The organism is Pedobacter sp. AJM (assembly GCF_002197755.1).
Lineage (GTDB): Bacteria > Bacteroidota > Bacteroidia > Sphingobacteriales > Sphingobacteriaceae > Pedobacter.
Genome location: NZ_NHOT01000015.1, coordinates 1 through 57325, shown reverse-complemented (window position 1 = coordinate 57325; position 57325 = coordinate 1). Strand labels below are relative to the sequence as shown.

The window sequence follows — 57325 nt, the reverse complement described above, 5'->3', positions numbered from 1 at the left end:
TTTCTTTTTGATATTCATAAGCCGCGTGAGCAATTTCATTTTGCATATAATCACTTTCAATGGCAGGAACTGATCCACCCATGGCATCAATTTTATCAATATATCTCCAGGCTGCTGCTTCTATTTCATCGGTTAAATTTTCTACAAAAAAAGAACCAGCCAATGGGTCTACCGTATCAGTTACACCACTTTCAAAACCTATAATTTGCTGTGTACGTAGGGCTATTTTCGCCGCAGCCTCTGTTGGTAAAGAAAGGGCCTCATCATAACCATTGGTATGCAGGGATTGTGTACCGCCTAAAACAGCTGCCATGGCCTGATTGGTTACCCGGATAACATTGTTAAGTGGCTGCTGTGCTGTTAAAGTAGAACCACCGGTTTGGGTATGAAAACGCAGCATCTGCGCCTTTTCATCTGTAGCACCAAGCCCCTTTGTAATTTTTGCCCACATCCTTCTGGCTGCCCTGAATTTAGCGATTTCCTCGAAAAAATTATTGTGACAATTAAAGAAAAACGACAGACGCTTTGCAAAAACATTAATATCCAAGCCTTTATCAATAGCAGATTTCAGATAAGTTTTTCCATTCGCCAATGTAAAGGCAAGCTCCTGCACCGCATTAGAACCCGCCTCACGGATGTGGTAGCCTGAAATGGATATGGTATTCCATTTTGGAACCTCCTGACTACAGAATTCAAAAATATCAGTAATTAAACGCATAGATTGCTTCGGCGGATAAATATAGGTCCCTCTGGCAGCATATTCTTTCAGTATATCGTTCTGAATGGTACCGGATATCTGCTTTAGATCAGCACCTTGTTTCTTTGCCAGTGCAATGTACATGGCCAATAAAATGGAAGCCGTTGCATTAATCGTCATGGAGGTGGTGATATCTTTTAACTGTATGCCATCAAAAAGGATCTCCATATCTTTTAATGAATCAATGGCCACACCAACCTTCCCTACTTCACCGTCAGCCATTTCATGATCAGAATCGTATCCAATCTGGGTAGGGAGATCGAAAGCAACAGATAAGCCTGTGGTTCCCTGCGCCAGCAAATAATGATACCTTTTATTAGATTCTTCAGCAGTGGAAAAACCGGCATATTGACGCATGGTCCATAGTCGCCCGCGATACATATCCTTCTGAATACCCCTGGTAAAAGGAAATTCACCAGGCTTTTCTTCCATAGGCTTAGCTGAAAGGTATAATTCTTTAATCTCGATTCCGGAAGTTGTGGTATGTTTCATAGCGGGAGGTTGAAAAGGTGGTTAGTTGAACAACAGTTCAGATCTATTGATGTGTTTGATTTGCATTGAATATCCTTAAAATATCTCCTTAATTAACTTTGCTTAAAACAAATGCCAACCATTTTCTCTTTATATTGACTAACAGGCTGATTATTCAGCTATAAAAACCATCTCTAATACCTGATGAGGGTAAATGCTGAATATTCAATTGCCATGCATCTTCCCAACTAATCATCTCCACAGTTTTACAGCTAAAACAATCTTTGTATATCTTTTTTAATCAATTCAATCGTTAAATCATAAGGATTCTCCTCAATACTTGCCATGTGCGTTAAAATTGCTTTGCTTAATTCTATTCCGTTTGCATCTGCCGGCAAACCACTAACAGCATTATTAATCATCCCAATGGTATCATCCTTTAATTTACGCACGACATTCCAGGTAACACTATCCACGTACAATTGTTGTGTAATATTATGTTGATACTCAGATTTCACTTCATTTAGTATGCCTGCCTGAAGTGTCGAAATGCCAATCCCTTGTTGATGTAAACGCACCAATAGGTTAGCCGGATTGATACGATCAGTAAAAATAATTAATCGCTCATGTGCCTGCAAACGCAAAGGCAAAAGATGTGCCCTGCTTTCTTTATTTAGTTCTATATCCTTTAAGTTGAAAAAACGTTGTATATCACTTTTTAAAATGTAATACACAGCCATCAGGGCAGTAAAAATGCCGGCAAATAGGATCACTACGTTTGATAAAATCTGTTGGGTATTCATAGGTATTGTTTAATTACGGTAATTTTAACGAACCGCTGAAAGCAAAAATGTGCATTATTATTTATATTTGTAACAGATAAAATTTAAATAGATATGAGCACAACAGTTGATACCACATTTGCACCGGTTACTTTCTCTGAGGGAGCCTCTAAAGAACTATATAAATTGAAAGATCAGCAGGAAATTGGCGAAGATTATGGTTTGCGTGTAGGCGTTGAAGGTGGTGGGTGCGCCGGAATGAACTATGTTTTAGGCTTCGACCAGAAAAAAGAGGGAGACCAGGAGTTTTTTATTGACGGCATTAAAGTTTTCATGAACAAAGCCCATCAAATGTACTTAATGGGCATGATGATCGACTGGCAGGATGGGTTAAACTCACGTGGCTTTACCTTTGTAAATCCTAATGCTACCAGTACCTGTGGTTGCGGCACAAGCTTCTCTGCATAAAAAAAATATTATTGTAACATAAAGTATAGTCCCCTTGTCTAAACATCGGGACTTTTTTTATTTTTACAACAGGGGTTTAAGGTAATTGGTATAGGGTTTAAGGCTTTAATGCCAATCTTGATACCCGATACACTACCCTATACTACAATAATGAATTACAGAGAAAACATCAGACTGGCATTAGAATCCATTAAGGGTAATCGTTTGCGTACCATGCTTACCGCCTTGATAATTGCGATCGGATTAATGGCCCTGGTTGGAATCCTCACCACACTTGATGCTGTAAAAAAAAGCATGACAGATGCCTTTAGCAGTATGGGTGCAAACTCATTTACCATCAGAAACCGGGGTACAGGGATCAGAATTGGGAATGGAAAAAGACCCAAACCTTTCAAATCAATCAGATATGAAGATGCCATTAAATTTAAAGATAGCTTAAACGCTCCGGCAACGGTTGCAGTAAGTGTGGTTGCAAGTAGTGGTTCTACCATTAAATACGGTAACCTGAAAACCAACCCCAATATCAATATACAAGGTATTGATGAAAATGGTCTCGCATCCCAGGGATTAAATCTTTCTGAAGGGAGAAACTTCGGTGCCTCAGAAGTAAAAATGGGAGGTAATGTTTGCATTGTAGGTGGCGAAGTAGTGACCAGGCTTTTTAAAGATACTGACCCCATGGATAAGCTTATTAATGTGGGCAATAACCGTTTTAAAATTATTGGAGTATTGGAGAAAAAAGGATCCAGTATGGGTTTTAGCGGAGACAGGGCTGTTTATGTACCCTTACTTAAAGCGAAGCAAATTAATGCAAATGCCAATCCATCATATACGATTACGGTAATGGTATCAGATAATAACCACCAGGAAAATGTGATCGGAGAATCTACCGCGCTATTCAGAAATATCAGGAAAGTAAAAATTAACGAAACCAATAACTTCGAAATTACAAAAAGCGATGCCATTGCGCAGACACTCTTTGAAAACCTGGCTTTTGTTGCTGTTGGTGGCATCGCAATCGGAATTATTACCCTTATTGGTGCCTCAATCGGATTAATGAATATCATGCTGGTTTCAGTAACTGAACGCACGAGAGAAATCGGAATCCGGAAGGCCATTGGTGCTAACCCTAAAGTTATACGCCGTCAGTTTTTAATTGAAGCGGTAGTAATTTGTTTAATGGGTGGAGCTTTGGGAATATTTTTAGGCATTATTCTGGGCAATATTATTTCATTGGCCATGGGCGGGGCATTTCTGATCCCCTGGACATTTATTATCGGCGGTTTTGTATTGTGTGTAGGCGTAGGAATTCTTTCGGGGTATTATCCGGCAAAGAAAGCCTCCCGTTTAGATCCCGTAGAAGCCTTGAGGTACGAGTAAAAGAAAAAGACTAAACAGGTTCAAATCATTACATTATTTAGCTGGTGCTGACTGAGCAATCTTTGCATTAAAGGGGTATTTAAACTTTGCTCGAGTGCTGCTGCGTGTTTCAGATGATGCATATCGCTGCCAATAAAATCCACCAGGTGATTCTCTACCATTTCTTCTGCAGCTTTTTTTGCTCCTGATCCATAATAACCGGTTAAAGCAATAGAATTCATCTGTAACTGACAACCTGTTTCTCTAATTTGATGTAAGCTTTCAATTGAATGATTGAAATACGGATAGCGCTCCGGGTGTGCCAATACGGGTTGATACCCTGCATCCTGAATAATTTTGATAAAACTAAACAGATTTGGTGGCGCATTGATGTATGAAAGCTCAAAAAGCAGGTATTCCTTTCCAAATGTTAACACTTCCTTCTGTTTAACTTTCTTTTCCAGTGTCTCATCCAGGTAGTATTCTGCCGCTGCATCTACTTCGAGATTGAGCTGAACATCACTAAGGCCTTTTCTTAAAATATCAAGACCACGGTTAATGGTATCGGGCGTATTTCTGAAATAATCAGCCATAATGTGAGGCGTAGCAATTAGTTTTCTGAACCCGAGTGCCTTGAAACGTTTAGCTAATAAAATAGCATCGTGCAAAGTTTGTGCGCCGTCATCTATCCCTGGAATAATATGCGAATGCATATCCACACCAATAGTGGAGAAATTAAATTCAGGCACTATTTTCTTTTTCTTGAATAATCCAAACATCACCGTATTAATTTATTTCTTTGGGAAGATTTGATGCCTCAGCTGATGACGCTAATTTGGAGGAATAGATCTTATGCAGTAAGTTATTTAAGTTTTCACTCAGATCAAACTGCAAATCCTCATGCAATTTTTTAAATTTATTGATGGTTACTGCAACCGTTTTTAAATAAAATGCAGAAAACAAAATCATGTAATCCCGATAGCCAAGTGTTGATTTTCGATACTCGAAAGGTACGAGGTTTAAAATAAAAATTTTCAGTTCAACTTCTCCAATCGGATCTTTAGTAACCTTATAAAAATGATTTACCGTAGTAATCATCTTCCTTACTTTAACCAAAGCTTCTTTAGCATTCAGCTTTTTTAATTCGGCCACCTGTTCTTCTACATCACCCTTAATTTTTTCTTTCCGGTGTTCCAGATCTGATTCATCTTCCAGTAATTTATAATGAAGATGTTCGGTAAGCACTTTGTCTTTTGCAATTAAACGCAACAACAGCCGGTCTTTTTCCTTCACAGGCAGATCTGTTATTGCGTTCTTTAAATCTTTGTGCGCCGATAATTTCATTTAAAAAGGGTTTGCCTTAATATATTTTTCCCACTCCCAGGCAGAGCGCATCATTTCGTTGATATCCAGTTCAGCTTTCCACCCCAGTTCTTTATGCGATTTGGTAACATCACCATAAACCTGGACAACATCACCAGCCCTCCTCGGGCCAAGGTTATAATTTAATTTCTCTCCGTTAACCGTTTCGAAGGCTGAAATAATTTCCAAAACGGAAGATCCTTTACCCGTTCCAATATTGAAAACGTCATAATTGGAAGAAGTTTCTTTCTTTTCCAGTTTTTTAATTGCCGCTACATGCGCTTTTGCCAGATCTACCACGTGGATATAATCACGGATAGCAGAACCATCAGGAGTGTCGTAATCATCACCATAAACCGTAATCGGTCCGCGCTTACCAATGGCTGATTGTGTAATAAAGGGCACTAAATTAGCCGGAACACCGTTTGGCAATTCGCCTATCAAAGCGGTTTCATGTGCACCTACCGGGTTAAAATAACGCAATGCAATAACATTCAATTCAGGCGTTACGGCTGCAGTTTCAGCTAAAATTTCTTCTGCCACTTGCTTGGTGTTGCCATATGGCGACTCTGCCTTTTTTACCGGAGCGGCCTCCGTAACCGGTAGGCTATCAGGCTGTCCATAAACGGTACAGGAAGAAGAAAACACAAAATCAATCTTCCTGTTAAATGACGTAAGCAGGTTGATTAAGCCATAAAAATTATTCTTATAATATTTTAAAGGTTGCTCAACAGATTCACCAACCGCTTTTGATGCAGCGAAGTGAATAATCCCTGTGATATCTGAATGGGTTGCTGCAAATTCCTTTACCGCATTTTCATCCTGAAGGTCGATTTCATTAAAATCAAACCACTTGCCTGTAATGGCATGTAGCAGGGTTAAAATTTTAATATGCGAGTTTGATAAGTTATCGACAATAACAACTTCGTATCCTGCATTGTGTAATTCTACAACGGTGTGAGAACCTATATATCCAGTTCCACCGGTAACTAATATTTTTGACATCTTAACGGTTAAATGTAGTAAAATCTTTATGATCAATTTTCTCTAAGGCTTCTGCCGGCAATGATTTGAAATATTCATAAGTAATTCTCAAACCTTCTGCACGACCTACCTTCGGCTCCCATCCTAAAATTTCCCGGGCCTTGGTAATATCCGGCCGCCTTTGCTTGGGATCATCCTGAGGAAGCTCCCTGTAAACTATTTTTTGTGAGGTATTGGTAAGCTTGATAATTTCTTCGCAGAATTGTTTAATGGTGATTTCATCCGGGTTACCAATATTCACCGGCTGCGCGTATTCACTCATCAGTAAACGATAAATACCTTCAATTAAATCGTCTACATAGCAGAATGAACGGGTTTGCGTACCATCACCAAAAACAGTTAAATCTTCTCCTCTTAAAGCCTGACCAATAAATGCAGGTAAAACACGACCATCGTTTAGGCGCATTCTTGGCCCATAAGTGTTAAAAATTCTGACAATTCTGGTTTCTACACCATGAAAAGTATGATACGCCATAGTAATGGCCTCCTGGAAACGTTTCGCTTCATCATACACGCCACGAGGGCCAACCGGATTTACATTTCCCCAATATTCTTCTGGCTGAGGATTAACACTTGGATCTCCATATACTTCAGAAGTTGAAGCAATTAACATTCTTGCCCCTTTATTTCTGGCCAGACCCAATAAGTTATGCGTACCTAATGAACCAACTTTTAAGGTTTGTATCGGGATTTTAAGATAATCTATCGGACTCGCAGGTGAAGCGAAATGAAGAATATAATCAAGTTTTCCGGGAACGTGTACAAATTTGGAAACATCATGATTGTAAAATTCAAAGTTTTCCAGTTTGAAAAGGTGCTCAATGTTGGCCAGATCACCTGTAATCAGATTATCCATGCCAATAACATGGTAATGCTCTTTCACAAAACGATCACAGAGATGAGAGCCTAAAAATCCGGCTGCACCTGTAATTAAAATTCTTTTCTGACTCATCTTAATCTATCAATTTTCTGCCTATACTGTTATAATAGTAACCAAGATCGATCATTTTTTGTAAATCATACAAATTCCGACCGTCGAAGATTACTTTATTTTTTAAGACTTTATCTATTTTTTCAAAATCCGGATTCCGGAATACCGACCATTCTGTAGCGATTAGCAATGCATCAGCATTTTCTAAAGCCTCATATTGGTTTTTGGCATATTTTACCAGATCGCCAATAACACCTTTTACGTTTTCCATCGCTTCAGGATCAAATACCGTAACGGTTGCACCATTTTCAATTAAAGCATTGATGATATATAAAGCCGGCGCTTCGCGGATATCATCTGTTTCAGGCTTAAATGCCAATCCCCAAAGGGCAAAATGCTTTCCTTTAATATCGTTTTTATAATATTTCAGTACCTTATCTACCAGGATGGTTTTTTGCCTTTCGTTTACTTCCATAACTGATTTCAAAATCTGGAAATCATAAGCATAATTATCAGAAGATTTCACTAAAGCCTGAACATCTTTGGGAAAACAAGAGCCACCATAGCCTACGCCAGGAAAAAGAAAACGTTTACCGATCCGCTCGTCTGATCCAATCCCCTTCCTCACTGCATCCACATCGGCACCCACCAATTCACAAAGGTTTGCCACCTCATTCATAAAGGTAATTTTGGTAGCCAGGAATGAATTTGCTGCATATTTTGTTAATTCAGAAGAACGCTCATCCATAAATAGAATCGGGTTTCCCTGACGAACATAGGGGCCATAAAGTTCAGCCATTAATTTTTTAGCCTTTTCACTTTTAGTACCCAAAACCACACGATCGGGTTTCATGAAATCATCAACAGCTACACCTTCCCTTAAAAACTCCGGGTTGGAAACCACATCAACCTCAATGGAAGTATTGGCCTGAAAAACAGCTTTAACCTGATCAGCTGTACCTACCGGAACGGTAGATTTATTTACGATAACTTTATATTCTGTAATCAGTTTGGAAATATCTTTTGCTGCACCCAAGATATAGGAAAGGTCAGCCGCCCCGTCCCCACCCGGAGGCGTAGGCAAAGCCATGAAGATAATTTGTGCATCTTTCACGGCATCAGCAAGAATAGTGGTAAAGGTTAACCTCCCCTGCTCTATATTTCTATGAAACAACAGGTCCAGTCCAGGCTCATAAATGGGCACTTCTCCATCCTGCATTTTTTTTACTTTACTTTCATTTATATCTACACAGATCACATCATTTCCTGTTTCTGCTAAACATGTTCCAGTAACCAAACCAACGTATCCGGTACCAATAACGGCTATTTTCATATATTCTTAAGCTTTTTAAATATATTCGTTTTATCTTGCCACGAAGATATGAAATTACACTTATGCTTTTGCTTTACACCATCGGAATTCAGATTTACTCAATAATAATCAGAATATTTTCACACTTTAATGCGAAGGCTAAACTGTTTATTCACGGGCGTAAAAGTGTTTATCAACAAATCGCAGGGCGAATAGATAACAGTCAGAAACACATCTGGTTTCATTTTGCATCTTTAGGAGAGTTTGAGCAGGGAAGAACGGTACTGGAAAAATTAAAAGAAAAATATCCCACAAAAAAAATTGTGGTCACGTTTTTTTCGCCATCAGGATATGAAATCAGAAAAAATTATGCCCTGGCTGATGTTTTTTACCTCCCAATCGATACCAGAGGGAATGCAAAAAAATTTCTGGATGCGATTAACCCCGAGATGGCCATTTTCACGAAATATGAATTCTGGCATTTTTATTTTAAGGAGCTTCATCGCAGAGGCATTCCGCTGTATGTAATTTCTGGAATCTTCAGACCAGGACAGGCATTTTTTAAATGGTATGGTGGCTTCTATCGGAAAATTCTTTCGGCAGTTACTTATTTCTTTGTTCAAAATAAAGAAAGTGAGGATTTACTAAAATTAATAGGGATAAATAATGTAACTATTAGTGGCGATACACGTTTCGACCGGGTTTTTGAAAATGCTCAAACACCGAAAAAATTAGATTTAATTGAAGCATTTATCGGAGATTCGCCAACGCTGATATGTGGAAGTACCTGGCCTGAAGATGAAAAATTATTATCCGTTTTACCAGAAAGCTATCCCCATTGGAAATTCATCATCGCACCGCATGAAATTCATGCCAGCCATATCGAAAGTATAGAAAAACAGTTTCCGGTTGGTAGTGTACGGTTTTCAGTTTTGAGTGCTCAGCTGAATATTGGCCAATCTAAAATCTCAGATCTCCAATCTCAAATCTTAATCATCGATAATATCGGCATGCTGTCTGCACTTTATCAATATGGAAAAGTAGCTTATATTGGTGGTGGTTTCGGTGCTGGCATTCACAACACTTTAGAAGCCGTTGCCTTTGGCTTGCCTGTAATTTTTGGTCCTAAGTATGATAAATTTCAGGAAGCGAAGGATTTAATTGCTATAGAAGCGGCTAAAAGCATTAGCACCGCTGATGAACTAATCATTGCTTTTGATGATTTTAAAGAGAATACCAATGCTGCGATGGCTGCACAGCAATATGTAGCAGGTAAAAAGGGTGCAACAGATCAGATCATTTCAATGATTACGAAATGATTTCTGCTTTTGCGATTTCATCAACAATCCTTGGAATTTCCTGATCTATCGAAACAACAAAAACATCTTTTTCATCATTTTCAGGTTCTTCTAAAGTATTAAACTGACTTTCCAATAAACTGGAAGGCATATATTGATGTGATCTTTTTGAAATTCTTTCGTGTATTAATTCAAAGCTACCTTTCAGGTATACGAAACAAATTGAATCATTGTCTTTTCTTAACAAATCACGATACGCTCTTTTAAGCGCAGAGCAGGCAATAATGCAATTTGTTCCCGCTGCGACATGCTTATGCCCTACCTGAGCAATTAATTCAAGCCAATCTTGCCTGTCGGCATCAGTAAGGGGAATACCCGCAGCCATTTTATCTACATTTCTTTGTGCGTGCAGGTTATCACCATCTATGAATTCAGCATTAATTACTGGCGCCAATGCTTTACCGATCACTGTTTTTCCACTCCCGGAAACGCCCATTAAAATTATAAATTTCGCCATTTCAGAAAGTTATTTTATCATACCTGCCAATGCTTCAATAAACACCGGACTATCATTTAAGCTTTCTACCAATTGTACGTGTTCGCCACCTAATGCCCTGAATTCTTCATGATATTCAACGGTTATTTCATAAAGTGTTTCCAAACAATCGGCAACAAATGCCGGACTGAAAACCAATAATCGCTTTTTACCTTCTGCAGCCAGTTTTTTCAATACATCGGTGGTATACGGTTGTACCCAGGGTTCTTTTCCTAACCGCGACTGAAAGCAAACCGTATACTGATCTCTCCTTAAGTTTAATTCCTTCGCAATTAATCGTGCTGTATCATGTCCTTGTGCAGAGTAACAAAATTTATTGGTATCGTTTAACATCTGGCAGCAATCAGCTGTTTTTAAACAGTAGCTTCCGGTGTGATCACATTTTAAAAGCTGGCGTTCCGGTAATCCATGAAAACTAAAAAGCACATGATCAAAATCTTCAATGTTATGCTTTCTGGCATTTTCGGCAAATACCTGAATCATCAATTCATTATCATGGAAAGAATTTACAAAAGAAATAGGTGGTACTGTTTGCCATTTACTCACCAGTTCCATCACCAACTGCATGACCGAGCCCGAACTTGCAGAAGCATATTGCGGGAACATCGGAATGACCTGAATACTTTCAACCAGGCCCGCTTTTAAGTTGGCCAATGCCGATGCGATTGACGGGCTTTGATAACGCATCGCCAGTTCTACATGATATTCACCTCCCAATCTTTCCTGCAGCATCTGCGCCTGTAAACGGCTATAATAAAGCAATGGAGAGCCATTTTCATTCCAGATTTCTTTATACAATTTAGCCGTTTTAGGACTTCGGAAGGGAACAATAATTCCTTTTACCAATAATGTTCTGTTCAATTTAGGAATATCAATTACCCGCTCATCCATCAAAAACTGATCAAGATATTTTCTAACGTCAGGTGTTGCCGGACTATCAGGTGTTCCTAAATTTACAAGTAAAATTCCCTTTTTGCTCATTGATAAAAATATGTTTTGTGGTGCAAATATCGCGTTTTAATTGTTTTATGCCTATTGTTAAAATGTGATGCCCGACACTTTTTGGTCAAGAAAAAGTAGTATTTAATAAATGCGGTGAATCTTAAAGATTGAATAGTTAAGATTTTCGAAAAGGCATTGAGATACAAAATGAAATATTTATCCTTTTGTTTTATACAATTGCCACCAAGGTGTAGCTGGCTTTTGATGATGTTCTAAATGATATCCAAAAAAATAACAGGTAAAAAAAGCAAGTAGATGATTTTTTTGGAGTGTTGAGGAGTGATATTCATTTTCATGATCTCCCTTATGTGGTTGGTAAGTGCCGAAATAAAATAATTGAAAAGTACTAAGCAGTGATGGTAAAACCCAGAAAAGCAATAAGTTTTGCTGTTTAAACCAAATCTGTAAAACATTAAAAGCTGCAGCCATAATGATGAGTTGAATAACTGTTACATAATTAAGCATAAACCGAAAATACCATTTCCAGAAACCATGAGGCGCAAAGTCAGGATCATCCGTTGTATGCACGTGGCGATGGTGTTTATGGTGTTTGGTATATAAACGATTATAGAAAAAGCCTGCGTAGAGGAATACGGAAAGGTAACCAATGAAATTATTGACTGTTTTATTTGGCGAGATGGTGCCGTGCATGGCATCATGAGCCGTAATAAACAGGCCGGTATAGAGATGCATTTGAACGAAAATCATCAGGTAAACCAGTGGATTACTCCAGGCGAAGTTCCAATGCAAAAGGAAGAATAGAGAGGTGAACCATAAAGCAATCACTGCTATCGCAATCAGAACACCAACATACGCATGATTCTTTTTCAAATGAATGATATTAAATGTTTATAATGTACAACATAAACAGTTAATGCAGCTAAAAGTTATACGGAGAGGATTTTAGTATTGTTCCAGCTGGGCCTTTACTTTCTCCATCAGCCACATTGGTGTGGAAGTAGCACCACAGATTCCAACCTTATCATTTTCTGCGAACCAGCTTAAATCTAATTCTTCGATATTCGAAATGAAGTGAGATTGATCATTGAATTTTTTACATACATCGTAAAGCACTTTTCCGTTGGATGATTTCTTGCCTGAAACAAAAATGATCTTATCATAATGGCTCACAAAGTTTTCCAGCTCCTGATACCGGTTAGATACCTGTCTGCAAATGGTATCATTCGCTTTTACCTCATAACCGCGACTCAATAGCTCATCTTTGATGTGGTAAAACTTATCTGTGCTTTTGGTGGTTTGGCTGTATAACGTAAATTTTGAGGGAAGTTCAACATGATCAAGTTCGGCCAGGTCCTGAAAAACGATGGCTTTACCATCTGTTTGCCCTTGCAAGCCAATCACTTCTGCATGGCCATGTTTACCAAAAATCAAAATCTGCTCATCATCATCATGAGAATTTTTGATTCTATTCTGAAGTTTTAGCACCACCGGACATGAGGCATCGATCAGTGTAAGGTTGTTTTCAAGGGCCAGCTGATAAGTTGATGGTGCTTCGCCATGCGCCCTGATTAAAACTTTCTCGTTTCTTAAGCCTTGTAAAACCTCATGATCAATGATTTTTAATCCCCGTTTGGTTAAGCGTTCAACCTCTTCATCATTATGAACAATATCGCCAAGGCAATATAAATAACCTTCGTTATCTAAAATATCTTCGGCCATTTCGATAGCGTAAACCACACCGAAGCAAAAACCTGATGATTTATCTATATTGACTTGTAGGTTATAACTCATTGCACTACAAAATTAAGCAAAAATATTTGTTCTGGTTGTCATGTATAAGACAACAAAAAAGATTAACTGTGCGGTAAACATTGCGGTACCTATATATTTTTGCTGCTTAAGGTCCAGCGCATAATAAAATTTCAATAAAATAACAGATACAATAAACCAGGCCATATAATTTTGCATGGGTATCTCATGCCAATCCCAGTGCCAGTAATCAAATTTCATGGCTACTGGCTCCATAAAAAAATCAAAAGTGATGAGCATAAATGCGCCGATTAGTGACGCTAAAATGCTATTTCGAATTTTGAAACTTTTCATCATTTGGCCTATACTAAATATCAAAATCACCCAGTTTATACCCATTAACACTGGAACGGCAGCAATTTTATAGCCCAAAGTACTACCATAATAATAACTTCCAAAAATTTTGCCTGTATGTACGCCCAATACTTCAACCAACCAGCCACACAAAAAAACACCGCAGACAAATAACGACAGACGTTTCACATTGCCACTATAAGTAAAAACGATAATGGCAAACATCAGCAATAAATGAAAAGGCACCATCTTTATAAAGTAGGGTTGCGTAGCCGGAATCAAAAAGCCAACCAGCCCTACCAAATGAAATATAGCGATCACGCCAACTGCAATCTTTTTAATCCTTAAATCGCTTTGATCGGTCTGCCCTTCCATGTGCCTGTTTTAAATATATGTTGTATGATGGATAAAAATGAAATCATTAAGAAGAAAAACATCTGAAACGGATGCAGTATCAAATTGATAAAAACATGCTGTCCTGATAAATAGGAAATCATTATTCTGCTTAAAAAAATTAATGTCAATGGTAATACAAGTAAAGAGATATTAAAGTTTAATAATAAAACCAAAGGTCCTACAGTAACCAAAAGCTGGTAAAATAATAAGATAATCACATTATTACCAAAACCTGCCAGTAAATTTTTACTGAAGCCATTTAAACTTTCATTCAGGTTTTTGTACATCCGGCAGTATATCAAGCCATTGCCCAATAAAGCTTCTCCATTAAATTTTTCCAGTTTTACGGCTTTCATAATCTCTACATCTTCTACCACTTTGTTTCTAACCCTTTCGTGCCACTGATTTTTCCTATAATGATCCGCTTTAAAAAACATACACTGTCCGCTTGCCGCCGAAAATGCCGGATTTCCGGAAAATTTCACCAGCCTCAGAGGTAACAGATTTAATAAAATAAAATGCATTAACGGAACCGTAAGCCATTCACCTGCAGATTTCATGACCTGATTGGTAAATATACTGATCAGGGCCAGGTTGCCCACCTTCATCCGGTTAATCAGGCTATTGATAAAACCACTTTTAATTGCTTCATCAGCATCCAAAAAAAGCAGGTATTCCCCTTTTGCCAATGCTGCGAGCTGATGGCAGGCATAGTTCTTTCCCAGCCAGCCTTTAGGAAGTTCATCTCCCCGCACAATCCGGAATTGTGGGTTTTCTAAGGAAAAAGCATCAACCAGCTCAAATGTTTTATCATCACTGTTGTCATCCAGCACAATCACTTCAAAATTTTTATAGTCCTGGCTTTTAATCGATTCCAGTAGCGGAATAATATCCTCTTCCTCATTACGTGCCGGAATCAGGATAGAAACAAAATCATTATAATGTTTTATCACCCTTGGCAACTTAGGGTTGGAAAGAAAGTTAAAAACGGTTACTGAAAACCGGATCACCATAAAAATTAAAACAGCATAGATAAAAATGGTCATTCGGTAAGTTGTGTTTGTTTAACAGCCGACTGATCATAATGTTTATTGTAGGCGCTTTTTAGCAACTGCAAGCTCATGTATTCTTCACTTTCCCATCGTTGCAGGTAAGTTTGCGCGGTTGGTTTCCGATTGGAAAAATAATCTATAAATGTTGCTGCAAAAATGATATTGAATCTTTTCTGACAGGATTTGATCACTTGCATGACTCCTTTTTCGAAAGTGATATTTTTTAAATGATTAGAATGTAACTTACCCTGAGGGAAGATAAGCACCAGATTATTTTTATCCTCTAATAATTTAGCTGCATAATTCAGCATTCCCAGAACATCTTTTCCACTGCTTTCTGCAGCAAATGCCCCGAGATACTTTAAGAAGCCAACTTGGTTATAATTTTCTGCATTAACCAAAACATGGAACTGCTTTTTAAATAATTTCTTATTGATATGAAAAATGAAAAAACCATCCCACCAGCTGAAATGATTGGCCAGAATTAAAATGGAGGCATCGTCATCAGGCTGAAGATTATTGTATTTAAAGCCCGCAAAATCTTTCTTTAAAATAAATGAAATGTACCACGAAAAAAAGCGATAAATGAAAGTATTTTTTCGTGGAAGGTACATGCCGGGAAATTGCAAAAAAATGAGGTAAATTGCAAATTTAGCCTGTTGATAGGTGAAAATTAAAGCAATATGAAGTTAATTACTCATCAAAATATAGCTTTATAGAGGTTAGCTTCATTACTTACTACATGATACTAACTCAAATAAACACGGTCTTCCTCACCGTCTACATCCATAATTACATCCACATGCTCTTTTAACACGGTAGCCAGTTCTAAACCAACGAAATCAGTTGCAACAGGAAAAATCTTGTGGCTTCGATCAACCAGAACAACAGTACGAATTTTTTTATGCGGCGTATTTAAGAAAACACCTAATCCGTATGCCAGGGTTTTTCCACTGTTTAACACATCATCCACAATGATAATGACCTTATTTTTCCATTGACTTTCATCCAGATCGGTAGTGGCAATAAGTTTACTGCTTTCTTTCTGAAGATCGATGCGCAAAAGGGTTAGCTTAAAACCCGAAATCTTTTTCAGCACCTTTTCCAAACGAACAGCTAATTTGTAGCCACGGTCCCAAATACCTGCAAGCACCACCTCTTTCTCATTTAAGTTATCTTCCAGAATCTGATACGCGATTCGATCGATCTTCTGCTGAATCTGTTTCTTATTTAGTATGAGGATTTGTGATGTCATTTTATAAAAGGATTGAATACAAAAAGAACAATTTTAAGGATGATATTCAAACTATTTCAAAAATAATTTCTTCAGTCTGCAACGTTTTTATTCTATGTGCGTCTAATGACTAACCAAAAACAAATTTATGAAAAACCTGATCAGAGTATCTACCATCTTATTTTTTGCATTTTCTGCTACTGTAGCCGTGGCGCAGGAAAGTAAAAACTTCCCGGTTAAAAATTATAACAGTATTGGCGTAAGCAGTGGAATTGATTTATACCTCACTCAGGGAAATACCGAAAGTGTGGTGATTAAATCCGATGGTAAAACCCTGGAAGACATTATAGTGGAGCAGCGTGGAGATAAAATCGCCATCAAATTTAAAGACGGCATCAGCTGGAGTGGCATGTTTAAAAACCGTGTAATCAAGGCTTATGTAAGCTATAAAACATTAAACGAAATTGCTGCTTCCGGCGGATCGGATGTATTTACACAGAATCCAATTAAAACAAACAGCCTGGCCATCAGGGCATCTGGCGGATCAGATTTAAAATTAAATTTGATCAGTACTGACCTTACCATTCAATCCAGTGGCGGCAGTGATATCAACCTTAAAGGCAAAGCAACAAACATGAGCATTCAATCCAGTGGCGGCAGCGATATTGACGCTTTCGAATTGATCACTGATTATGCAAAAGTACAGGCATCCGGAGGCGCTGATGTTGCTATTTATGTAAATAAGGGATTGGAAGCGGCTGCAAGTGGTGGCGGCGATGTAAGCTTCAAAGGAAATGCAGCGTTGAATAAAACTTCCAGCTCAAAAAGCGGAGATGTTCATCATGTTAATTAAGAACTTTAGTTTAGTTAATGATAAATTCGCCGCTTTGTGGATGCAAAGCGGCTTATTCTTTTGGCTAACGTTGAGCTAACTATTCCAATAACAGGAACGTATTTGGCAGACTAATTCTATAATTTACTTTTTAGCTTTATTGTAGGGATAATAAACGAAATTTGCGCCTTCAGGTACAATCACAAACACACACATATAATCCTCAGGTCTTTTATAAACCTTTAAAAAGGGCTCTTTCTTTTCTTTAGTGATGATTCCTTTTTCAACAAACTCTTCTAAAGTAGAAGCTTGAATAGACCAATCTGTATTTAATTCTTCTTTATTTAAGATCATTTCACCAATACTCACCTGGTGCTGGTGGGCAATAAAAATAGGATGGGCAGAAATACCTTCCACCATAATTTCGATACCTACTTCTTTAATTGCATCAGCATAAAAAGCCAGATCTTTCTCTAAGCTTACCAACGGACTTTCCTGCTTTTTCTGTGGTGCCCCGCTATCCTCCGGTGTGGCATTTAATAATTCTTCTCTATCCATTCCTAATCTTGTATTTTGAATGAGTAACAAAATGAATGTCGATAAGTAATTCATCCCTTCGACATTCAATCATTCTCTAATGCTATCCTTTTAATTTTAACAAAACCACATTTTCCACGTGTTGTGTGTGTGGAAACATGTCTACCGGCTTAATACGTGCCACATCATACTTATCCTTTAACAACTCCAGATCTCTGGCTTGTGTGGCTGCATTACAGCTTACATAGACAATTTTTGCCGATTCCATTTCCAGTAGTCTTTGTACCACATCAGCATGCATACCTGCCCTTGGCGGATCAGTAATTACGACATCTGGCTTACCATGAAGGGCAATAAACTCAGAAGTTAAAATATCTTTCATATCTCCGGCGTAAAAAATGGTGTTATCAATGCCATTTAATGCCGAATTAAACTTAGCATCTTCAATAGCAGTTGGCACATACTCAACCCCAATTACCTGCTTTACATTTTTAGCCACAAAATTGGCAATGGTTCCGGCACCCGTATATAAGTCATACACCAGTTCATCACCTTTAAATCCGGCAAAATCCCTGGTAATTTTATACAATTCAAAAGCCTGATCAGAATTGGTTTGGTAAAAAGACTTCACCCCTATTTTAAAGCGAATCCCATCCATTTCCTCAAAAATATGATCACGCCCAGCAAACAGATGAACGTCCTGGTCAAATATGGTATCGTTTTTCTTCTGGTTAACAATGTATAATAATGAAGTAATCTGCGGAAAACTTGTTTTCAGAAAATCCATTAAGCCGCCTACCTGGTCCTGCTCCGGATAGGCAAAAACAACAGCAACCATTACCTCGCCTGTTGATGATGTACGGATAATCAGGTTACGCAATACGCCTTCATGATTGCGCAAATCATAGAATGATAACTGATGCTCTAAAGCATACTTCCGAACAGCATTTCTGATAGAATTGGAAGGTTCATCCTGCAGGTAACAATGTTCAATATCCAATATTTTGTCAAAACGCAATGGAACATGAAAACCCAAGGCATTCATATCAAAATCTTCATCCCGGTCAATATCAGTGCGGTCCAGCCAACGTTTATTTGAAAATGTGAATTCTAATTTATTACGGTAGTATCTGTTTTTGACCGATCCTAAAATAGGCTCAGCTTGAGAAGTGTCTATTTTACCAAGCCGTTGCAATGCAGCCTCTACATTTTTTTGCTTAAATTTTAACTGAGCATCATAACCCATGTGTTGCCATTTACAGCCACCACAAGTTCCAAAATGAGGACAGAAGGGATCTGTTCGCAATGTCGATTTTTCATGCAATTGTTCAATAATGGCTTCAGCAAAATTCTTTTTCTTTTTTGTTAAGCGAACATCTACAACATCACCTGGAACGGCTTTGTCTACAAAAATGACCAATTCATCAGCCTTGCCAACGCCTTTTCCTTCTTCAGCAATATCTATAATTTGTACGTTTGGAATGATGGTTACCGTACCAGGTTTTCTTCTACTCATTATCCGGCAAATATAAGGCTAAAAGCTGAAAGACTAAAGTAGAAAGCTATAAGACCAAAGCTGAAAGATAAAAGTGAGGAAAGGAACTTGAAAAATTCAGGCAATAAGAAATAACCTGATAAAAAAATCAGTATCAGAAAAAATGCAGTAATGAAAAATTATTTTCCGAAAAATTTAAATGCAACGCCCCAAAAGCCATCTAACCAGTTAAAATTCAGGTCAAATTTTTCATCAACCAATACAGAAAACTCTAATATTTCTTTGCTCATGATAAAAAACCTCTCTATTTACACAATTATACAAAATTCATACCGAAAACCATAACGGTATAAGTTAAATATACATTAACATTACTTTAAATTTAGCCATCCATATTTTTTGATGGAAGTATTTAAAACTTCCACTGACCGATCTTAACATACAGATTCATTTCACATGATAAACCTTGTGCTGATCAGGAAAGAATATTCTTAGTATCTTTCGTTTTTAAATGGCACAATGAAGATAAAAATCCTTTTTTTCCTATTGTTTACAACAATAAACAGTTATGCGCAAACTCCGGCTGATGAATACTTTAAATTAACGCGAACCGGATTTAAGGAAGATAACGCTTATAAAACCACTGCCTTTGTAGAAAAATATTTCAGGGTACCTGGCAATACAGGATTCAATGCCAGCATCCATTATGTAGAAAACATTTTAAAAAAAGCCGGCTTTGTTGAGCAGAAACAAAATGAACAGGAGGCTCCTTTAACCTATCGCATTGAAAAGCGTTCCATGACGCACAATACCTGGGAGCCTGTTCAAGCGAACATTGATCTGATCGGCGATTCAACTCCTTTAATTTCCTACCAAACCAACCGTAATATGATTCCCATTAATTGTGTTTCTACAGCGGCAGGAGGTGTAACGGCGGAGGTGCTTTATTTAGCTGACATCAAGCCTGCCGATATGGAAAAACTGGATTTGAAAGGGAAGATCATTTTTTCAGAAAATCATCCTTCAAGATTATTACCACTTGCCACTAAGGCTGGGGCGATTGGTGTGTTAGGCTATTCGATGCCCAAATACACGCAGCCGGAAATTAACCAAACCTCCATTCAGTTTAGCAGCATGAAGCCCAACAGCGAAGTCTGGACTTTACTCCTATCTTATGCTGCCAAAGAAAAGCTGAAGGCAGCTTGCCTAAAAGGTATCACAAAATTAAAAGTCAATATTCAAACTAAAATTTATCCTGCTGAAGAACTAACCATTGTGGCCAATGTAAAGGGTAGTGTAAATCCCGATGAATGTTTTGTTTTTAGTGCACATGTTCAGGAGCCAGGTGCAAACGATAATGCCAGTGGTGTTGGAACCCTGGCTGAAATGGCCAGGCTTACTGCAGAATTGTATCAGGCCAAGAAGATAGCACCACAACGCACACTTACTTTTTTATGGGGTGATGAGATTGTATCTACAAAAAGATACATTACCGAGGATACTGTTAGGGCAAAGGGCATTTTATGGGGAATGAGCCTGGATATGGTTGGTGAGGATACCAAAAAAACAGGAGGTTCATTTCTGATTGAAAAAATGCCTGATCCTTCTGCCATCTGGACGAGGGGAAATGACAAACATACTGAATGGGGTGCCGGAGATGTAAAGGAAAAAGACCTTTTTCCACATTATTTTAATGATTTCGTTTTTGATATTTGTAAGGCCCAGGGCAAATTCGCAAACTGGACGGTTAACTATAATCCTTTTGAAGGCGGCAGTGACCACACCCCATTTTTACAAAACAAAATCCCTGGATTACTGATGTGGCATTTTACAGATGTATTTTACCATACCGACAATGACAGAATGGACAAGGTTTCACCCACTGAAATGAAAAATGTAGGCGTTAGTGCATTAACAGCAGCCTATAGTCTCATCTCTGCTGATGAAAATGCCGCCAATGCTGTTATTAATCAAATAAAAACCGACGGACTGGCCCGTTTAAAAACTGAATTTGAGCTGAGTAAAAAAGCAATTGGAGAAGGAAAATCAGCAGCTGAAGAGAAACATATTATGGAGGTCTGGAGCAGATGGTACATAGATGCCTTAGCCACTATTCAAAACTTGCCGGTAAAAAAGGAGACTACGAAAGTAGGTTCAGCCATTAAAGTGGCAAGTATGGAGATGGAGAAACAAACCCTTATTTATATAACAGCATTAAAATAACATCATGCCTAAAGCAATCGTTATCGGAGCAGGAATTGCAGGAATTGCTTCCGCCATCCGCCTGGCCATAAAGGGCTATCAAGTTGATGTTTTTGAAGCCAATGCCAAACCGGGAGGTAAATTAGGTGAAATCAGGATGAATGGTTTTAGATTTGATACCGGCCCGAGCTTGTTCACCATGCCACAATATGTTGATGAACTTTTTACGCTTGCAGGCAAAAATCCGAAAGATTATTTTGATTACATTAAACTGAAAGAAGTTTGCCGTTATTTCTACGAAGATGGGTTGAGGTTGAACGCAAAGTCAGACATTGATTTATTAGCGCAGGAAATAGAAGCTAAAACCAATTCTACAGCAGAAGAGGTGAACAGATTTCTTAAAAAAAGCGCAACCATTTACGAGGTAACACACCAGGTTTTTTTAGAACGTACCCTTCACAAAATAAAAAGCTATCTGCATTGGGATACGCTAAAATCGGTTTTCAGTTTTTTTCAGATTGATGCTTTCAGAACACAAAACAAAGCCAATAAACACTTTTTCAAAGATGAACGGATTGCACAATTGTTTAACCGATATGCGACATATAATGGCTCAGATCCCTACCAGGCACCTGCCACTTTAAATGTTATCCCTCATTTTGAATATCATTTTGGTGCCTTTCTACCTAAAAACGGCATGTATGGCATTGTGACGGCATTGGTAAAACTGGCAGAAGAACTGGGTATAAAATTCCATTATAACCAGAAAGCTGAAGAAATTCTTTACTCTGATGGTGCAAAGCCTGAAGTACTGGGCATAAAGGTTTACGATAAAACTTATAAAGCAGCGGTGGTAGTTTCTAATCTCGACATTTGGTTTACCTATAAAAATTTACTTAAAAATATTGATCCGCCTAAAAAATTACTCAATCAGGAGCGCAGTAGTTCTGCCTTGATTTTTTACTGGGGCATGGATGGAAACTATAGTGACCTGGGTTTACACAATATCTTTTTTGCCAAAGATTACCAAGCAGAGTTTAATGTAATCTGGAAAGATAAATCCATCAGTGATGATCCTACTGTTTACATCAATATCAGTGCTAAACACCTGAGGGGTGAATCGCCAAACGACAGTGAAAACTGGTTTGTGATGATTAATGTTCCATCAAATAATGGACAAAACTGGGATTCTATAATTCAGGCTGCCAGGGTGAATATTATTAAAAAAATCAGCCGGGTTTTAAACAGAAATATCGAGAAGGACATTATCAGTGAACAGATTTTAGATCCCAGGAGCATTGAAAGTAAAACAGGGTCTTACCAGGGTTCACTTTATGGAAACAGTTCAAACAGCCAGTTCGCAGCCTTCTTAAGGCACCCGAATTTCAGTTCAAAAATTAAAGGACTTTACTTTTGCGGCGGCAGTGTGCATCCGGGTGGCGGCATCCCCCTTGCCTTGCTTTCAGCTAAAATTATTGATGATAATCTTCCGGACTAAAGTTTGCCAACTATGGCGCTTTCTAAGATTTCCGCATCCAGGTCAAAAGCATTTATAATCATTTTGGCCTGGGTATAAAAAGGATTCCGCTCTGCTAGTTTCAGCTGAATGAATGCCAACAGTTGTTCATCATCCAAATCCTTAATTAAAGGTCTTTTTTGCCTGTTTTGAAGCCGGGAGACCAATTGTGCCGGCTCCATCTGAAGATAAACGGTTGTGCCATTTTCATTCATCCAATCCATATTGTCAAAAAAGCATGGCAATCCTCCTCCTGTTGCCACCACACAGGTTTCAGGATATGGAAATGTTTTAAGCATGTCGCTTTCATAATCCCTGAAGCCACTTTCGCCAAATTCAGCAAAAAATTCAGCAATCGTTTTTCCTGATTTTTTTACAATTTCGGTATCCAGATCAATAACCGGACAGCCTAAACGTTGCGCCAGCTGTTTTGCTTTTGTGCTTTTACCACAACCCATATACCCGATAAGAAAAATCTTCATTTATATTACGCTTTCAATAGACCTACAATAATTGGTCTCGTTTTAATATGATGTAATCAGTTACTGGTGGTTCAAAACCGGCTTTCTTCAATAAGGTAACCACCTGTCCGCGATGATAAGTAGAATGATTAAATAAATGCAATAGAATTTCATCTACCCGGTTTTCATAACGTATGCCTTTGGAATTATGATAATAAATAACCTGATCTGAAGTGGTTTCACTCAATGCCAGGTAAATGAGTTTAAAATTTTCCTCGGAGATTTTATTAAAATCCTCCTGCGAATGGAGTTCCCAAACCCCGTAAAGCGGCCTGAGGCCCAACATCCGTTTTCCCCAGATATGCTGTGCATTAAGTACATGGCTGAACAATTGCGCTGCTTCGGGCTGTGCCACTGTTGACTGATTAAAAATCGCTATGATATATTGATCAGCAACTTTGGTATAATCGGTAATTTCCTTCTCAGTCATGTCTAGCTTAGTTTTACCCTTGGATCAACATAGGCATAAAGTATGTCGACCAAAATATTAATCACCACAAATACAAAAGCAATAAATAATATGGAGCCCATAACTACAGGGAAATCTGACATTTCTAACGCAGTAACAGTAGTTCTGCCCAGTCCATTATAACCAAAAATATATTCTACAAAAAAAGAACCTGCAAGCAGGGAGGCGAACCACCCAGAAATAGCCGTGATTACCGGATTCATCGCATTTTTTAAGGCATGTTTATAAATGATGGCATTTCTACTTAATCCTTTGGCTCTCGCCGTGCGGATATAATCCTGCGCCAGAACATCAAGCATGGCACTTCTGGTTAACTGAACAATGATCGCCAATGGCCTTAGTCCTAAAGTAACCATCGGTAACCACAAATTTTTTAGGGTTAAAATTTCACCATTAAACGGATCATAAGAATATAAACTCCCACTCATTTTCAATCCGGTATAATCGCTTAGCATGAAGCCAAAAATCCAGGCGATGATGATCCCCGCAAAGAATGAAGGTGCAGAAATTCCGAGGATGGCAAAGGCATTTGCAGACTTGTCTATCCACGAATCTTTATAAACAGCTGACAGCACACCTAAGAAAACACCTATTGCAGTGGCAAATATCATCGCTGTTAATGCAAGTATGAAGGTATTGGGCACCGTCTCAGACAAAATTGCGGTCACATCTCTTTTAGTTTGATAAGAACTTCGCAGATAGGGCCACTTTAAGGCCAATGCTTTTTGATCAAAGCTGATCAATTTCACAAAATGATACTTTGCCTTATTGGCACTATCATTATCTAGCACACTTACAGGTGAGAGATCATTAATATACAATAGAAACTGTACTGGCTTTGATTTATCCAGTCCAAATTCTTTACGAACAGCTTCTAAGGATTGTATATCGGCCCGTTGTCCCATCGTCATCCTGGCCGGATCACCGGGTAAAATATTAAAAAGCACAAAAACAACCAGCACTACACCGGCCATCACCAGTAAACCATAAAGTATTTTTTTTATGGCGTATCCAATCATTGCTTATCAAAATATTTTCTGCTTAGCTGATCAAAGGTAGGTACATTATGAAAATGCCATTTATTAATCACCACACCATTTTTCAATAATAAAACACCCGGATTAGCCCGTACCATGCTTTTTAAAGGCACTGCATCGGCATAAAACACTTCCGAAAACAGGTTATTCTTTTTCACAAAAGCTTCTGCCTCCTGGGCTGCATTGGATGTGAGCAGAACCGTACGGATATTAAATTGCTGTGTGGCATTCATGGCAATGGCATTCAGTTTCCCAATCGCATTTTCATTGGTATTTTTCAGATCGTAAGCAACAAAAATCAAACTGTAGTAAGGATTTTCAATAATTTCTTTCGTATAATCTGTACCCGAGGCATCACTGATAACCAGATCTTTAATCTTCGGTTCATAGCCTTTTTTAACCAGACGCTTTACCGGCTCACCTATAATTTCCCAGTTGTTGTCTTTCCAGATTTCAGTTTTAAGGTAATCCTTATCACTCATGTCCTTCTCTTCTTTTGTCTGCTTATTTTTGAGGTGATACATGATCTCAAATTCATCAGGTTTTTCACCCGGAGGAATAACCATCAGCGAGGGAATATGTGCGCCTACTTTGTAAGGCAGAAAATCAATTACGGGAAGCACATTGTAGGTATATAAGCCAAAGCCTAAAGACAGCAATGTTACCAGAACAGCCATGTTCCGCTGGCTGGACGCTTTTTTAAATAATGGCTGAATGGCATCCCTGCTGATGAAAATAATGATGATCAGCACCAGTAGAATTAAATCTTTACCAAATGACTGCCAAGGTGTAAGCGGAATGGCATCACCAAAACAGCCGCAACTGGTTACCACTTTAAATGCTGCCGAAACGAATGTAAGCAGCGTAAAAAATATAATTAACAGCAGTAAACCCCAGACCACCTTTTTACTCCAGAAACCCAGAATCAGCAATGCGCCCAATACAATTTCAAGTGTACAAAGCAGGATGGCCATACCAGTAGCCACCGGAATAAGGAAATCCATATGAAAAACTTCAAAATACTCCTGAAGTTTATAACCAAAACCCAGCGGATCATTTGCTTTGATTAATCCTGAGAAAATAAATAATGCGCCAACAAAAAAACGGGAAAAGTTCAACAATATATTTCTCATTCGTATTTATTTATTTTCAATGAAATGTTTAATTTACAAATAATGGCGCTCATCAATACTTTATTTAACCCCCAGTTTAATCAATGCAAAAACTGAATAATTAAGCATGTCCTGGTAGTTGGCTTTCACCCCTTCTGAAGCTAATGTCTCCCCATCGTTATCCTCAATTTGTTTGACTCTGAAAATTTTCATTAGAATCAAATCGGTTAATGAGCTCACTCTCATGTCGCGCCAAGCTTCGCCATAATCATGATTTTTAGCCAGCATTAAATCTCTTGTTTCCGTAATTTTTTCCTCAAACAAACTTTCAACCTGTTGAAATGGCATTTCGAGCGGATTGCTTTCACTCAATTCAAGCTGCATCATGGCGATTACACAATAGTTAATGATGCCGATATATTCCGAAACAATTCCCTCACCAACCTTACTTACTTTTTTTTCTTCAAGCGTACGAATGCGCTGCGCCTTAATAAAAATCTGATCGGTAATGGAACTTGGCCTGAGGATACGCCAGGCAGTACCATAATCTTTCGTTTTTTTCAAGAACAATGATCTGCAAACTGCAATTACTTCATCAAATTCTACAGCGGTATTTGTTTGTATCAAAGCCAGTATTTATTAAGTTTTAGTGTATTTTTGTTGCGAAAAACAAAAGCTAAAGATACATTTTTATAGCGAAACTCAAATCCCGGAAGGGCTTATCATGTCAGAAAAAAAATTTTTCGAACCTAAGCAAAGCATTAATATTAAGGGAAAGTTAATGGATTTAAGCTCGTCAAAAGTAATGGCTATTTTAAATGTTACGCCCGATTCTTTTTACAGCAACAGCCGAACAAAATCTATTGATGATGCGCTTACAAAAACTGAAGCCTTTTTAAAAGAGGGTGCAACCTTGATCGATATTGGCGGATACTCGTCCAGACCGGGCGCCATTGATATCCCTGAAACCGAAGAATCAGATCGTTTGATTCCTGTGATAGAAAGTTTGGTGAAAGAATTTCCGGAGGTAGTGATTTCAGTTGATACCTTTAGGGCAAAAGTGGCCGAAGAAACCATCCATGCAGGCGCACAGGTTATTAATGATATATCTGCCGGAGATTTAGATCAACACATGTTCAAAACGGTGGCCAGGCTCCAAGTGCCTTATATTATGATGCACATGCAAGGTACGCCTCAAAACATGCATCAAAACCCAACATACCAAAATGTAGCCCTGGATGTAATTGATCATATGGCTCAAAAGATCGCAGCATTAAAGGCACTTCATATCCACGATGTCATTATTGATCCCGGGTTTGGCTTTGGTAAAACCCTCGAACATAATTATGAATTGCTTCAAAACCTGGATGCTTTCAAAATATTTAAGCTTCCGGTACTGGTTGGTTTCTCCCGGAAAGGTATGATTTATAAAGCACTTCAAACCACTGCTGCCGAAGCCCTAAACGGAACCACTGTTTTAAATACGATTGCCTTACAAAAAGGCGCTGGCATCCTGCGTGTTCATGATGTGAAGGAGGCCATGGAATGTATAGAACTCATTGCCAGATTAAATGGTTAAAATAACATTGTCAAATCAATTGAAAATTGTAAACTGAAAACGGTTTTGCTATCTTGCCACTAATGAAAGGATTTGATTTCGATTTTCTTAAAGTATCTGTAACCGATGTGGTAGATATTGTGCTGGTAGCACTCTTAATCTATTATGTTTATACCCTGATTCGGAATACACTTGCTGTAAATCTGCTCGTGGGAATGTTCATTATCACTGTTTTTTACTGGGTGGTGAAAGGTTTGCATATGGAGCTACTAACCACTATCATCGAGAAATTCATGAGCGTGGGCATCATTGCTTTAATCGTTATCTTCCATCCCGAGATCAGGCGGTTTTTGTTACTGATTGGAAAAAATGCATTCCTGCAGAAGAACAAGGCCTGGTGGGGTTATTTGTTTGGGCGAAAGGAAATTGAAAGAAATAACCTGACCCGCATTAAGCCGATTATTGATGCTTGTAAAACGATGAAAAAGACCAGAACGGGTGCTTTAATTGTTTTTGTAAAGTTCTATGACGAGCAGTTTTTCGCGAACAGCTGCGAAGTGGTGGATGCCAAAATATCCAAAAGATTACTAGAAAGTATATTTCAAAAAAACAGTCCTTTGCATGATGGTGCCGTAGTGATTTCAGAAAATAAAATTAAAAGTGCCAGTTGTATTTTACCGCTAACAGATAACGACCAATTGCCTTCGCAGTTTGGATTAAGACATCGTGCCGGTATCGGTGTTTCCGAAACAACAGATGCCGTTGCGGTAATCATTTCTGAAGAAACCGGAGAAATTTCATATGCCAAACAAGGCAGAGTAAGAATGAACGTTTCGTTCGGAGAACTGGAGAAATTGCTCAATAAAGATTTTTAGTAAACACAGATTAGAGGATTTAAGTTGATTACACAGATTTTTGCTTCTCTGTCATTCTGATCCGATAGATATCGGATACAGTGAAGAACTGCGTCGCAAGCATGAATGCCTTTTAAATCTTAAATATATTATGAATAATCTCTGACCTATGAAAAACTAAACTTTCAATCAACGGAACAAGCACGCTACAATGAAGATCCTTCGACTTCGCTACTAATAACAGACTCCAATAGAATGGTCGTCATCTCGACCGGAGCAACGCGAAATGCAGAGATCTTTTTACCAAGTTATTTGAAATAAAATTTAAAAGATTTCTCCACTACGTTCGAAATGACGCCCCTTGTATATCTGTCATTAAACCTCCATGTTTCAGTGCTTCCGTGGCAAAATAAAACAGTTAGTTTATCAACACCACAACCGCAAAAAGGCAAATGTTTCCATTCACCTTTTCAATATAACTTTAAGAATCACCTATCGGTGTAATCCAAAAATCTGTGCAATCAATTATTAGCAGTACTGCTCAAAAGCACCAATCAGGTTATCAGCAATCATTTGCGCTGGTCTGCCTTCAATTTGATGACGCTCAATCATATGTACCAATTTGCCATCTTTAAAAAGGGCCATAGCTGGTGATGATGGAGGGAAAGGCATCATGTAATTTCTTGCCTGATCTACAGCTTCTTTTTCCATACCTGCAAAAACAGTTACCAATTTATTAGGGTGCTTTTCATGTGCTGCTGCTGCTCTAGCTGCCGGACGGGCATTAGCTGCCGCGCAACCACATACAGAATTTACAACCACCAATACAGTTCCTTCACCTTTTATTGCCTGGTCTACATCTGCTGCATTTTTTAATTCTTCAAAACCAACGTTGGTTAATTCCTTACGCATTGGTTCTACTAAATATTCTGGATACATTATCGTGAGTTTTTTATTTACAATTTGGACAATACAAAAATAACAAAATCGGATGGCTTGTGTCATCCGATTTATATTTTTAAGGTAAAATTAGTAAGCTCTTAATGAATTCCTTTGAAAAAACTATCGTAAGCAGAAGGATTTGCAATCGCACCTACAATAACCAGAATTACAATTGCGATAAATAATACACTTAATATAGTGGCAATCATTCCGCAGATTTTACCTGCTTTCGCATTTTTATAAGATGATTCGGTATATAAAGTTGGATTTAACTGATATTTTTTAACATCACCCGCGCCTAAAATCCAGGCAATAATACCAAAAATCAAACCAAAAATACCATAGAAGCAACAGGCTGGAATGGCAATTATGCCCAATACCAATGCAGCAGTGGCATTTGGAAGATTTTGCTGCCCCATGCCCATTCCACCGCCAAACTGACCAAATGGTGGAGGTTGCTGAAATGGCGGAGGTGTTGTAAACCCGGTATTTACAGGGTTTGGTTGCGGTATTTCATTTTTACCCAAATTAATGGGTTGGTTTTCCTGAGGTTTTTCCTGCTCTTCTGACATGCGTTTTAGCTGATAAGTTGATGAGTGTATATTTTATAAATGTAATTGATAAAAATAATTATTGCAATACCTGCAAAAGCGATTTTGATAATTTGTGCACCGCTTTTAAAATCTATTTTAAGATGAAGCAGGGTAAAAAGAATTAATAAAATAAGTGGTATCGCAGCTGGATAAAATTTGAAGGATTCAGCTAAATTTCCTTTAAGCAAAGCAATAACTGATCGCTGGAAACCACATCCGGGACAATCAAACCCAAAATGAGATTTAATCGGACAAGCGAAAAGATGATGATTCAGCCAGTCTAAAAAACTATGTTTCGGTTGAACCATCTATATATTCAATTTGAGCATCTTTCCAGACTTTATAATTTTCAAGATCTTTGACTACCTGCTTATAAACCAGGTTTAATATAAAAATATCATCTATAAAACCCAGTACAGGAACAAAATCCGGCACCACGTCTATTGGCGATAAAAAGTACACCAATCCACCTAAAATGGCTACAATTGATCGTTTAGGGATTTCGGTATAATTCCCGTTAACATAATCTTTTGACACAGCGAACAGCAATACCATTTTTTCCCAAACGCCATCCAGCTGTCCCTTATTGGTTACAGCTTTCCCCAATGCATCTTTAATAGTGGTATTGGCCTTGGATTTATCTTTCAGGATTAAAGTTGCCCTGTTTTCAGATTTCCTGAAAAAATCCAATATTTTTTGTCTGTTCATCTTCATAACAGATGCTTCACAAATTAACGGCCAAAAGTATCATAATTATCTTCCGCGTATTTGATAAAACGATCCAAAAGCTTGATGTTTTTATTTTCAATTGCGGTTAATTATTGTCAACATTTTATTCTACAGGCGCATAACACTCTACCGGATTAAAAAACTGGCGGCAAGTACTTTTCCTAAACACGTAACTATGCCGGGGGAAAACGGTGTTTTTCAAAATCTGCAGATCCAGTTTGCGAATATTTTTATTATGCTGCAGATGCACTAATCATGATCAAAATATCATCTATGTATTTCCTTTCGTTAGCCAGGCGCGGAACTTTATGTTGCCCACCCAGTTTATCCCTGGCTTTTAACCAGTTGTAAAAAGTATTGGCTGGCGCATTGTGTACCGTTGGCCTACACAGGGCCATATCCTTAAATCTTTTGGCATCGTAATCTGAATTGACTTCACGCAAGGTATTATCCATCACATCAATAAACTTTTCGAAATCATCGGGCTGTTTATCAAATTCTATAATCCACTCATGTCCGCCTGCTTTCTCGCCTTCAAAATAAATTGGCCCGGCGGTATAATCTTTTATTTCAGCACCGGTTTCAAGGCAGGCCCTGGTTAAAGCCTGCTCTGCATTATCAATAATCACCTCTTCACCAAAAGCATTGATAAAATGTTTGGTTCGTCCGGTAATTTTAATACGATATGGTGCAAGTGAGGTAAACTGAATGGTATCTCCAATCATGTAACGCCACAAACCGCCGTTAGTGGAAATCACGATAGCATAATTTTTATGGAGTTCTACTTCACCAAGCAATAAGGCTTTAGGATTTTCTTCGCCTATATTTTCCATTGGAACAAACTCATAGAAAATACCATAATCAAGCATAAGCAGCATTTCATCAGAATTATCCTGATCCTGAATGCCGAAAAAGCCTTCAGAAGCATTATAAGTTTCCAAATAATACATGTCATTTGAAGGAATAAGTTGTTTAAACTGCTCGCGATATGGGGCGAAATTCACCGCACCGTGGATATACACTTCAAGGTTGGGCCAAACTTCCAACAGGTTATTTTTGCCGGTTAATTCCAAAACCTTTTTGGCCAGAACGATGGTCCAGGTAGGTACGCCTGAAATACTGGTTACGTTTTCCTGAATGGTGGCTTCAGCCATGCGGTCCATCTTTACCTCATAATTATCCATTAAAGCGATAGACATATCAGGTGTACGGTAAAATTCGGCCCAGATGGGCAGGTTTTTAATCAGCACTGCTGATAGATCACCATAAAAACAATCTTCGTTAAGCTGATTGACCTGGTGGCTGCCGCCCAGCACCAAACCCTTGCCGGTAAACATTTGATTATCCGGCCGGTTGTTACAATAAATGGAGAGCATGTCTTTCCCGCCTTTAAAATGGCATTCTTCAAGTGATTCTTTCGAAACAGGAATAAATTTACTTCTATCGCTGGTGGTACCCGATGATTTGGCAAACCATTTAATATCCGATGGCCATAAAATATTCTGTTCGCCGGCCAGCATTCTTTCGATATAAGGCTTTAGGGTATCATAATTCTGAATAGGAACACGTTCCTGATATTGTTGCGGGGTGAGGATGCTTTTATAGTCATACATCTTGCCCCATTCTGTATTTTCTGCACTATCAATTAAGGTGTGAAACCACTCCTGCTGAACATCATAAGGATATTTCATAAAAAGTTCGATCTGGTGGATCCGCTTTTTCATCAGCCAGGTAAAAATTGAGTTTACAATTGCCATGCCTTGTAATTATATGTCGAATTTTTTACGCTTCAGTACAAAGTTTGAACCCAGATATACTTTTCGCACCATTTCATTCTCTGCCAGCACTTCCGGCACACCTTGTTCAAGAATTTTACCTTCGAAAAGTAAATATGCCCGATCAGTAATGGAAAGTGTTTCCTGCACATTATGATCGGTAATTAAAATACCGATATTTTTATGTTTAAGTTTCGCCACAATGCTCTGGATTTCTTCTACCGCAATGGGGTCTACACCAGCGAAAGGTTCATCCAGCAGAATAAAGCTGGGATTTGCTGCCAGCGCACGGGCAATTTCTGTTCTTCTGCGCTCTCCGCCTGATAATAAATCACCGCGGTTTTTGCGTACTTTATGCAAACTGAATTCATTAATCAACTCTTCCAGCTTATCCTTTTGTTCTTCCTTAGACAGGTTACTCATTTCCAGAATAGCCAGAATATTATCTTCAACCGTAAGCTTTCTGAATACCGATGCTTCCTGAGCTAAATAACCAATACCTTTTTGCGCTCTTCGGTACATGGCATCCTGCGTAATATCTTCTTCCTCTAAAAAAATCCGCCCTTCATTTGGTTTAATCAACCCCACAATCATGTAAAATGAGGTGGTTTTACCTGCCCCATTTGGCCCTAATAAGCCTACAATTTCTCCCTGACTTACACTAAACGAAACATCATTTACAACGGTTCGCTGTTTATATTTTTTAACCAGATTTTCGGCTCTTAATATCATATTTTCCTTGCTCGTCATCCTGAATTTATTTCAGGATCTTTTTAATGGAGGTGCTGAATCAAGTTCAGCATGACGATTTTATTTGTTTAATTAACTTTTATCCCTTTAACATTAAGCTGCATACGTTTCTTATCTCTCCACACATTTTCTTCTATGGTATAACAAACAGAAAACGGCATATTTGGTTGTAAAAGATTTTGAAATTCTGCCAGTCCAAATGCAATGCATTCAAAAATAGGCGAATTTTGTTGCTTTATGATAATTTTTAAATGATTTGCGCCGACAGCCATTGCAGCTCGATCTAAATAAACACCATGTGAAACAAAAACCGGTGCCATATTTTCTGGTCCGAATGGGCCCATTTGTGCCAAAACCCTGAAGAACTTGCCATCAATCTGAGCCAACTCAATTTCAGCATCAATCTTAAGCATTGGGGTAAGCAATTCATCGGTAATGGAAGCCGAGACAATTTCTTCAAATTTATCTGCAAAGGCATCAACATTATGGGCCTGCATGGTTAAACCTGCAGCAAACTTATGACCTCCAAACTGATCCAGAAGATCTGCACATCCACTCAAAGCTTCGTACAGATCAAAGCCCACAACCGAACGGCAGGAACCTGCTACATGCCCATTTGATTTGGTTAGCACAATAGTGGGGCGATAATACGTTTCAGTCAGTCGTGAAGCCACAATTCCGATCACACCTTTATGCCAGTTTTCATTAAATACCACCGTGGTTTTCCGGTTAATCAATGTATCGCTACTCCCAATCAGGTCAAGTGCCTCACGGGTAATGTCCTGATCGTACGTTTTTCGTTCTATATTTTTAAGGTTGATGGATTCGCTTTGCTCCAGCGAATTGCTGTCTGCCTCACACAACAGCATGGCTACTGCATGTTTGGCATGGTCTATCCTTCCGGCAGCATTGATCCTGGGTCCTAAAGTAAATACCACATCAGTAATAGTATAATTTTCCTTTTTCCCAGATACTTCCATCAGCGCCCTTAAACCTTCACATGGATTAGTATTCAGTTTCTTTAATCCGTAGTAAGCCAGTATCCTGTTTTCTCCAATTACCGGAACAATGTCTGCGGCAATACTCACCATGACCAGATCCAGGTACCGGAGATAAGTATCGGCAGGAAGATCATGCTTTTGCGCATAAGCCTGGGCAAGTTTAAAACCGATTCCGCAGCCGGCCAATTCTTTAAAAGGATAGGCACAATCACTTCTTTTCGGATCTAAAACAGCAACCGCTTCCGGGATTTCATCACCGGGTAAATGGTGATCGCAAATGATAAAATTGATACCCAAACTGTTCGCATAATCAACTTTATCTAATGATTTAATCCCACAATCCAGCGCAATGATGAGCGAAAAACCATTTTCATGGGCATAGTCAATCCCCGCGGTAGAAATTCCATATCCCTCCAGGTAACGATCAGGAATATAATATTCAATATTTTCGGTAAACTGAGAAAAGAAGCTGTAAGCCAGGGCTACGGATGTTGTTCCATCTACATCGTAATCGCCGTAAATAAGGATTTTCTCATGAGTAGAAAAGGCCTTTTCAATCCTGCAAATGGCAACATCCATATCTTTCATCAGGAAAGGATCGTGAAGGTGAGCCAGTTCCGGTCTGAAAAAATATTTGGCCTGATCAAAATCACAAATGTTTCGCTGAACTAAAACTTGCGCTAATGACCTGTCTATATTAAGTTGTTCTGCTATTTTCTTTACCGTGTCATCATTACAATTTGATGTCAGCACCCATCTTTTTTCCATTATATTTGTCTCCGAACAGTAAATATACTTTTTTAATTTAAATCTCCATTACCTTGCAAGTTCACACCCTTTTTGAAGGAACCTATTCGGTAGATGCTACCAAAAAATTTATCCCTTTTGATGCTGCCGTTCATAATTTTAAAGACCGGCCAGCCTCACTGTTCATCAATGTGCAGCCTTTTTTAGTGGAACTGAACAATGATTTAGTTCTTTTTGATACCGGATTGGGTTTTAGCGATGACCATGGCGAACTGATTTTACACAAAAACATACGGAATGCAGGCTTTGATCCGACAGATGTAACCAAGGTTTTAATGTCGCATTTGCATTATGATCACTCCGGAGGAATGGTACATCAACAGGAAAATGGAAAAACAGAATTGAGTTTCCCAGATGCGGAATATGTCATTAATCGTGGAGAGTGGGAAACCGCTTTTAGCAGTACTTCCAGTTCTTACCATACTGATATTTTTGATTTTCTTCAGCGCAATGCCCAACTGAAATTTATAGAAGGTGATGGTAACCTGGATGAAGCCATTGCCTATGAGCTTACCGGGGCGCATTGCCCAAATCATCAGGTTTTTTTACTAACGGAGGGAAATCAAAAGGTATTTTTTGGTGGTGATGTTTTGCCTGAACCGGGTGAACTGATTAAAAATTTCATTGCCAAGTATGACTTCGATGGCAGAAAAGCAATGGAGCTACGCAAAGCATTTGGTAAAAGAGCTGCTGCCGAAAATTGGGAATGTTTATTTTACCACAGCAAAGAACAGGCAACCGGTTTTGTGGAAGCGCTCGACGGAGGGTTTAGGATAAGATAGAATTTATACCCGAAAGCGGAACCAAAGCTTAAAGACCAAAGCCCAAAGCAAAAAACGATCAGCTGAAAACTAAAAAAGATCCCGACAAATGCCGCGATCTTTTTTACAAACTATCCTTTTTGAGGAAGGCTTCGAAATTATTTTTTAGCTACTAATTTCACACCGATTTCGAAGTTATCATCAATTGCTTTATCGCCGATGCTGTCGAAAAATGATTTAGAACCGTAACGGATATCATATTTAGTTCTGTCAACTAAAATTTTACCAGCTAAAGCTGAAACTGTTCCATCAGCATTTACAGCTACAGTTGCAGGAAAAGTTACTGGTTTAGTAATTCCTTTGATTGTTAAGTTACCTGTAACCGTTAATGCAGCACCAGAACCAGCCACTTTAGTAATGACGAAAGTTGAAGTTGGGAATTTTGCAGTTCCGAAGAAATCATCGGCTTTCAAGTGGCCTTCTAATTTAGCGCTACCATCGGCATCTTTGATGGAGTTCATATCAATGGTGAAAGTTCCGCCGGTTACTTTTTTACCATCAACATTTAAAGTTCCTGATTGTAAAGCGATTGTTCCGTTATGAGAACCAGTTACCTTTTTACCTACCCACGTAATGGTAGATTTTGCCGGATCAACGGTATAAGCTACTGGTTTAACAGGGCTTTTAAAAGCTGACAATGATACTACTGCCACTAACAAAAAGATTGAAGAGATTTTTAATTTCATGTTTGGTTTTTTTTAATTGTGATACAAAGATATAATGAAGGCTTATCCTTTATTATTGACCTATGTTAACTTTTTCAAATGTAATAGATTTATTTAAAATCATTCTATGGACATCAGATTATTGCAGTAGTTTAATGCAATTGAAATTAATTTTTCCCGAATGTATTTAATGCTAGTGTAGCAATATCTTTAACCACTTGTGTGGGCGAATTACAATCACAATTGCTTAACCCGAGCACATAAATATCCTGTTCGGGAATATATACCCCCATTGTTTTAAATCCAAAAATACTGCCTCCATGTTCTCTGGTAGCTACGCCATTAATATCTTTTAAATGCCATCCGTATCCATAATTAAATGTTTCGCCACTATTTAATTTATATTTCGAAAATGCTTTTTTGATGGTTTCAGATTTAAGGATTAACCGGCTGTTTAAGGCATTTTGCCAGCGCAACATATCATCAACCGTAGACATTAAGGCACCAGATGAAAATGGAATACTAAAACTAATAGCGGTTTTATTCACGTAGCCCGATGTTTTCTGCTGATAACCATAAGCACGGTCTTTTATAATCGCCACATCAGATGCATAACGGGAATGCTTCATACCAATTTTTTTGAAGATATTTTTATTGAGGTAATTATCATAGGTATCGCCAGAAACCAGTTCAATGAGATATCCGAGAATTACATAACCAGAATTATTATATTCAAACTTTTCTCCTGGATTAAAATCCACAGACTCATTTTTAAAAAAATCGACCATCTGTTTTGGAGATAAATTTTGTTGTGCAATCTGATTGAGGGATTTCATTTTAGTAAAATCCTTTATACCCGAAGTGTGGGTAAGCAAATGATGAACTGTAATCTGATCGCCCATAGGGTAATCTGGAATATACGCTGAAATGGGTTTTTGCAAATCTATTTTCCCTTGTTCAACCAACATTAAAATGGCTATGGCCGTAAATTGTTTGGTCATTGATCCCAGCTGAAATACGTTTTGAGTTTGCATTTTAACACCTAATTCAATATTGGCATTACCGAAAGCTTTTTGGTATACGGATTTGCCATTTCTGGCGACCAAAAATACACCGCCGGGTCCGTTTTTATCTTTAAAGATTTGGTTAAGTAAACCATCTACTTTAGATTCAAAAGTTTGTGCCTGACTAAAGCTAAAAGTAATGGCTGTTAATATGAATAACGTAAGAATTTTTTTCATTTTGATTTTATTTGCGGTATCAGACGATATTTCTTAATCTTGGGTTACAATTGATATTAATATAATTGATACTGCATTGCAGGAAATAACAATGTTTTTAATTTAAAATTGACCAAATGAATAAACAGGTAAAATCAATGCGCCCTTTTATTGGCGCAAAAGATTTCGGAACATCCAGAAATTTTTATAAGGATTTAGGATTTGAGGAAACTGCTTTAGGCGATGGGATGTCTGTTTTTAAAATGGGTGACCTGGCTTTTTATTTGCAAAATGCTTACGTAAAAGATTGGGTTGATAACACTATGATCTTTATGGAAGTTGCAGATGTAAACCAATTTTATAATGACCTCACAGCATTAGATTTACCAGCTAAATATGAAAATGTAAAATTAAGTTCCATCCGAAATGAAGACTGGGGAAGTGAATGTTTTCTTCACGATCCATCGGGGATATTATGGCATTTCGGAGCTTTTAATTCGAATAATTGAACCTTACAGGAGTAGCAGCAAAAAAAATCTGCAAGCTTGGTGAAAATGATTTCACAAAACTTGCAGATAAATTTATTTAATGAAGATTGCTTCGTACTTTTTGCCAGGAAGAATTAGGCTTTAGAAAGGAAAAACCTTAAACCTTCCGACATTATACCCTCAACCTTTTTAAGGAACGATTTCTTCCAGATAACTCTCTACCGGCGGACAGGCACAAATTAATGAGCGGTCGCCATGGCTATCATTCACGCGGCCAACTGATGGCCAGAACTTGCGCTCTAACACGTAAGGCAATGGAAATGCAGCGGTTTGACGGCTGTAAGCATGTTCCCATTCATTCGCCGTAATCACAGCAACCGTATGCGGTGCATTTTTCAACGGGTTATCAACCTTATCAAAAGTTAAGTTTTCCACCTGATCGATTTCTTTTTTGATCGCAATTAAAGCATCACAAAAACGGTCTAACTCATGTTTAGGTTCAGATTCAGTAGGCTCCACCATTAAGGTTCCAGCAACCGGGAAAGATACGGTTGGTGCGTGGAAACCATAATCCATTAAACGTTTCGCAATATCGGTTACTTCAATTCCAAAAGCTTTGAATGAACGGCAATCCAAAATCATCTCGTGTGCACAACGTCCCTGAGCACCTGAATAAAGTACCGGATAATGCTGCTCTAAACGCGCTTTCATGTAGTTTGCGTTTAAGATTGCGTATTTCGTAGCATTGGTTAAGCCTTCTGATCCCATCATGGCAATATAAGCATGAGAGATAATCAGGATTGAAGCTGAGCCCCATGGTGCCGATGATACTGCAGAAATTGATTTTCCTTTATCAATATCAACCACAGCATGCCCCGGAAGATAAGGAACCAAATGTTTTGCCACACCGATTGGACCCATACCCGGACCACCGCCACCGTGAGGGATACAGAAAGTTTTGTGTAAATTCAAGTGGCAAACATCGGCACCAATATTAGCCGGACTGGTTAAACCAACCTGTGCATTCATATTTGCACCATCCATGTAAACCTGTCCGCCGTTGGCATGGATGGTTTCGCAGATTTCAATAATGCTTTCTTCAAATACACCGTGAGTTGATGGATAAGTAACCATCAGACACGAAAGGTTATCCTTGTGCAATTCAGCTTTCGCCTTTAAATCTTCCACATCAATGTTTCCATTTTCAAGAGATTTAACCACTACAATTTTCATATCGGCCATTGCCGCAGAAGCTGGATTAGTACCGTGTGCAGAAGCAGGAATTAAAGCCACATTACGGTGGAAATCTCCACGATCATGGTGATAAGCACGAATGACCATCAAACCTGCATACTCTCCCTGAGCACCAGCATTTGGCTGTAAACTCATGGCTGCAAAACCCGTAATTTCACTCAACCATTTATCCAGTTCGTTAAAAACGGAATAATAACCCAACACCTGATCAGCCGGTGCAAATGGATGAATACGACCGAAGTGAGACCAGGTTACCGGAATCATTTCTGCTGTTGCATTCAATTTCATGGTACAGCTACCCAAAGCAATCATGGAGTGGCAAAGCGATAAATCTTTTGCTTCTAATGATTTGATATAACGCAACATTTCATGCTCTGAATGATAAGAGTTGAAAATCCGGTGCGTTAGATAAGCCGAAGTACGCTGCAAAGCTGAAGGAATAACCGTTTCCACTTTTTCAACCACTTCCACCTGATCAGCCGCTACGGCTTTAACTTTAGCAAAGATTTTAGCCATTAAAACCACATCTTCAAAAGTAGTCGTTTCATCAACTGAAATGGTAGCGATGTTTCCATCATAATTTAAGTTGATCTCGTTATCGATACAACCAGATTGAATGCCACCTTTTAAGTCGCCTAAATCAAAACGAATCGTATCGAAATAAGCGGAATTTAATTGTTCAAAACCTAAGCCCTTTAATGTTGAAGCCAAGCTAACGGCCAAACCATGTGTACGTTCTGCAATGGCTTTTAAACCTTCCGGACCATGGTAAGCGGCATAAAAGCCAGCCATAATGGCTAATAATGCCTGTGCGGTACAAATGTTAGAAGTTGCTTTGTCTCTACGGATGTGTTGTTCGCGGGTTTGCAAAGCCATCCTTAAAGCATAATCACCGTGGCTATCAATGGTTACACCAATGATCCGGCCTGGGATTGAACGCTTGTATTCTTCTTTGGTTGCGAAAAATGCCGCATGCGGTCCACCAAAACCCATCGGAATACCGAAACGCTGTGTTGTACCGACCACAATATCAGCACCCCATTCTCCCGGAGGCGTTAATAAGGTTAAGCTTAAAATATCAGCTGCAACCGTTAATTTAATATTTTGATTATGCAGTGCTGATGCAAAATCTTTGTAATCAAAAACTTCACCATTACCTGCCGGATACTGCACAATTGCGCCGAAGAAATCTTCAGTAGCTACAAAATCCAGATGACTGCCAATAACCAATTCAATACCGTAAGGGTTGGCACGGGTTTTTAAAATATCAATGGTTTGCGCAAAAAGTAATTCAGAAACGAAGAATTTCTTAGCCGCCTGATTTTTACGTGTACTGTATTGCATAAACATCGCCTCAGCCGCAGCTGTACCTTCATCTAAAAGTGAGGCATTGGCAATTTCCATTCCGGTTAAATCAATCACCATCGTTTGGAAATTTAACAGGGCCTGCAAACGACCTTGTGCAATTTCTGCCTGATAGGGCGTATATTGTGTATACCATCCTGGATTTTCAAAAACGTTGCGTAAAATTACACCTGGCGTAATCGTATCATAATAACCCTGACCGATAAAGCTTTTAAAAACCTTGTTTAGTAATGAAGTTTGTTTTAAAGCACCCAGATATTCCGTTTCTGACTTTGCTGCAGGCAAATTTAAAGGCTGTTTTAACCTAATCGTTGCCGGAACAGTTTGTTCAATCAGCTCATCAATAGAATTTACGCCAACAGTTTGCAACATTTCGGCTGTATCTGCCTCATTAGGTGCAATATGACGATTTTGAAAATCTTCCTTGTAATGGATATTTAAGCTCATGCGGTATGAATAATAAATTTCCCGCAAAGGTAAGAAAAAGGCAACTACTTTAAGGTATCAAAAGATAATATGGATCGTCATATTTTCGTAGTGAAATAATAGACAAAATCCAGGTTTTTAGTAGCTTTGGCAACAAATCTATTTATGTCAGAACCTCACCATAATATTGCCTTACTGGTTCATACCTGTGACCGATATGAATTTCTTTACCCAGGCTTTGACATCTTCTTCTCCAGAAACTGGGATTTTAAGATTCCATGTAATTATTATTTTGCCACTGAAGTTAAGGATGCAACAATATCAGGCTTTAAGAAAATTAAGTCGGGCCAAGGCGAATGGGCTGATCGGCTAACTACCTTATTAAACAGCTTAGAAGAAGAATATATCCTTTATTTCCAGGAAGATATGTGGTTAAGCAAACCGGTAAATTCTGATTTTTTTAAGCAATTATTTGATTATGCAAAGCAGCACGACTGTAAGCAGATCAAGCTTCATAGCGCCAGTGTATATAAAACCTTAGTAACTGATCAGTTTATGGAGGGTTTCAACATTGCTACAATAGACAATAAAGCTTCAGATTTCTTGATGTCACATCAGGTTACACTTTGGAAAAAAGATTTCCTGTTAGCACAGCTATATAAAAAAGAGCATCCCTGGCGAAATGAACGTAAAGGAACCAGGCGATTAAAAAAACTAAATCCACTGATTCATCATGTTGATTATTTTGCTGAAAATGGTGCCAATGAAATTAATCAGAATAAAAAACCAGTTAAAAGAAGCGAATACTTTGCCGTTTCTTTTAACAGTACTTTAAACGATAATGTACTTTGTTTTATTGATGAATTAAAGTCCGGTAACGCGGCAGAAAAAAAATACGGAAAAGATTTACAACATCATTATGATCATGAACTGACACATGATGGTAAATCAAGACCAAAAAAGACAGATTTATTTAAAAAATTTAAAACCTGGTTTTTGAAGCATAAAAATTAAGCGGTTAAAATACAATCCCCTTTAGCCATTCTTACAAAAACTTATTTTTGTACGCGCCAGCCTTCTTCTTTATCCAGCTTTAATTTATAGGTTTTGGTGATAAAATTGCTGTTCTTGTTCGCTTCTTTATCAAAAGGCTCAAAATCAGTGGTTATCATTTTTAACGAAACGGTAACCTTCGCTGTACTGGAATTCACCTGTTCAAAATTAACAGGCTTCTCATCTGCTAAAACGTATTCTACAGCTTTCACAGTTGCCCGGTCTGCATCTTGTTTCAACACCATTGAACTGGCTTTATCCGTTAGGTTAATCTGGTAAACAAAACTGCTGTCTTTTGAAAGAAATTTCTTTTTTGCCTGCTTTAAATTTAAAGTAATTAATCCCTTACTGGCTAAAGACTTATATTTTCCAAGTTCAAATAAATCGTTGGTACTGTTGAATTTTATCTCACCAAATTTAAAACGGATGGTTTTATATTCTGGATTGGCTTTCAAATATTCTGTAATCACCTCCCCGGCCTCATCCTGATTAATGGTAACTTTGGTTTTACATCCGGCTAAACCGATAATAATCAGCGATAATATATAAACGGTAAATTTTTTCATGGTTGTATCATTTGCTTTTAAAGGTATTTAATTTTAGTTTAACCGCAAAGGGTGCACATTGTTTCGTTTCAATTTTAACCACAGAGGGCACGGAGATTTCACAGAGGAAACAGAGCGCAAGCTAGTTAAATGCAAAGAAAGTAAAAACGAACTACACGCCATACCCCGGTGTGCTCTGTACCTTTTTTCTCTGTTTACCCCGTGGTTATCATTTGTTTCAGCCTCCCAACTTTACGCTATTTGCGTTTTAATCCTCCATTCTTTGCGGTTAAAAACTTACGCCTTACGCTTCAAATACTTCAGATTTGGCAAAATCATGGCCGATAAGATGATCGCCACACCCATCCATCGCAAAAAAGATACCTGCTCCTGCAATACAAAGCCAGCCATCATCACTGCTACCGGCAGCTCCGCTGCGCTTAATATTGAACTTAGTGCTGTACCGATTTTGGGTACACCTTCGGCATAAAACAGCGGTGGAATAACTGTTCCGAAAACGGAAATGATTAACCCCCACTTTAACAGGCTGCCAGCTAAAGCACCATTGAATAAAAATGCAGGCGGGAAAATAATAAATATCAATATACAAGCCCCGGTAATCATGAGGGCACTTTTTTTCAATGTTGGATATTCATTGCCGATTCTTCCGCTTAGCATTAAAAAGCCGGCATAACAAAGGGCAGCCAACAAACCAAAACCAATCCCTTTAAGGTTTAATGCTGAAATACTGGTTTCTAGCATTCCACTCGCCAGAACTGTTCCACCTAAAACCAGCAGAACTGCACCTAATTGCAAGCCTGACGGCTTCTTCTTAAAAATCAGGAACTCCAGCAAAATGCTCATCCAGATAAATTGCATCAGCAAAATGATGGCAACAGAATTTGGAACCAGTTTAACACACTGATAGTAAAAAATACTGACAAGTCCGGTACAGGTTCCTGCCATGATCATTTTCCACCAGGGCGTAATGATTTTGATTTCTTTTGCCCGATATGTTGATGTCTTGCTTTGAATGAAAAATAAAACCCATAAAATCACCGCACCAAAAAATGCCTGCGCACCGGTTACGTCTCCTAAAGTATAGCCTTCGTGGTAAGCCAGTTTAACAAATGTAGAGAGGATACCAAAGCTACAGGCACCCAAAAAAACAAGGATAATTCCTTTTAACATATTGAAGTTGAAAGTTTAGCGTGAAGAGTTAAAGTAGAAAGCCTAATAAATTAATTTGACTTTATACTTTTAACTTTCAACTATAAAAGTTGTTGCAAATATTTCTGAACAGTGGTTTCCAGCCCCAAATAAAGTGCATCGCTAATTAAAGCGTGACCAATGGATACCTCTAGTAAACCAGGGATGCTTTGGGCGAAGTAATGCAGGTTATGTAAATCTAAATCATGACCAGCGTTGATACCCAGGCCTAATTGATTGGCATGATGGGCAGCAGCAATATAATTTACAATCGCTTTCTCACGATCTGCATAATAATTATGCGCATAAGCTTCTGTATATAGTTCTATGCGGTCTGTACCAGTTTCTACGGCACCTTCTACCATTTCCACTACAGGATCTACGAAGATGGAAACCCTGATACCTTCTTTTTGGAAAACTGCAACCATTTCTTTTAAATAGTCCTGATGCTTAAGAGTGTCCCAACCATGATTGGAAGTAATCTGACCTTCGGCATCTGGCACCAAAGTAACCTGCGCAGGCTTGTTGGCCAAAACCAGGTCTACAAATTTATCTTCACGGCAATTCCCTTCAATATTAAATTCAGTGGCAATAACAGCCTTCAAGTCATATACATCCTGGTACCTGATGTGACGTTCATCCGGGCGGGGATGCACTGTAATCCCCTGGGCACCGAAACGTTCACAATCTAATGCCACCTTAACCAAATCAGGATTATTACCCCCGCGGCTGTTGCGAAGTGTAGCAATTTTATTGATGTTAACCGATAACTTTGTCATGCCTCAAAGATAGGGCTTTGCCGCTGTTAATCGGAAAGCTTAAAGAAATTTGACTTTTTTTTGCTCATATTTGTTCGAATTAAAATGAATTTAAAGGATACCACACTATATCAATTCCTGATCGTTTTCCTTGCACTGGCAAGCATACCGGCTTTATTCGGAGGCGTAATGGAACCCGACGGCGCATTATACGCTTCCATGTCGAAAAATATTATCCTGTTTCAGGACTGGTTTAACCTGTATGGCCGGGGTGCCGACTGGCTGGATAAGCCACACTTAACTTTCTGGATTACCGCCACATCTTTTAAAGTTTTTGGCATATCAGCTTTTGCCTATAAACTGCCTTCATTTCTTTTCGGCCTGCTAGGAGCCTGGTATTTATTTAAACTCGCCAAAGATATTTACGATGAGAAAACAGGTTTAATTTCCGCAGTAATTTTTTTGAGTGCACTTCACATCATTACCTCCACTTTTGATGTCAGGGCAGAGATTTATATTACCACCTTTACCCTTGCTTCCATTTATCATTATCATAAAGCACATCAGGGCTCTTTCTGGCACCTGATTGCAGGTTCATTTTTCGCTGCCTGTGCCATTTTGATTAAGGGTATTTTTGTACTGATTCCTGTTTTTGCCGGTTTTATTATCTACTGGCTATTTACTAAGCAATACAAACAATTGTGGCAGCCAAAATGGTGGATTGCAATTGTATTGATTTTTGTTTTCATCACACCGGAACTTTATGCGCTTTACACCCAGTTTGATCTCCATCCGGAAAAAATTGTTTTTGAAAGAACAGGGGTTTCCGGCTTAAAATTTTTCTTCTGGGACAGTCAGTTTGGCCGTTTTTTTAACAATGGCCCCATTAAAGGGAAAGGCGATATTTCGTTCTTCCTGCACACCACGCTTTGGGCTTTCCTGCCTTGGTCAATATTATTCTACACAGCTGTTATCAATCTTTTTAAGAAAAAAAACCGCATTAACTTAGCACCTGAAAGCATTATGATCTGGGCAAGTGCTGCCGTTACTTTTTTAATCTTTTCTTTATCCAAATTTCAGCTGCCGCATTATATATTAATTGTCTTCCCACAGTTTTCGATCATAACGGCATTATATTTAAGAAAGCTGGAAGGTAAAAGCCTTAAGGTTTTCTTTAATGTGCAAAATGTATTAGCCATTTTGGTTTTTGCATTACTTTCTGCTTTGAGCATAGTTTACGGCTTCGATTATCCTTATTTAATGATTGGGATGCTACTGGTAGTTTTAGCAGGTTCTTTTCTTTTTTTCAAAGGAATAAAATTAGAAACTATTATGGCAAGAAGTGCATTTGTTTCGGTAGAATTGATGCTTTTCCTTTTTATCTTCTTCTACCCTGCAATTTTGAAATACCAGTCTGGAGGCATTGCCGGTGAATGGCTAAAAAAAAATTATCCAACTGCAAAACCTGCTGTTTTAAATTATATCGATGCTTTTTCTTTTGATTTTTATGCGCCTGGAGAAGTGAAGTATCTACATAATTATGAGGATTTAGACAAGATTAAACATGAGCAGAATTTGGTAATCTATGTGCCAGAAGTGGAACTTACAAAATTAAAAAGTGAATACGGTGCTGAAGTTTTAAAGTCCTTTGAATACTTTCACATCACCAAATTAACAGGTAAATTTTTAAATGCGAAAACGCGCGCTCAGGTTTTAGAACATTTCTATCTTGTTAAACTGCATTAATATGGATGTATTTTTTCGCATTATAAAATTCGGCCTGACAGGCTTGCTAGGAATGGCCATCGACTTTGGTGCCACCTGGCTTTTTAAAGAAAAAGTCAAAGTAAATAAATATGTGGCTAATGCCATTGGCTTTAGCCTTGCAGTAACCAATAACTATTTAATTAACCGGGTATGGACCTTTCAAAGCACAAATGTACACTGGGGAACTGAATTTAGTAAATTTCTGGTGGTGAGCTTAATTGGGTTAGGCTTAAATACATTTATTATTTACCTTTTTCACCAGAGAAAGAATGGAACAAACTTTTATATGGCGAAATTCTTCGCAATTGTAATTGTATTTGTCTGGAATTTTCTGGCGAATATGCTTTTTACTTTTAAGTAACGTTTTTGCCAATAAAATAAAATACCACAAGCCAGATCAATCCCTTAATCAGGAAGAATAAAAAACCGATTAAGCCTACACGCTTAAACCATAATTTTACCTTTTCTTTGTTCATGACCTTCTTTGGTAAAGATAAAATTTTTAGACTAAATTAGAAAGATTTTAAATAAGGAATAATGAAATTATCCAGATCGCTATACATTGTTTTGATGATGATGCCATTCATTGGCACCAATAGTTTCGGACAGAATTTTGATCAGATCAAACAGTATAAAGCTAATTTTTCTATTGCGGTCAAAGGCACTGATAAGTACCTAGCCATCAGAAGTTTCGTTAATAAAACTCAAAAATATTTATTACTGGTCAATACAGAAACACTGGATACCAAAGTGGATTTGGCTGGCAGTTATAATACCAGAAGTTTAAAAGGGCCGGAAATAATGGCAACATTTAAGAACAGCCCATATATAAAATCCTTGCAGGCTGCAGCTACAAAAGACTTACAATTGCAAAATGCAGGGATAGACCATGCTATTCCTAAGGAAAAAGGGATTGCACTTACCATTGATCTTTGTCCTTCACATAAAAATCTGGATCGTATTATCTTTCAGTCGGTTTTTGATGAATTTAAAAAAATAGAACAACCTGCACCTATCGCCATTTCCGTATCGGGGAAATGGATGTTAAAACACCAGGATGATCTGAACTGGCTGAAAAGTCTGGTGCAGAAAAACGAGCTGGATATTACCTGGGTAAATCACTCTTATCATCATGACGTAAATACCCTGCCATTAGCAGAAAACTTTTTATTGGCTCCGGGAACGAATTTAGATGTTGAAGTTTTAGAAAATGAAAAACTGATGCTGAAAAATGGCTTAACACCTTCCGTATTTTTCCGGTTTCCGGGTTTGGTATCCGATCAGCGCATCGTGAATAAAATTGAAGCTTATGGCTTAATCCCGGTTGGCAGCGATGCCTGGCTGGCCAAAGGGCAGCAGCCAAATGCCGGCAGTATTGTACTGATTCACGGAAATGGAAATGAAGAAATTGGAGTAAAAGATTTTATACAATTATTGAAAAACAAAGAAGCTGATATCAAAAATAAACAGTGGTTGCTGTTTGATTTGAGGCAGGGTTTGGAAAAAGAGTTTGACCAGTAAATTTCTATTGATGAAAGGTAGTCAAATATAGATCTTCCACTTTTTTACGTGCCCAGGGCATTCTACGCAAGAAATTTAAACTTGATTTAATGCTCTGGTTGTTGGTAAAACAATCGATCCTGATTAAGTTACCCAGTTTCTCCCAGCCATAGTGCAACTGCAGATCCGTTACAATTTTTTCTAATGTAATACCGTGTAAGGGATTGTTCTTTTGTATTTCTGCCATAGGTGGTTGTTAAGGTGAATTTGGTAAGATGGATTAATACCTTGCACAAAGGTAAACTAAAATAATTAACCTTTATCAGCTCCCAAATCAGGAGAATATTGTGCCATCCAGACGTTTGCTCCACCGCAGCTTTGATCATTAACCTGATATTTAAGTACTTTAAAATGATTTTCCAATAAAATGGATTCGTACCTTGATGTATCCAGGGAGGCATGAAATAAATCCTCACCTCCTATAAAGCCCCAGGCCTCACCATTTTCTGTTCCTGAAGTGAACAACAAAATACCTTTATCATGAAGGTGCTCTGCAAAAACCCTGAACATATCAGGCTGATCTGCGGCAGGCAGATGAAAGAAACTGTGCCAGGCAATAATGGCACTAAACTTTCTACCCAATTGAAGTTTTCGCATATCCTCAAGTATGAAATTTTCGGCAGGGAAACTTGCTCTTGCCAGTTCAAGCATTTTATCGCTGGCATCTACACCTGTCACTTTCAATCCTGATTGGAGTAGATATTCCATGATGGGCTTACCATTTCCGCAGCCTAAATCTAAAACTTCAGCTTCTGAAGGCAGAAATTGTATCAGTTCATCCAGATAGTTCTTTTCACCTATCGAAGGAGATCGATTTTTTGAATACCAATCCGCAATCTTATCATAAACTTTGTAAACATTTTTTCGTTCAGCTGATTTATCCATCATTTAAGCATTAACAGCAGTTGCATCAATTTCTATTAACATCCCATCCAGTGCTAACCTGCCCACCGGAATAAGGGTATTCACCGGAAATTTCAAGTCTGGCCAGATTTTAGTTGATTCTTCAATCAGGATCTGATGTTTTTCATCGTCATAGTCTACAACCAGTGTAGTCAGTTTGGCAATATGCTGCATATTCAAACCTTTACTGGCGAGCGCAATCCCAATATTTTCAAAAACGATCTTTACCTGTGTTCTGAAATCATCACTTAAGATGCCATCCATTCTACTTCCACCCTGCCCCGCTACAAAAACCAATATGTCTTTGGCTGATACGGTAGCTACATGCGAGTAAGCATGTGCACGGGGATCATATATTCCTTCCGGATTCGTTATTTCTAAGTGGTTATTTTCCATTATTATTAAATTTCAGAAACTAAATTATTCATTTAATTGGATCAAATGGTAGAAATATTGCCATAAAAAAACCCGGCAAACAAATGGCCGGGCTTAAATATAAATTCCGTTTATTTACGGCTATATCTCATCAGTATATCCTGTGCTTTCACTATTCACCGGTTGATCCTGCCGTCCAGGTATTGTTATCCGGATTACTATCTGGTAAAACCTTATCCGGATCTAAAGTAACTGAAACAATTTCTTCAGTAGTTGGATAACGAACCAGCCAGCTGGTGTTTTTCATCCATACATCAACCGGAACTTTAACTATATCGGTTTTACCACTTTTTGTTTTCACCTGAAGAATAATAGGCATCGGCATTTTTTCGAGGTTGAGCACTTTAATGGTATATCCGGTAAGCTTTCCATCGGTGGTTTTAACTTCCTGAACGGTACTTACGGCCTGGTCCATTTTCCAGTTATTTAAGAACCAGCTTCTCCAGAACCATGCTAAATCTTCGCCGGCCCCATTTTCCATTGAACGGAAAAAATCATACGGTGTAGGGTGTTTAAAGGCCCAGTTTTTAATATACTGGCGGAAGGCATAATCAAAACGATCTTCGCCTAAAATTTCATTTCTTAAAATATTCAATCCCCATCCCGGTTTGGCGTATAGGTTAATGCCAATATTCGCTTCAGTCATCCCATCAGGCATTAACATGATGTTTTCAAATTTCGGGTTACCAATCACCTGTTTGCCAATGGCATTCATATTAGCAGCACGTTGGGCATATTCTCCATGATTAAAGTTTTTTGATGAAATGCCATTGATAAAGGTATTGAAACCTTCATCCATCCAGCCGAATTTGCGTTCGTTTGAACCAACAATCATCGGGAACCAGGTATGGCCAAATTCATGGTCAATCACGCCCCATGCACTGCCTTTTTTGGCAGTCCATCCGCAGAAAACAATGCCTGGATATTCCATCCCACCAATGTTTGTAGCTACGTTAACAGCCATGGGGTAAGGATATTCAAACCATTTGGTAGAATAATGTTCGATGGTGCTTTTTACATACTCCACACCTCTTCCATAAGCATCTGTGCCATTACTTTCTACAGGTTGTGCAGAAACAGCCAGTGCCTTTTTACCACTTGGTAAATTAATCCTTGCCGCATCTAAAACAAAGGCTTTTGATGAAGCCCATGCGGCATCACGTGCATTGATAATCTTATATTTCCAGGTTAATTTATCTTTTTCCGGACGAGATTTCGGATCAGTAACTTCTGCTTCTGTACGGATGTGAACCGTTTCATCACTGTTTTTTGCTGCATTCCATCTTTTTAATTGTTCTGGCGTAAATACCTCCGATGGATTTAAAAGCTCACCCGAACCCATTACAATATGACTGGCAGGTGCTGTAATGGCAAAGTTAATATCCCCATATTCGCAATAAAACTCACCGCCACCCCAGTAAGGTAAAGTGTTCCATCCCAGCACATCATCATACACACACATCCGCGGGAACCATTGCGCAATGGCAAAAATTTCACCGTTTTTAGTCGTTAAATGACCCGTTCTATCCGATCCTTCCTTCGGGACAACATAAGCATAATCAATTTTAATGGTAATGACATCGCCATTTGCCGCTAAAGGTTGATCAAGGCGAATCTGCATCCTGGTATCCTCAATTAATGAAGTAAACTTTACCGCACCTGATTTTTTGGATACACTTACATCTTTAATCTGGTAACCGCCATCAAACTTTTCACCTTGTGCACCATAACGGCTACGGGCAGGCGTAATTTGTTTACCACGGGAATTTTCTTTAAATGTATTCTGATCCAGTTGTAACCATAAATACGGTAACTGATCCGGACTGTTATTTTTGTAGGTTAAGGTTACAGAACCTGTAACCAGGTTTTGTGCCTCATCTAAATTGGCGGTGATGTTATAATCTACCCGGTTTTGCCAGTACTTCACTCCTGGCGCACCATTGGCTGAACGAAATTCATTTCCATTTTGTGTATAGAACAGGGGTCCAAAGGCATCTGCCGGATTATAATTGGATACTGGTGCAGCCTGTTGTGCAAAAGCAGGTAAAGCCGAAGCACAACTAAAAGCGCAAATTGCGATTAGTCTGGTTATTTTCATGTGAATAAGTTGCAAAGAAGCTGTAAATATAAAGAATAAGCACATACGACTACATATGTGCTTATAATGTTACCGCAAGAAATCAGGCTTTTATTAATTGACCTTTAATTTTGGTAAATCCTGTAATTTTTTCTGCTGTGGAGTTAATTTTTGCCAGGCAACAAATGCTCTTGAGATATAATAATCATAACGATAAGGTCTTTCTGATTTTATCTGTTCTATTGACGGGCGATAAATGATCATAAAACTTTTAAGGTCTTCGCCCTGCAGTTTAGTTAAATCTGTAATGGCCTTCTCACTAAAATTTGCATCAATCTCTTCCTGATACATATCTTTCTCTTCCAGTTCAGCTTCTTTACGTTGTTGCCTTTTGTACTTCCCGTAACCCAGGTTCAGACCTAAACCCCCTACTTTATCTGTCATCCTTTTTCTGTTCAGATTTCCGCCTGTACTCAATAAGGTATATTTTTCTGCCAGCGGATCTTTGGCATCTGTAATCTGACTATTCATTCTTACGCCTCTCACATCCACATCAGCCAGGCTGTTAGATTTTACAGGGAGGTAAATGGTTCTGTTTAATAAATTGGTTAAGTATAAGGTATCAGTATGGTAACCCACTGCCGAGAATTCTATCAAATCGCCAATGGTAGCGGCAATAGTGTATTTACCTTCCCTATTGGTGCTGGTCGTTTTTTTGCTGTTCAGGTTGCGAACGGAAACACCAGGTAAAGAAATTGTTTTCTTTGAGTAATCGAACACAGTACCAGTGGTTACGGTTTGCGCAATAACGCCAACAGGCAGGGCAAGAAGAATAAAAATGATCAGCTTATACATATATCAAAAGTAATGGAGTAAATTTTTTAAAGCCCGCTTTTAACAAACTTTAACAATACAACAAATGTGTCAGGTTAGTGTTTGAACATAAAGTGCTTCATCGAAAGATATTAATATCGCCTGCCCATCTTTTTCAATAACGGGACGCTTGATGGCACTTGTATTTTCAATAAGATAAGCAATGGCCTTCTCCTGGTTATTGATATTGGCCTGTTCTTCTTTATTGAGTTTTTTCCAGGTCAGGCCCTTGCGGTTCAACACCGTTTCCCAACCGAACACAGCACACCATTCATTTAGCTTTTCTGCAGTGATCCCTTTTTTCTTAAAGTCGTGAAACTCGAAATCAATTTTATTTTTCTTTAACCAGTCGAGGGATTTTTTTACTGTATTGCAATTTGGGATTCCGTAAACGATCATATCATTATTGAGTGAGTGAATGGGTTAATTATTAAATGAATGAATTAGTGAATTATTTAATGAGTGAATTATTTGCGCAAAGATAATAAGATAATGAAATATTCTTATTTATGCTTTAGATCCATAAACGCAGAAATCTTCCGTTCATCACATTTTTTAATGCATCCATCACATTTTAAATCACAAATAAATAACTCTTTGTAGCATTGCAGTATAATTTAGCATCACATGTACGTATTATCTGAAATTGCCCCACCCGATAAAGCAAAAAACATTAACCAGCTGGAGTTCTGGATTTCTACCACCCTTTACATTCTGGCGCTAATCAGTATTTGCTCACAAACTACTTATGGTTCTGGAAACAGCTACCGGTTTGAAGAGAGTGGGATTGATTTTTCTGTAATAGAAAATTTCTTTCTTCCTGAGTTATTCAAAATCAGCATTGTATACATCAGTTTCCTGCTTTTTAATTTCTGTTTTATGCCTCAGTTAACCCGAAAAAATAACATCGCATTGAATGTTATTTTATCAGTTATTGTTACCGCTATTTCAGTGATTACCTGGATGGTTGCCAATACTTATTCGCAAGCCTATCGTTTAATCGAATTTCACGATTTAAATCATGGGTATGGTCTTTTTTTCGGTGAGGCCTTTACCTACATTTTCTTTCTCTACCTCCTTTTTAATGTGTATGCCTATTTTAATGAACAGGGACTGGCACTCATCAATAAAATTCAGTTTCTGAAAAGCTATGGAAAGAGCATTATTTCCGAAATATTTATGGCCGCCAAAATATGGTTAATATCCTTAATGATTTTGATGGCAGTGATATCAGCTAAATCTGACAACGAAATTTTAGTATTCTGGCTCATTGCACCACCGGTAAATGTAATTCTGGCCTTTCTTTCCATTTACCATATTATCCCTAACCTTCGAAAGGAAATGAAGGGATTTGGACGCTATTTTTGGGGAAACGTAGCCTTATCAGCCCTCATCATTCCGTTACTTCTTCTTTTACTTGCCGGTTTTATGGGTGGCGGAAATGCAGTTCCACTGGCATTAATATTAACATTGATCAGTTTGGTTTGTATCACTACCCCAGCCGCCTGGTATATTTATAAAAATAAGTTTGAAAAGCAGACAGAAATACAAATGCTGAAAACTGAACTCGGAAAATCGGATGCCAGTTTAAGCTTCTTAAAGTCTCAGATTAATCCACATTTTCTGTTCAATGCCCTCAACACTTTATTTGGTACGGCCTTACAGGAAAATGCAGAACGAACCGGCGAGGGAATTCAGAAACTCGGAGACATGATGCGCTTTATGCTGCATGAAAATATGCAGGATAAGATTTCCTTAATGCGTGAGGTGGAATACCTGAACAATTATATCGATTTACAGCAGCTCAGAACATCACGGTCAGCAGATATTAACATTAACACCCATATTGAGGAACAACTGAATAACTTTCAAATTACCCCCATGTTACTGATTCCCTTCATAGAAAATGCTTTTAAACACGGAATCAGCCTGCAGCAGCCTTCCTATATCAAAATCACCCTGCAGACAAAAGAAAACACCCTGTATTTCGATGTAAGCAACAGCATTTACATCAAGGCAGATCATGATCCTGAAAAATTAAAAAGTGGCATCGGACTGGAAAATGTGAAACAGCGTTTATCAATGCTTTATTATGGCAAACACGAACTGATTATCCGTGAAAGCGCCAAAGAGTTTTTTGTTCATTTAACCTTACAGTTAGATTAATCTTAATTATATTGCTGCCTTGAATACATAAGGATGATAGCTATTGCCATAGATGATGAACCCATTGCGCTGGATATTGTAAAATCCCATGCGGCGAAAGTGCCGTTTTTAGAGTTGTCAGAAACGTTTACCGATGCTTTTCTGGCCATCAGTTTCATGCAGGAAAATAAGGTCGACCTGATTTTTTTGGATATTAAAATGCCAGACATCAGTGGTATTGATTTCCTGAAAAGTTTAAGTAACCCACCAATGGTGATTTTCACAACGGCATACACCGAACATGCGGTACAAAGTTTTGAACTGGATGCGGTTGATTACCTGCTCAAACCCTTCTCACTTTCCCGTTTTTTAAAAGCCTGCAATAAGGCGAACGAGTTGTATAACCTTCGCAATCAGACAACAGAAGCCAAAGCCAGTTATATTTTTATAAAAGACGGTTATGAACAGATTAAAGTAGAATTGACTGATATTCTCTACATGGAAGCTTCGGGAAACTATACGCAAATCCATTTGAAAGATAAATTGTTAAGTTCAAGAATCACAATTAACGATTTAGCAGAACTTTTGCCTAAAAATGCGTTCATCCGTTGCCACAGGGCATTCATCGTAGCTAAAAATCAAATTACAAAGTTTGACAGGAACCAGATCTGGATTGGCAACAAGATCATTCCCGTAGGCGCAACTTACAGCGGTATACAATTAACCTGATCAAAACTTACAACTGTTAAACATTTCTGTTTCCAACATTCAAAGCTTAGCCTTATCTTTACGCCATGTCAACACAACTTAAAAATCTTTCTGATTTCTCTCATACCACGGTGCCCAATGGTGCCAATTATAAATTTGGAATTATTGTAGCCGAATGGAATGCTGAAATTACCGGTGCTTTATACAATGGTGCTTTAAAAACCTTAATAGAAAATGGTGTGAAGGAAGAAAATATTATTTCTTTGCCCGTTCCCGGAAGCTTTGAATTAACCGGAGGAGCAGAAATATTATTAAGCAAAAGAAGTGATATTGATGCCGTGATTTGTTTAGGTTGTGTGATTCAGGGTGATACCAAGCATTTTGATTTTATTTGCGATGCCGTAGCACAGGGCGTAACCAATGTCGGTATCAAATATAGCAAACCTGTTATTTTTGGGGTATTAACCACCAATAACCTGGAGCAGGCTCAGGATCGTGCAGGCGGAAAGCATGGTAATAAAGGAGATGAAGCGGCCATCACAGCAATCAAAATGGCTGATTTCGCGACAAACATTTAACCTTGTGCTTTCACAAACTATTTGTACCTTAGCGAATTAAATTAACCATCTGATGAAAAAAGTAGCCATCTTATTATTGGCGGTGTTTTGCACCATTACCATTTTAGAATCCTGTTCTTCTAAACTTTGCCCGGCATACAGCTCTTATCCTGAAGGCAGACGCAGAAGAAACTAAATACAAACACATTTATTAATTTTCATTTTTAGGTCATTTGCAGAACATTACCTTCATGCAACTGTTATCCCTATAAACAATATTTACTATGACTTGGGTTAATTTAACATCACTGGATCAGTTAAACGAAATTAAAAGTGCAGAAGGCTATAGCTTAATTTTTAAGCACAGTACCCGTTGCTCCATTTCGATGATGGCAAAAAGAAATTTTGAATTTAACTGGGACGTGATTCCTGAAGATACAACACTTTACTTTTTGGATCTGATCAGTTATCGCGAAATTTCCAATGCAATAGCAGAAGTATTTCAGGTGGCACACCAGTCCCCACAAATTTTATTGATAAAAAATAGTGAATGTGTTTTAGAAGCCTCACACAGTGACATCTCTGCAGATGAAGTTGCAGAAGTTATTGCAGCCTAAACCACATCTTAATAGTTCAAACATAAAAAAGGGCGAAAATTATTTTCGCCCTTTTTTATGTACTATCCTGAAACCAATCAGGTATTTTCTATTTCCAAAACTTTAGAAGTTCTTTCCCTGGTTTTTTTACAAAGTTCCGCATCATTTGATAATTCCTGACCATAAGTGGGGATCATATCTCTGATCTTGGCCTGCCACTCATCTGTAGCGAGGTCTTCCTTAAAACAACGCGCCAGTAATTCCAGCATAATGGAAACTGCAGTTGAGGCACCAGGTGATGCACCCAATAAAGCTGCAATTGAACCATCAGCAGCACTGACCACTTCAGTACCAAACTCCAGTACCCCGCCTTTTTTTGCGTCTTTTTTAATCACCTGAACCCTTTGTCCGGCATATTCCAATTCCCAGTCCTTTAATTCAGCCTGAGGTAAATATTCTTTTAATGCGTCTAATCTGTCTTCAGGAGATTGTCTTACCTGATCAATTAAATATTTTGTTAAATCGATGTTGTGCAATCCCGCAGAAATCATCGGACGGATATTGTTAAACTTGATTGATTTGGGTAAGTCAAGAAATGAGCCGTTTTTCAGAAATTTTGTAGAAAAACCTGCATATGGCCCAAAGAGTAATGCCTGTTTGCCATTAATCATCCTGGTGTCTAAATGCGGAACAGACATTGGAGGCGCCCCTACAGCTGCCTTTCCATATACTTTTGCATGGTGTTTGGCTATAATTTCATCATTCGTACATTTTAACCACTGGCCACTTACCGGAAATCCGCCAAAGCCTTTTCCTTCCGGAATACCTGATTTTTCCAACAAAGGCAAGGAACCTCCACCAGCGCCGATGAACACAAATTTTGCCGTGCGCTTACGGCTATCATTGGTTTCCAAATCTTTAACCTTAACGATCCAGTTGTCATCCTTATTTTTTTTCAGATCGCGGATTTCATGGTTAAAATAAAGATTTACATTTTCCTGTTCCTTCAGGTGGCTGAACATATCACGGGTTAAAGAACCAAAATTAACGTCAGTTCCCAGATCCATTTTGGTTGCTGCAAT

Annotated in this window: 63 protein-coding genes (1 of these 63 cut by a window edge); 19 read left to right on the top strand and 44 right to left on the bottom strand. The window is 38.3% G+C overall.

Annotated features, from left to right (window positions below; genetic code table 11):
- On the bottom strand, window positions 1-1249 hold the 5' portion of the coding sequence (locus tag CBW18_RS19715) for a methylmalonyl-CoA mutase (protein ID WP_088303083.1). It extends 293 nt beyond the left edge of the window; only the first 1249 of its 1542 coding nucleotides appear in the window; the start codon lies at window positions 1247-1249; its stop codon lies off the left edge, out of view.
- 251 nt (window positions 1250-1500) lie between these two features.
- Window positions 1501-2031, bottom strand: a complete 531-nt coding sequence (locus tag CBW18_RS19710; protein WP_088303082.1) for a hypothetical protein — start codon at window positions 2029-2031, stop codon at window positions 1501-1503.
- Between the two features lie 93 nt (window positions 2032-2124).
- On the opposite strand from CBW18_RS19710, the gene CBW18_RS19705 reads away from it, so the two are divergent.
- Together CBW18_RS19705 and CBW18_RS19700 are read left to right on the top strand one after the other, a co-directional pair.
- Window positions 2125-2478, top strand: coding sequence for an iron-sulfur cluster assembly accessory protein (locus tag CBW18_RS19705; RefSeq protein ID WP_088303081.1), 354 nt, complete (start codon window positions 2125-2127; stop codon window positions 2476-2478).
- Between the two features lie 150 nt (window positions 2479-2628).
- On the top strand, window positions 2629-3858 hold the full coding sequence (locus tag CBW18_RS19700; RefSeq protein WP_088303080.1) for an ABC transporter permease: 1230 nt from the start codon (window positions 2629-2631) through the stop codon (window positions 3856-3858).
- Window positions 3859-3878: 20 nt separating this feature from the next.
- On the opposite strand, the gene CBW18_RS19695 is transcribed toward CBW18_RS19700, so the two are convergent.
- The 5 genes from CBW18_RS19695 to CBW18_RS19675 are packed head-to-tail and all read right to left on the bottom strand — an operon-like array spanning window position 3879 to window position 8507.
- The gene (locus CBW18_RS19695) at window positions 3879-4616 is read right to left on the bottom strand and encodes a tyrosine-protein phosphatase (protein WP_088303079.1); all 738 of its coding nucleotides are present in this window, start codon (window positions 4614-4616) and stop codon (window positions 3879-3881) included.
- 7 nt (window positions 4617-4623) lie between these two features.
- Window positions 4624-5181 (bottom strand): hypothetical protein, encoded by a 558-nt coding sequence (locus tag CBW18_RS19690; protein WP_088303078.1) that lies wholly within the window; start codon window positions 5179-5181, stop codon window positions 4624-4626.
- Entirely contained in the window at window positions 5182-6204 is a 1023-nt protein-coding gene (galE, locus tag CBW18_RS19685) for a UDP-glucose 4-epimerase GalE (RefSeq protein ID WP_088303077.1), read from the bottom strand. It lies immediately after the preceding gene.
- A gap of 1 nt (window position 6205) precedes the next feature.
- Window positions 6206-7195 (bottom strand): UDP-glucuronic acid decarboxylase family protein, encoded by a 990-nt coding sequence (locus CBW18_RS19680; RefSeq protein WP_088303076.1) that lies wholly within the window; start codon window positions 7193-7195, stop codon window positions 6206-6208.
- Window position 7196: 1 nt separating this feature from the next.
- On the bottom strand, window positions 7197-8507 hold the full coding sequence (locus CBW18_RS19675; RefSeq protein WP_088303075.1) for a UDP-glucose/GDP-mannose dehydrogenase family protein: 1311 nt from the start codon (window positions 8505-8507) through the stop codon (window positions 7197-7199).
- A gap of 35 nt (window positions 8508-8542) precedes the next feature.
- Between CBW18_RS19675 and CBW18_RS19670 the strand changes: the two genes are divergently transcribed.
- Window positions 8543-9805, top strand: coding sequence for a 3-deoxy-D-manno-octulosonic acid transferase (locus tag CBW18_RS19670; protein WP_371566997.1), 1263 nt, complete (start codon window positions 8543-8545; stop codon window positions 9803-9805).
- Here the strand turns inward: CBW18_RS19670 and CBW18_RS19665 are convergent.
- The 8 genes from CBW18_RS19665 to CBW18_RS19630 all read right to left on the bottom strand — a co-directional run bounded on the left by CBW18_RS19665 (window position 9795) and on the right by CBW18_RS19630 (window position 16109).
- Window positions 9795-10301, bottom strand: a complete 507-nt coding sequence (locus tag CBW18_RS19665) for a gluconokinase (RefSeq protein ID WP_088303073.1) — start codon at window positions 10299-10301, stop codon at window positions 9795-9797. The genes CBW18_RS19670 and CBW18_RS19665 overlap by 11 nt on opposite strands.
- Before the next feature lie 9 nt (window positions 10302-10310).
- Window positions 10311-11321 (bottom strand): ferrochelatase, encoded by a 1011-nt coding sequence (gene hemH, locus CBW18_RS19660; RefSeq protein ID WP_088303072.1) that lies wholly within the window; start codon window positions 11319-11321, stop codon window positions 10311-10313.
- Between the two features lie 177 nt (window positions 11322-11498).
- The gene (locus tag CBW18_RS19655; protein WP_216359275.1) at window positions 11499-12173 is read right to left on the bottom strand and encodes a fatty acid desaturase; all 675 of its coding nucleotides are present in this window, start codon (window positions 12171-12173) and stop codon (window positions 11499-11501) included.
- 72 nt (window positions 12174-12245) lie between these two features.
- Window positions 12246-13094 (bottom strand): 4-hydroxy-3-methylbut-2-enyl diphosphate reductase, encoded by an 849-nt coding sequence (locus CBW18_RS19650; protein WP_088303070.1) that lies wholly within the window; start codon window positions 13092-13094, stop codon window positions 12246-12248.
- Window positions 13095-13106: 12 nt separating this feature from the next.
- Window positions 13107-13781 carry a carotenoid biosynthesis protein gene (locus tag CBW18_RS19645; RefSeq protein ID WP_088303069.1) on the bottom strand — a complete coding sequence of 225 codons (675 nt, stop codon included), beginning with the start codon at window positions 13779-13781 and terminating at the stop codon, window positions 13107-13109.
- Window positions 13751-14848: a glycosyltransferase family 2 protein gene (locus CBW18_RS19640; protein WP_088303068.1), complete on the bottom strand. Its 1098-nt coding sequence runs from the start codon at window positions 14846-14848 to the stop codon at window positions 13751-13753. Before CBW18_RS19640 ends, CBW18_RS19645 begins: the two co-directional genes overlap by 31 nt.
- A complete protein-coding gene (locus CBW18_RS19635) occupies window positions 14845-15468 on the bottom strand; it encodes a 1-acyl-sn-glycerol-3-phosphate acyltransferase (protein ID WP_088303067.1) in 624 nt (207 codons plus the stop codon). The genes CBW18_RS19640 and CBW18_RS19635 overlap by 4 nt, the downstream gene beginning before the upstream one ends.
- A gap of 134 nt (window positions 15469-15602) precedes the next feature.
- Complete coding sequence (locus CBW18_RS19630; RefSeq protein WP_088303066.1) at window positions 15603-16109, bottom strand: phosphoribosyltransferase family protein; 507 nt, start codon at window positions 16107-16109, stop codon at window positions 15603-15605.
- Window positions 16110-16236: 127 nt separating this feature from the next.
- On the opposite strand from CBW18_RS19630, the gene CBW18_RS19625 reads away from it, so the two are divergent.
- Window positions 16237-16941: a head GIN domain-containing protein gene (locus CBW18_RS19625; protein WP_088303065.1), complete on the top strand. Its 705-nt coding sequence runs from the start codon at window positions 16237-16239 to the stop codon at window positions 16939-16941.
- Window positions 16942-17064: 123 nt separating this feature from the next.
- Here the strand turns inward: CBW18_RS19625 and CBW18_RS19620 are convergent, their stop codons facing one another.
- From CBW18_RS19620 to CBW18_RS19610, 3 genes are all read right to left on the bottom strand, one after another.
- Window positions 17065-17478, bottom strand: a complete 414-nt coding sequence (locus CBW18_RS19620) for a hypothetical protein (RefSeq protein ID WP_088303064.1) — start codon at window positions 17476-17478, stop codon at window positions 17065-17067.
- Between the two features lie 82 nt (window positions 17479-17560).
- Window positions 17561-18973 carry a 23S rRNA (uracil(1939)-C(5))-methyltransferase RlmD gene (gene rlmD / locus CBW18_RS19615; RefSeq protein ID WP_088303063.1) on the bottom strand — a complete coding sequence of 471 codons (1413 nt, stop codon included), beginning with the start codon at window positions 18971-18973 and terminating at the stop codon, window positions 17561-17563.
- A 158-nt stretch (window positions 18974-19131) separates the two neighbouring features.
- Complete coding sequence (locus tag CBW18_RS19610) at window positions 19132-19242, bottom strand: phenylalanyl-tRNA synthetase subunit alpha (RefSeq protein ID WP_088303062.1); 111 nt, start codon at window positions 19240-19242, stop codon at window positions 19132-19134.
- Window positions 19243-19471: 229 nt separating this feature from the next.
- On the opposite strand from CBW18_RS19610, the gene CBW18_RS19605 reads away from it, so the two are divergent.
- Both CBW18_RS19605 and crtD read left to right on the top strand, forming a co-directional pair.
- Window positions 19472-21175, top strand: a complete 1704-nt coding sequence (locus tag CBW18_RS19605; protein ID WP_088303061.1) for a M28 family peptidase — start codon at window positions 19472-19474, stop codon at window positions 21173-21175.
- A gap of 4 nt (window positions 21176-21179) precedes the next feature.
- The gene (gene crtD, locus CBW18_RS19600; RefSeq protein WP_088303060.1) at window positions 21180-22652 is read left to right on the top strand and encodes a 1-hydroxycarotenoid 3,4-desaturase CrtD; all 1473 of its coding nucleotides are present in this window, start codon (window positions 21180-21182) and stop codon (window positions 22650-22652) included.
- On the opposite strand, the gene CBW18_RS19595 is transcribed toward crtD, so the two are convergent.
- Genes CBW18_RS19595 through CBW18_RS19575 form a run of 5 tightly spaced genes read right to left on the bottom strand, consistent with a single transcriptional unit; the run spans window position 22649 to window position 26433 of the window.
- Complete coding sequence (locus tag CBW18_RS19595; protein ID WP_088303059.1) at window positions 22649-23152, bottom strand: shikimate kinase; 504 nt, start codon at window positions 23150-23152, stop codon at window positions 22649-22651. The two genes, crtD and CBW18_RS19595, sit on opposite strands and share 4 nt — an antisense overlap.
- Window positions 23153-23174: 22 nt before the next feature.
- Entirely contained in the window at window positions 23175-23621 is a 447-nt protein-coding gene (locus CBW18_RS19590) for a DinB family protein (RefSeq protein ID WP_088303058.1), read from the bottom strand.
- Window positions 23622-23623: 2 nt separating this feature from the next.
- Window positions 23624-24679 (bottom strand): ABC transporter permease, encoded by a 1056-nt coding sequence (locus tag CBW18_RS19585; protein ID WP_088303057.1) that lies wholly within the window; start codon window positions 24677-24679, stop codon window positions 23624-23626.
- The gene (locus CBW18_RS19580; RefSeq protein WP_088303056.1) at window positions 24676-25830 is read right to left on the bottom strand and encodes a BT_3928 family protein; all 1155 of its coding nucleotides are present in this window, start codon (window positions 25828-25830) and stop codon (window positions 24676-24678) included. The genes CBW18_RS19585 and CBW18_RS19580 overlap by 4 nt, the downstream gene beginning before the upstream one ends.
- A gap of 60 nt (window positions 25831-25890) precedes the next feature.
- Window positions 25891-26433, bottom strand: a complete 543-nt coding sequence (locus CBW18_RS19575) for a DUF1599 domain-containing protein (protein WP_088303096.1) — start codon at window positions 26431-26433, stop codon at window positions 25891-25893.
- A 100-nt stretch (window positions 26434-26533) separates the two neighbouring features.
- On the opposite strand from CBW18_RS19575, the gene folP reads away from it, so the two are divergent.
- Together folP and cdaA are read left to right on the top strand one after the other, a co-directional pair.
- Window positions 26534-27388, top strand: coding sequence for a dihydropteroate synthase (gene folP, locus CBW18_RS19570; RefSeq protein WP_088303055.1), 855 nt, complete (start codon window positions 26534-26536; stop codon window positions 27386-27388).
- A 62-nt stretch (window positions 27389-27450) separates the two neighbouring features.
- Complete coding sequence (cdaA, locus tag CBW18_RS19565; protein WP_029286464.1) at window positions 27451-28242, top strand: diadenylate cyclase CdaA; 792 nt, start codon at window positions 27451-27453, stop codon at window positions 28240-28242.
- 507 nt (window positions 28243-28749) lie between these two features.
- On the opposite strand, the gene CBW18_RS19560 is transcribed toward cdaA, so the two are convergent.
- From CBW18_RS19560 to recJ, 7 genes are all read right to left on the bottom strand, one after another.
- The gene (locus tag CBW18_RS19560; protein ID WP_088303054.1) at window positions 28750-29160 is read right to left on the bottom strand and encodes a BrxA/BrxB family bacilliredoxin; all 411 of its coding nucleotides are present in this window, start codon (window positions 29158-29160) and stop codon (window positions 28750-28752) included.
- A 101-nt stretch (window positions 29161-29261) separates the two neighbouring features.
- The gene (locus CBW18_RS19555; protein ID WP_216359274.1) at window positions 29262-29735 is read right to left on the bottom strand and encodes a CCC motif membrane protein; all 474 of its coding nucleotides are present in this window, start codon (window positions 29733-29735) and stop codon (window positions 29262-29264) included.
- A 5-nt stretch (window positions 29736-29740) separates the two neighbouring features.
- The gene (locus CBW18_RS19550) at window positions 29741-30064 is read right to left on the bottom strand and encodes a DUF2752 domain-containing protein (protein ID WP_088303053.1); all 324 of its coding nucleotides are present in this window, start codon (window positions 30062-30064) and stop codon (window positions 29741-29743) included.
- Window positions 30045-30464: a YkvA family protein gene (locus CBW18_RS19545; RefSeq protein WP_253249093.1), complete on the bottom strand. Its 420-nt coding sequence runs from the start codon at window positions 30462-30464 to the stop codon at window positions 30045-30047. The genes CBW18_RS19550 and CBW18_RS19545 overlap by 20 nt, the downstream gene beginning before the upstream one ends.
- 254 nt (window positions 30465-30718) lie before the next feature.
- Window positions 30719-32242 carry a GH3 auxin-responsive promoter family protein gene (locus tag CBW18_RS19540; RefSeq protein WP_088303051.1) on the bottom strand — a complete coding sequence of 508 codons (1524 nt, stop codon included), beginning with the start codon at window positions 32240-32242 and terminating at the stop codon, window positions 30719-30721.
- Window positions 32243-32251: 9 nt separating this feature from the next.
- The gene (gene lptB, locus CBW18_RS19535) at window positions 32252-32992 is read right to left on the bottom strand and encodes an LPS export ABC transporter ATP-binding protein (RefSeq protein WP_088303094.1); all 741 of its coding nucleotides are present in this window, start codon (window positions 32990-32992) and stop codon (window positions 32252-32254) included.
- An 86-nt stretch (window positions 32993-33078) separates the two neighbouring features.
- Window positions 33079-34779 carry a single-stranded-DNA-specific exonuclease RecJ gene (gene recJ, locus CBW18_RS19530; RefSeq protein ID WP_088303050.1) on the bottom strand — a complete coding sequence of 567 codons (1701 nt, stop codon included), beginning with the start codon at window positions 34777-34779 and terminating at the stop codon, window positions 33079-33081.
- A gap of 53 nt (window positions 34780-34832) precedes the next feature.
- Between recJ and CBW18_RS19525 the strand changes: the two genes are divergently transcribed.
- Window positions 34833-35600 carry an MBL fold metallo-hydrolase gene (locus CBW18_RS19525; protein WP_088303049.1) on the top strand — a complete coding sequence of 256 codons (768 nt, stop codon included), beginning with the start codon at window positions 34833-34835 and terminating at the stop codon, window positions 35598-35600.
- A 137-nt stretch (window positions 35601-35737) separates the two neighbouring features.
- Here CBW18_RS19525 and CBW18_RS19520 read toward each other — a convergent pair whose 3' ends face one another.
- Together CBW18_RS19520 and CBW18_RS19515 are read right to left on the bottom strand one after the other, a co-directional pair.
- Complete coding sequence (locus CBW18_RS19520) at window positions 35738-36325, bottom strand: YceI family protein (protein WP_088303048.1); 588 nt, start codon at window positions 36323-36325, stop codon at window positions 35738-35740.
- A 146-nt stretch (window positions 36326-36471) separates the two neighbouring features.
- The gene (locus CBW18_RS19515; protein WP_088303047.1) at window positions 36472-37545 is read right to left on the bottom strand and encodes a serine hydrolase; all 1074 of its coding nucleotides are present in this window, start codon (window positions 37543-37545) and stop codon (window positions 36472-36474) included.
- Between the two features lie 116 nt (window positions 37546-37661).
- On the opposite strand from CBW18_RS19515, the gene CBW18_RS19510 reads away from it, so the two are divergent.
- Window positions 37662-38033, top strand: a complete 372-nt coding sequence (locus CBW18_RS19510) for a glyoxalase (RefSeq protein WP_088303046.1) — start codon at window positions 37662-37664, stop codon at window positions 38031-38033.
- Between the two features lie 168 nt (window positions 38034-38201).
- On the opposite strand, the gene gcvP is transcribed toward CBW18_RS19510, so the two are convergent.
- Window positions 38202-41078: an aminomethyl-transferring glycine dehydrogenase gene (gene gcvP, locus CBW18_RS19505; RefSeq protein ID WP_088303045.1), complete on the bottom strand. Its 2877-nt coding sequence runs from the start codon at window positions 41076-41078 to the stop codon at window positions 38202-38204.
- Window positions 41079-41222: 144 nt separating this feature from the next.
- On the opposite strand from gcvP, the gene CBW18_RS19500 reads away from it, so the two are divergent.
- Window positions 41223-42071, top strand: a complete 849-nt coding sequence (locus CBW18_RS19500) for a hypothetical protein (protein WP_088303044.1) — start codon at window positions 41223-41225, stop codon at window positions 42069-42071.
- A 41-nt stretch (window positions 42072-42112) separates the two neighbouring features.
- On the opposite strand, the gene CBW18_RS19495 is transcribed toward CBW18_RS19500, so the two are convergent.
- From CBW18_RS19495 to CBW18_RS19485, 3 genes are all read right to left on the bottom strand, one after another.
- A complete protein-coding gene (locus CBW18_RS19495) occupies window positions 42113-42676 on the bottom strand; it encodes a hypothetical protein (protein ID WP_088303043.1) in 564 nt (187 codons plus the stop codon).
- A 276-nt stretch (window positions 42677-42952) separates the two neighbouring features.
- Entirely contained in the window at window positions 42953-43846 is an 894-nt protein-coding gene (locus CBW18_RS19490; RefSeq protein WP_088303042.1) for a DMT family transporter, read from the bottom strand.
- Window positions 43847-43926: 80 nt separating this feature from the next.
- Window positions 43927-44643 carry a pyridoxine 5'-phosphate synthase gene (locus tag CBW18_RS19485; RefSeq protein ID WP_088303041.1) on the bottom strand — a complete coding sequence of 239 codons (717 nt, stop codon included), beginning with the start codon at window positions 44641-44643 and terminating at the stop codon, window positions 43927-43929.
- 84 nt (window positions 44644-44727) lie between these two features.
- Between CBW18_RS19485 and CBW18_RS19480 the strand changes: the two genes are divergently transcribed.
- Together CBW18_RS19480 and CBW18_RS19475 are read left to right on the top strand one after the other, a co-directional pair.
- Window positions 44728-46368 carry a glycosyltransferase family 39 protein gene (locus CBW18_RS19480; RefSeq protein ID WP_088303040.1) on the top strand — a complete coding sequence of 547 codons (1641 nt, stop codon included), beginning with the start codon at window positions 44728-44730 and terminating at the stop codon, window positions 46366-46368.
- Window position 46369: 1 nt separating this feature from the next.
- Window positions 46370-46750: a GtrA family protein gene (locus CBW18_RS19475; RefSeq protein ID WP_088303039.1), complete on the top strand. Its 381-nt coding sequence runs from the start codon at window positions 46370-46372 to the stop codon at window positions 46748-46750.
- Here the strand turns inward: CBW18_RS19475 and CBW18_RS21765 are convergent.
- A complete protein-coding gene (locus CBW18_RS21765) occupies window positions 46743-46865 on the bottom strand; it encodes a hypothetical protein (protein ID WP_010602346.1) in 123 nt (40 codons plus the stop codon). The two genes, CBW18_RS19475 and CBW18_RS21765, sit on opposite strands and share 8 nt — an antisense overlap.
- A 61-nt stretch (window positions 46866-46926) precedes the next feature.
- Here CBW18_RS21765 and CBW18_RS19470 point away from each other — a divergent pair, with 61 nt between their 5' ends.
- The gene (locus CBW18_RS19470; RefSeq protein ID WP_088303038.1) at window positions 46927-47910 is read left to right on the top strand and encodes a polysaccharide deacetylase; all 984 of its coding nucleotides are present in this window, start codon (window positions 46927-46929) and stop codon (window positions 47908-47910) included.
- Window positions 47911-47914: 4 nt separating this feature from the next.
- Here the strand turns inward: CBW18_RS19470 and CBW18_RS19465 are convergent, their stop codons facing one another.
- From CBW18_RS19465 to CBW18_RS19440, 6 genes are all read right to left on the bottom strand, one after another.
- On the bottom strand, window positions 47915-48136 hold the full coding sequence (locus CBW18_RS19465; protein ID WP_088303037.1) for a VF530 family DNA-binding protein: 222 nt from the start codon (window positions 48134-48136) through the stop codon (window positions 47915-47917).
- Between the two features lie 65 nt (window positions 48137-48201).
- The gene (locus tag CBW18_RS19460; RefSeq protein WP_253249091.1) at window positions 48202-48837 is read right to left on the bottom strand and encodes a class I SAM-dependent methyltransferase; all 636 of its coding nucleotides are present in this window, start codon (window positions 48835-48837) and stop codon (window positions 48202-48204) included.
- Entirely contained in the window at window positions 48838-49248 is a 411-nt protein-coding gene (locus CBW18_RS19455; protein WP_088303036.1) for a RidA family protein, read from the bottom strand. It lies immediately after the preceding gene.
- A gap of 151 nt (window positions 49249-49399) precedes the next feature.
- On the bottom strand, window positions 49400-51385 hold the full coding sequence (locus tag CBW18_RS19450; RefSeq protein WP_172406586.1) for a M1 family metallopeptidase: 1986 nt from the start codon (window positions 51383-51385) through the stop codon (window positions 49400-49402).
- A 93-nt stretch (window positions 51386-51478) separates the two neighbouring features.
- Window positions 51479-52219, bottom strand: coding sequence for a carboxypeptidase-like regulatory domain-containing protein (locus CBW18_RS19445; protein ID WP_088303035.1), 741 nt, complete (start codon window positions 52217-52219; stop codon window positions 51479-51481).
- Window positions 52220-52288: 69 nt separating this feature from the next.
- Window positions 52289-52636 (bottom strand): Spx/MgsR family RNA polymerase-binding regulatory protein, encoded by a 348-nt coding sequence (locus CBW18_RS19440; RefSeq protein ID WP_088303034.1) that lies wholly within the window; start codon window positions 52634-52636, stop codon window positions 52289-52291.
- 228 nt (window positions 52637-52864) lie between these two features.
- Here CBW18_RS19440 and CBW18_RS19435 point away from each other — a divergent pair, with 228 nt between their 5' ends.
- The 5 genes from CBW18_RS19435 to ytxJ all read left to right on the top strand — a co-directional run bounded on the left by CBW18_RS19435 (window position 52865) and on the right by ytxJ (window position 56264).
- A complete protein-coding gene (locus CBW18_RS19435; RefSeq protein WP_216359273.1) occupies window positions 52865-54403 on the top strand; it encodes a sensor histidine kinase in 1539 nt (512 codons plus the stop codon).
- A gap of 33 nt (window positions 54404-54436) precedes the next feature.
- Complete coding sequence (locus CBW18_RS19430) at window positions 54437-55111, top strand: LytTR family DNA-binding domain-containing protein (protein ID WP_088303033.1); 675 nt, start codon at window positions 54437-54439, stop codon at window positions 55109-55111.
- Window positions 55112-55176: 65 nt separating this feature from the next.
- On the top strand, window positions 55177-55668 hold the full coding sequence (gene ribH, locus CBW18_RS19425; protein WP_088303032.1) for a 6,7-dimethyl-8-ribityllumazine synthase: 492 nt from the start codon (window positions 55177-55179) through the stop codon (window positions 55666-55668).
- A gap of 52 nt (window positions 55669-55720) precedes the next feature.
- Entirely contained in the window at window positions 55721-55843 is a 123-nt protein-coding gene (locus CBW18_RS21760) for a hypothetical protein (protein WP_255353659.1), read from the top strand.
- Window positions 55844-55931: 88 nt separating this feature from the next.
- Entirely contained in the window at window positions 55932-56264 is a 333-nt protein-coding gene (gene ytxJ / locus CBW18_RS19420) for a bacillithiol system redox-active protein YtxJ (protein WP_088303031.1), read from the top strand.
- A gap of 77 nt (window positions 56265-56341) precedes the next feature.
- Here ytxJ and CBW18_RS19415 read toward each other — a convergent pair.
- The coding region (locus CBW18_RS19415) for a malate:quinone oxidoreductase (protein ID WP_140418719.1) at window positions 56342-57325 on the bottom strand (984 nt) is incomplete at its 5' end.

Bases quoted from the DNA above. Each gene is read 5' to 3' on its own strand.
- CBW18_RS19710 (WP_088303082.1), bottom strand. From the start codon at position 2,031: ATGAATACCCAACAGATTTTATCAAACGTAGTGATCCTATTTGCCGGC.
- CBW18_RS19705 (WP_088303081.1), top strand. From the start codon at position 2,125: ATGAGCACAACAGTTGATACCACATTTGCACCGGTTACTTTCTCTGAG.
- CBW18_RS19700 (WP_088303080.1), top strand. From the start codon at position 2,629: ATGAATTACAGAGAAAACATCAGACTGGCATTAGAATCCATTAAGGGT.
- CBW18_RS19695 (WP_088303079.1), bottom strand. From the start codon at position 4,616: ATGTTTGGATTATTCAAGAAAAAGAAAATAGTGCCTGAATTTAATTTC.
- CBW18_RS19690 (WP_088303078.1), bottom strand. From the start codon at position 5,181: ATGAAATTATCGGCGCACAAAGATTTAAAGAACGCAATAACAGATCTG.
- galE (WP_088303077.1), bottom strand. From the start codon at position 6,204: ATGTCAAAAATATTAGTTACCGGTGGAACTGGATATATAGGTTCTCAC.
- CBW18_RS19680 (WP_088303076.1), bottom strand. From the start codon at position 7,195: ATGAGTCAGAAAAGAATTTTAATTACAGGTGCAGCCGGATTTTTAGGC.
- CBW18_RS19675 (WP_088303075.1), bottom strand. From the start codon at position 8,507: ATGAAAATAGCCGTTATTGGTACCGGATACGTTGGTTTGGTTACTGGA.
- CBW18_RS19665 (WP_088303073.1), bottom strand. From the start codon at position 10,301: ATGGCGAAATTTATAATTTTAATGGGCGTTTCCGGGAGTGGAAAAACA.
- hemH (WP_088303072.1), bottom strand. From the start codon at position 11,321: ATGAGCAAAAAGGGAATTTTACTTGTAAATTTAGGAACACCTGATAGT.
- CBW18_RS19650 (WP_088303070.1), bottom strand. From the start codon at position 13,094: ATGAGTTATAACCTACAAGTCAATATAGATAAATCATCAGGTTTTTGC.
- CBW18_RS19645 (WP_088303069.1), bottom strand. From the start codon at position 13,781: ATGGAAGGGCAGACCGATCAAAGCGATTTAAGGATTAAAAAGATTGCA.
- CBW18_RS19640 (WP_088303068.1), bottom strand. From the start codon at position 14,848: ATGACCATTTTTATCTATGCTGTTTTAATTTTTATGGTGATCCGGTTT.
- CBW18_RS19635 (WP_088303067.1), bottom strand. From the start codon at position 15,468: ATGTACCTTCCACGAAAAAATACTTTCATTTATCGCTTTTTTTCGTGG.
- CBW18_RS19630 (WP_088303066.1), bottom strand. From the start codon at position 16,109: ATGACATCACAAATCCTCATACTAAATAAGAAACAGATTCAGCAGAAG.
- CBW18_RS19625 (WP_088303065.1), top strand. From the start codon at position 16,237: ATGAAAAACCTGATCAGAGTATCTACCATCTTATTTTTTGCATTTTCT.
- CBW18_RS19620 (WP_088303064.1), bottom strand. From the start codon at position 17,478: ATGGATAGAGAAGAATTATTAAATGCCACACCGGAGGATAGCGGGGCA.
- rlmD (WP_088303063.1), bottom strand. From the start codon at position 18,973: ATGAGTAGAAGAAAACCTGGTACGGTAACCATCATTCCAAACGTACAA.
- CBW18_RS19610 (WP_088303062.1), bottom strand. From the start codon at position 19,242: ATGAGCAAAGAAATATTAGAGTTTTCTGTATTGGTTGATGAAAAATTT.
- CBW18_RS19605 (WP_088303061.1), top strand. From the start codon at position 19,472: ATGAAGATAAAAATCCTTTTTTTCCTATTGTTTACAACAATAAACAGT.
- crtD (WP_088303060.1), top strand. From the start codon at position 21,180: ATGCCTAAAGCAATCGTTATCGGAGCAGGAATTGCAGGAATTGCTTCC.
- CBW18_RS19595 (WP_088303059.1), bottom strand. From the start codon at position 23,152: ATGAAGATTTTTCTTATCGGGTATATGGGTTGTGGTAAAAGCACAAAA.
- CBW18_RS19590 (WP_088303058.1), bottom strand. From the start codon at position 23,621: ATGACTGAGAAGGAAATTACCGATTATACCAAAGTTGCTGATCAATAT.
- CBW18_RS19585 (WP_088303057.1), bottom strand. From the start codon at position 24,679: ATGATTGGATACGCCATAAAAAAAATACTTTATGGTTTACTGGTGATG.
- CBW18_RS19580 (WP_088303056.1), bottom strand. From the start codon at position 25,830: ATGAGAAATATATTGTTGAACTTTTCCCGTTTTTTTGTTGGCGCATTA.
- folP (WP_088303055.1), top strand. From the start codon at position 26,534: ATGTCAGAAAAAAAATTTTTCGAACCTAAGCAAAGCATTAATATTAAG.
- cdaA (WP_029286464.1), top strand. From the start codon at position 27,451: ATGAAAGGATTTGATTTCGATTTTCTTAAAGTATCTGTAACCGATGTG.
- CBW18_RS19560 (WP_088303054.1), bottom strand. From the start codon at position 29,160: ATGTATCCAGAATATTTAGTAGAACCAATGCGTAAGGAATTAACCAAC.
- CBW18_RS19555 (WP_216359274.1), bottom strand. From the start codon at position 29,735: ATGTCAGAAGAGCAGGAAAAACCTCAGGAAAACCAACCCATTAATTTG.
- CBW18_RS19550 (WP_088303053.1), bottom strand. From the start codon at position 30,064: ATGGTTCAACCGAAACATAGTTTTTTAGACTGGCTGAATCATCATCTT.
- CBW18_RS19545 (WP_253249093.1), bottom strand. From the start codon at position 30,464: ATGAACAGACAAAAAATATTGGATTTTTTCAGGAAATCTGAAAACAGG.
- CBW18_RS19540 (WP_088303051.1), bottom strand. From the start codon at position 32,242: ATGGCAATTGTAAACTCAATTTTTACCTGGCTGATGAAAAAGCGGATC.
- lptB (WP_088303094.1), bottom strand. From the start codon at position 32,992: ATGATATTAAGAGCCGAAAATCTGGTTAAAAAATATAAACAGCGAACC.
- recJ (WP_088303050.1), bottom strand. From the start codon at position 34,779: ATGGAAAAAAGATGGGTGCTGACATCAAATTGTAATGATGACACGGTA.
- CBW18_RS19520 (WP_088303048.1), bottom strand. From the start codon at position 36,325: ATGAAATTAAAAATCTCTTCAATCTTTTTGTTAGTGGCAGTAGTATCA.
- CBW18_RS19515 (WP_088303047.1), bottom strand. From the start codon at position 37,545: ATGAAAAAAATTCTTACGTTATTCATATTAACAGCCATTACTTTTAGC.
- CBW18_RS19510 (WP_088303046.1), top strand. From the start codon at position 37,662: ATGAATAAACAGGTAAAATCAATGCGCCCTTTTATTGGCGCAAAAGAT.
- gcvP (WP_088303045.1), bottom strand. From the start codon at position 41,078: ATGAGCTTAAATATCCATTACAAGGAAGATTTTCAAAATCGTCATATT.
- CBW18_RS19500 (WP_088303044.1), top strand. From the start codon at position 41,223: ATGTCAGAACCTCACCATAATATTGCCTTACTGGTTCATACCTGTGAC.
- CBW18_RS19495 (WP_088303043.1), bottom strand. From the start codon at position 42,676: ATGAAAAAATTTACCGTTTATATATTATCGCTGATTATTATCGGTTTA.
- CBW18_RS19490 (WP_088303042.1), bottom strand. From the start codon at position 43,846: ATGTTAAAAGGAATTATCCTTGTTTTTTTGGGTGCCTGTAGCTTTGGT.
- CBW18_RS19485 (WP_088303041.1), bottom strand. From the start codon at position 44,643: ATGACAAAGTTATCGGTTAACATCAATAAAATTGCTACACTTCGCAAC.
- CBW18_RS19480 (WP_088303040.1), top strand. From the start codon at position 44,728: ATGAATTTAAAGGATACCACACTATATCAATTCCTGATCGTTTTCCTT.
- CBW18_RS19475 (WP_088303039.1), top strand. From the start codon at position 46,370: ATGGATGTATTTTTTCGCATTATAAAATTCGGCCTGACAGGCTTGCTA.
- CBW18_RS21765 (WP_010602346.1), bottom strand. From the start codon at position 46,865: ATGAACAAAGAAAAGGTAAAATTATGGTTTAAGCGTGTAGGCTTAATC.
- CBW18_RS19470 (WP_088303038.1), top strand. From the start codon at position 46,927: ATGAAATTATCCAGATCGCTATACATTGTTTTGATGATGATGCCATTC.
- CBW18_RS19465 (WP_088303037.1), bottom strand. From the start codon at position 48,136: ATGGCAGAAATACAAAAGAACAATCCCTTACACGGTATTACATTAGAA.
- CBW18_RS19460 (WP_253249091.1), bottom strand. From the start codon at position 48,837: ATGATGGATAAATCAGCTGAACGAAAAAATGTTTACAAAGTTTATGAT.
- CBW18_RS19455 (WP_088303036.1), bottom strand. From the start codon at position 49,248: ATGGAAAATAACCACTTAGAAATAACGAATCCGGAAGGAATATATGAT.
- CBW18_RS19450 (WP_172406586.1), bottom strand. From the start codon at position 51,385: ATGAAAATAACCAGACTAATCGCAATTTGCGCTTTTAGTTGTGCTTCG.
- CBW18_RS19445 (WP_088303035.1), bottom strand. From the start codon at position 52,219: ATGTATAAGCTGATCATTTTTATTCTTCTTGCCCTGCCTGTTGGCGTT.
- CBW18_RS19440 (WP_088303034.1), bottom strand. From the start codon at position 52,636: ATGATCGTTTACGGAATCCCAAATTGCAATACAGTAAAAAAATCCCTC.
- CBW18_RS19435 (WP_216359273.1), top strand. From the start codon at position 52,865: ATGTACGTATTATCTGAAATTGCCCCACCCGATAAAGCAAAAAACATT.
- CBW18_RS19430 (WP_088303033.1), top strand. From the start codon at position 54,437: ATGATAGCTATTGCCATAGATGATGAACCCATTGCGCTGGATATTGTA.
- ribH (WP_088303032.1), top strand. From the start codon at position 55,177: ATGTCAACACAACTTAAAAATCTTTCTGATTTCTCTCATACCACGGTG.
- CBW18_RS21760 (WP_255353659.1), top strand. From the start codon at position 55,721: ATGAAAAAAGTAGCCATCTTATTATTGGCGGTGTTTTGCACCATTACC.
- ytxJ (WP_088303031.1), top strand. From the start codon at position 55,932: ATGACTTGGGTTAATTTAACATCACTGGATCAGTTAAACGAAATTAAA.